Here is a 56767-nt window from a genome sequence, read left to right as displayed (position 1 = left end):
CTATATAGACAAAGATAACTTTAGAAGATGGTTGAGACATAATCAGCACATGCTTCTTAGAGCTAAAGGATATATTCGTTTTGAAGGAAATTCTCAAATGTTTTCATTTCAATTTGCTTCAAATCAACTTCATTTGACCCCGATTGAAACAGAAAAGGCAACGAGTGTCATATTAATTGGGACAGAATTAGATTACAACAAGATCAAGCAATCACTTGAAGAGTATGTAAGGTGAAATAATTGATTCTTACCGGGATTTATTCCACAATGAATGTAACCAAACTAAAAGGAGTGTTGAAAATGAAGGTACTTGTTATTGGAGCAAATGGCCAGGTTGCAAGACACACGTTAACAAAGTTAAAAGAGGCTGGTCATACCCCAGTTGCAATGATTCGTAACCCGGAACAAGAAGACGCTGTGATAGAGCTTGGTGCAGAAAAAATCGTAGTTGGGGATTTAGAAACGAATTTTGATCACGCATACAGAGATGTTGAAGCGATTATTTTCGCTGCTGGTTCAGGTGGACATACGGGAGCCGATAAGACCATACTTATAGATTTATGGGGTGCTATAAAAGCAATCGATACTGCTGAGAGACTAGGTGTTAAGCGCTTTGTAATGTTGAGTTCGATGGGAACAGTTGATCCAGATAAAAGTGACCGAATTCGCCATTATCTTGTAGCAAAGAAACTAGCCGATGATCATTTAAAACGATCAAGCCTTGATTATACAGTTGTACGTCCTGGGAGTTTGACGAATGATCAAGCAACAAACGTAATTAAGCTTGAGGAAGAAATTCAAGTCCGTGATAATACGATTACAAGAGAAGATGTCGCGATCGTTCTAGCTAGTGTAGTTGATCGAAAAAACACTTTCGGCAAAACTTTTGAAATCTTAAATGGAGATACGCCAATAAAAGAAGCGTTAGATAAACTTTAAACACTGACTGGTTGAGTGGCTATAAAGCTGCTCAACCTTTTTTATAATTATGGTGAGTGAACCAATAATAAAATGTTTTTTAGAAGCATAAAAGATTACCAACGCCATATGTGTAAATTCACTGAGGAAAAATGATCATTTGTTGTTTTAGTAAAGGGGGAGAAAATGGGTGCAGTTGGTGGTCTTGCTCAAGAAATGTTTATTTTATTAGTCATTGCGCTAGGTGGTTATATTATGAGGAAAGTAAACATATTACCCAAAGCCTCAAACCATGTTTTAACTCAAGTCGTTCTCTATATTACGTTACCTTGTCTCATTATCTACTCAATGGATATTCAATTTCAAGTGGAGCTCCTTTTAGATATCTCATGGTTACTGGGTTTGTCGTTGTTTGCTCTGTTAGCAGCAACGGGGATAGGCTATTATATGAGGCATACTACTACTTTGCAAGAGAGTAGAATAGGAGTTTACGAGGCAGCTATACTCTTTGGGAACCAAGGTTTCATGGGGTATGCGATTGCATTCTTACTGTTTGGAGAGGTTGGTGTAATATATACGGCTTTTTTCATGATTTTCTTTCTTGTTTATGTGTGGACGTACGTGGTTTACGTTGTAGCGCGTGTTGGACAAAAAATTTCGTGGAGACATCTTTTTCTTAATCCAGGTGTGATTGCTACCTTCATTGGTTTTCTTCTTATGCTACTCCCATTTCACTTACCTGTGATAATAGGGGCAATGCTTGAGGATGTTGGAAAGATGACATTGCCTTTATCTATGATTTTGATTGGCAGCTTACTTGCTGGGGTCAGTAGGGGTGAATTTAAAGAAATGATAAAGAATCGTTATATTTGGTATGCGACTGGTGCCAGATTATTGTTAGTTCCATTAACATTAACCCCTTTTTTGTGGTTTCCAGTATCATCAACTGTTATGGGTGTAGCAATTCTTGTCACGGCAACCCCGACTGCGCCAACGGTTCCGATGTTTGTACAAAAATATGGTGGAGACGTATCATTTGCTACCTTTATTGTGGCAACTACCACAACCTTATGTGTTATAACAATTCCTCTTTTGTATTCACTTATATTGTTAATAAGATAAGAAAATAGGGGCTGGCGAAGCCCCTTTTATAATTCAATAATGATGCTACTGTCTAGGAAGAAAAAGACAAAGATTGCCGCTACAAAACAATAAATCGCAAAGTAAACAAGTTTGCTTTTCTTTAAGAAGTCAATCAACCATTTAATTCCAAGCCAAGAGAAAATAAATGTGGCTACAAATGAGACAATAAGTGCTGTCACGCCAATTTCAGCTACCATTGCTCCATCGCGAAAATCTCCAATTGCCAGTACACTTGAGCCAAGAATAACAGGTATTGATAATAAGAAAGAATAACGAACAGCTGTATCACGATTTAAGCCAGCAAATAGCGCAGTAATAAGTGTGGCACCAGAACGAGAGATTCCAGGGAAAACAGCTACTGTTTGACCGAGACCAACGATGATAGAATCCTTTAACGTCATATCACTTTCTGTACGATTGCCATATTGGACAAAACGCTCAATAATAATGAGGAACAAACCAGTAACTGTTAATGCTATGGCTATGAATGGTGGTGTTTTCATATGAGCGCCAATATAGTCTTCAAGAATTAGTCCAAGAACACCGGTGATCAATGTAGCAACAATGATGTAAATCCCAAAAAAGAATTGCGTGCGATTGTCCTTTGAACGGTTAATGAGATAACCTACAAAGCCAAAGGTAACAACTAGAATGTCTTTTCGAAAATAAATCATAACAGCAAGAATAGAAGCAAAATGCAAGAAGATTTCAAACCCAAAGCCAGGAAATGTTTGACCTAGAAGAATTTGTGTAATAACAATATGAGCTGTACTAGAAATTGGTAAAAACTCTGTTATACCTTGAACAATTCCAAAAATTAAAGCCTCAATAACTGACATTTATCAATCTCGTCCTTTCTATGTAACATAAAAAATTAAAATTAATTTTTTAGACATTAACTGCTTTATTCTATCAAAGTTATCTTTCTTGTGAAAGATACATTTATTGTTAGTTGAAAAAATTAGGAATTTAACTCAATCACTTTACGGTGACTCATAGAGTGCAACTTAACTTGCGTTTATTGTGATCTCCTCTTTATAATACAAGTAAATACTAAAGTTATTATGGGGGAGACATGATGAAAAGAGGAATCACCATTTTAGTGTTAGGCGTTGTAGCAGTCCTGATTATTGGGATTGTCTTTTTTCAAGAACGGGTCGAAATAGGGAATGAGCCTGGCATGATAGCGGAGAATTTCACACTCCCAATGCATACAAAATCCTCAGGAGAGCTATGGGACTATCAAGAGGATGTGATTATTTTAAATATGTGGGCTTCCTGGTGCGAGCCATGCCGAGATGAAATGCCCGATCTGATGGAGTTACAAAATGATTATGGAGAAAAAGGCTTATCTGTCTTAACTGTTAATATGCAGACAATGGAAAGGACTTTACAGGATGCTCCCGATTTTATAGATGAAATTGACATCACACTCCCTGTTTTTTTTGATGAGGATGGAATTGTCTTGGAGCGCTATAATATTATTGGGATGCCTACGACCTATATTATTGATAGAGAAGGCATTATAGAACATGTAATAAGAGGTGAAGTTGACTATAGGCGCCTTGCTACATTAATTGAACCTCTATTGTAATAATAAAAATAGTAACTATTTTTCTGTCTAAAATTGGTTACTATTTGGTAACACTAGTAATGTTTGAACTCTACTTATTAGGGTCAAATGACCAAGTCACCTTGTTAGGCGTGAGATTATGTATAAAGAAGTACAAACTAAGGTTTTAGCCATCATTTATGAAGATGATTCTATTCAAAAATTAAAAACGGCTAATGGCGCTATGCGAGCATTATTATACAAGCGACTAACACCACGTGTAGAAGCAGGGAATATAATAACAGTGAATATCACTGCTACCGAACTTAATTTAGGAACAGGTGGTTGGGATATTGTTACATCCGTATTAGATCATGGGAAATGGGATGTAAATGACACGAAAGGCCATATTATAAAGGCACGATATAGCCCTATTCAACATAGTGTGTTAGCGATTGAAGCTCAAGAAAGTGAATACCATCAACAATTTATGGAATCCTTTACTCTTTCAGGTAGTCCAGTTTGGTTGGCTGAATTACATAGTATGGTTCCTCTTTTTTATTATGTTTCACAAGAAATGCAGCCGAACAGTAGATGCTGTGTCATTTTTGATGACCAAGCGTCACTTCCAATCATGATGAGCGATCAACTAAGAGTACTTGCGAAAGATGACTGTTTTTCCTCTATTAGTGTTGGACAAGCATTTGGAGCTGAATATGAAGCGATTACAGTTGCATCTGCACTACAGTTTGCCAAAACAGTTCTGAAAGCAGATTTTATATTAATTTCTGTTGGACCTGGGGTAGTAGGAACAGGAACTAGATACGGCTTCTCTGGGATGGCATTATCCAATTGGTCGCACACAGTAAGTGGATTTAATGGTATTCCTATTTGGATTCCGAGGCTATCATTCGCTGAACAGAGAGAACGCCATAAAGGCCTAAGTCATCATACGGTAACTCCACTGTTTGAATTCACGTTTAAACCAGCTGTTCTACCACTGCCTTACTTAAAGAAGCAAGAACGTGCAATCATTACCGAGCAATTAAACAAATACCACCCCTTTCAAACGAATCATAGAATTTCGTTTGCGGAGAAAGATACCATAACAGAAGTAACAGAAAGAGCTCTGCTAAAAGCCGTCTTACCAATTCAGACAATGGGTCGTAAATATGAAGATGACCCTGTTTTTTTCTTGGCTGTTTCTGAGGCACTTAGAGTTGGGCTGGACTTAGAAGAGTTAGAATGAATAGCATCAACCCATTGTTCCATCGTCTCAAAAGAATGTGTCATTTGTTTTAACTTTTCTTTTACTTCCCACGCTTTTCCTGACAGGATAACACCTTGTTGATGAACATAGACTTTCATTAGACTCGTCCCTTCAAAGTAGATTATGCTACACTCTTATGAAGGTTGTGTGGGAAAAAGAACAGATTTTATCAACAACAAAATTTTAAATAGAAGTGGAGGAGACCATGGATCATTTAAATGAGAAGACGGTCAAAGCAACAGAAATTTTTAAAGGACGAGTAATTGAATTAGAGGTACAGGATGTGGAGCTTCCGAATGGAAAAATAAGTTCTCGTGAAATTGTTAAACACCCTGGAGCTGTGGCAATTATTCCTATAACAAAAGAGGGGAAAATCGTACTAGTCCGGCAATATAGGAAAGCATTAGGAAAGACCATAGTGGAAATTCCTGCAGGAAAGCTTGAAAAAGGAGAAGAGCCACTAGAATCAGCTAAAAGAGAATTAGAAGAAGAAACAGGTTACAGGACGGAAAAGTTGGAGTTACTTCTTTCCTTTTATACTTCACCAGGATTTGCAGATGAATTAATTTATCTTTACTATACAGATCAACTCGAACAAGGTACTACTAACATGGATGATGATGAATTTTTAGATGTAATAGAAGTGAGTCTTACAGAAGCTGAACAAATGGTTGAGGATCAAGTCATTCATGATGCAAAAACGGCTTATGCTATTTTATATTTAAAGATGAAAGAGAGTCTGAAATGATGAGTGCTGTTCGGAACTACATTGCAGATTTACATATTCATATTGGAAGGACTCGTTTAGGGGCAGTGGTAAAAATAACAGCTGCTCCTTCTTTGACGTTGAAATCTATTATTCGTTTTGCTGTAGATACAAAAGGTATTGACATTGTTGGAATTATTGATTGTCATGTAGCAGAAGTACTGAATGAAATAGATGAGGATATCGCAAATAAAGTGGCATTTCCATTAAATGGTGGAGGTGTTAACTATTCAGGGGTAACAGTTATTCTAGGAACAGAAATAGAACTTTATGATGAAAACTGTAAAGGACCTATCCACGTATTAGCGTATATGCCTACAGTAAAAAAAATGAAACAATTTAGCTATTGGTTGGCTGAACGTATGAGAAATCCAACTTTAAGTTCTCAAAGAATATATGAGAATGCTAAAGTACTGCAACAGAAAGTTCAAGAACTAGAAGGGTTGTTTATTCCTGCACATGTGTTTACCCCTTTTAAAAGTTTATATGGCAAAGGGGTAGCAACAAGTCTTAGTGAAGTGTTAGACCCTAATTTAATTGATGCAATTGAGCTTGGTCTAAGCAGTGATACATCAATGGCTGATCAAATAAAAGAATTACATCATTATACGTATTTAACAAATAGTGATGCGCATTCGCTAGAGAAAATTGCAAGAGAGTATCAAATAATCGCAATGGAAACCCCTTCATTTGCAGAGCTAAAGTTAGCATTACAAAATAAAAATGGTAGGGGGATCATTGGTAATTATGGCCTTAATCCATTATTAGGAAAGTATTATCGAACAATTTGTGCGGTATGTTCTGGACAAATGAGCCAGACAGGACATTGTACAGAATGTAAGTCAGACAAAGTTATCAAAGGAGTATATGATCGATTAAAAGAGCTATCTTCTAGTAGGAAAGAAAAAGTCCATCGTCCACCGTATATTCATCAAGTACCATTAGAATTTATCCCGAAATTAGGGAAGCAAACGTTAAAAAAGCTGAGAAGCCAATTTGGAACCGATATGAACATCATTCATTCTGTTACAAGAGAAGAATTGGAGCAAGTTGTTCGCTCTAATATAGTAGAAACTATTATGAATGCGCGTAACGGTACACTTTCTATTACTGCTGGAGGTGGTGGGATGTATGGGAAAATAGACAACGACAACAAACAGTGACGTGAATCTTTTTGTAGGAAATGGGGGAGGGATATTACTATAAGAGTGTCGAAGCCTTCTTATTCGTTACTCACTTTTTCTCAAGAAAATAATAGAAGCATCATGGTCATAGATTTCAACGAAGTCTCATAGAGTTAATTAAGAGCAAAAGAGGAGGTCTTGACATGATGAAGTATGGTTTGCGAGAGAGGTTAGCAACCCATTTAGAAGAAAACCGGACAATTTATGTATTTACTACAGTGCTTTTTTTAATTGGAATTGTTTTTGGTGCGATTGTCGTTAATAGCTTGAGCTTAACGCAAAAGCATGATTTATATACGTATTTAAATCAATTTTTTGGACATGTTCAGCAAGGGGAGTTAGCTCAGTCATCATCAATATTCACACAGAGCTTTGCTCATTACGCCAAGTATTTCGGACTAATGTGGATTTTAGGGTTATCAATTATAGGTTTACCTATTATCCTTATCCTTCTCTTTTTAAAAGGGGTTGTTGTAGGTTTTACAGTCGGATTTCTTGTGAATCAGATGGGAATGACAGGATTTTTCTTATCCTTTGTCTCAATCATGCCACAAAACTTTATTCTCGTACCTGCTTTTATCATCGTTGGAACAGCAAGTATTTCATTTTGTTTAAAAATGGTTCGGCAACAATTTATGAAGCGAGCTAATGTTGCTGTTTTCCCGCAATTTCTCAAATATTCTCTACTCATTATGTGTGTTGGTTTTGCTCTTGTGTTTGCATCGGCATTCGAAGCTTATGTTTCTCCAGCTTTAATGAAATGGGTTATTGGTAACATTTAATATTAATTCTAAAGTGATAATCGTTATTATAGTTTAAATAAGAATCATTATCGATTGACACTGTTTTTTTGAGTGATTATAATAAGGGAAGGGAAAATGCTCGAGGGGAGGCATTGCAAATGGAGAAAAGGCTTGAACGAATCAAAAAGCACCTGCACTCACAAAGTTACAAGCTTACACCACAACGGGAAGCAACTGTGCGTGTCCTGCTTGAACACGAGGAAGATCATTTAAGTGCAGAAGACGTTTACCTCCTCGTAAAAGAAAAGTCACCTGAAATTGGACTAGCCACTGTTTATCGGACACTTGAACTATTAGCTGAATTAAAGATAGTTGATAAAATAAATTTTGGTGATGGTGTATCTCGTTTTGATTTACGTCAAGAAGGAGCTGCCCACTTTCACCATCATCTTGTTTGTATTGAATGTGGAGCGGTTGATGAAATACAGGAGGATTTGTTAGGTGATGTGGAAGAGGTAGTTGAACGTGACTGGAATTTTAAGATTAAAGATCACCGTTTAACCTTTCATGGTATCTGTCATCGTTGTAATCAAAAAGAAGAAGTTAAGGGCGAATAAAAAAGCAAATGAGAGTTCTGTTCTATATGAAGTGGGACTCTCATTTGCTTTTTAACGTTCCTATCTTTTATAAATATTAAAACGACAACTTATTTTAGGTATAATCCTATTGGTTTTTGGCATAGCTTGTTAAAAAGGGGTTCGTACAAGAAGGTATAAGTGGAGGTATGTCCCATGAAGTCTTGGTTGCAACTTGTCATTCAAACCTTAAAAGTATTTCTTTTATTTATAGGATGCACACTTCTCTTCTATTATGGTATTCTATGGGTAAGTCAAGAATATGAGAGCTATCATCGCTATGATGAACCTCAAGGAAAAGCGGTAAAAGTCTTCCAAATGGAACAAGATGGAGGGAATTCAGCTTCTTGGATTGAGCGTTTAATGCTGTTCTATCAAGAAGGAGAATGATCGTTAGCTCATTATAGGGGCGATACAGGTGGAACAGGAAATAAATGAGTTTCTACAGTACATACAAGTAGAACGTGGGTTAGCTCAAAATACTATCCAATCGTATAAGCGTGACTTGAAACAGTACGAGCTTTATGTTCGTAACGTTGAGGGAAAAATGGTTAATGAAATTGATCGGCAGACAATCGTTGAGTATTTGTATTTTCTTAAAGACAATGGACGTGCAGAGACAAGCATTGCAAGAACGATTGCTTCAATTCGCTCGTTTCATCAGTTCTTGCTTCGTGAAAAATTGGCCGACAAGGATCCTTCAGTTCATTTAGATATACCAAAAAGGGCAAAACGTCTACCTAAAATCTTATCAATGGAAGAGGTTGAGTCGTTACTTGAGTCTCCTTCTGATAATGACTTGATTTCAATTCGGAATAAGGCGATGTTAGAAACGTTGTATGCTACCGGAATGCGTGTTTCTGAACTAATCAACCTTACTGTGACTGATACCCATTTATCAATGGGGTTTGTAAGATGTATGGGGAAGGGCAACAAAGAACGCATTATCCCACTCGGTGGGGAAGCAACAACAGCTTTAAAAAGATATTTAGAATCTTGTCGCCTTTCGCTGATGAAAAAACAGCGTCATGATGTGTTATTTGTAAATCATCATGGCAGGCCACTTTCACGACAAGGGTTTTGGAAAATTCTTAAGCAGCTTGCTAGTAAGGCAAACATCGATAAACCGTTAACACCACATACCCTTAGGCATTCCTTTGCCACACATTTGCTTGAGAATGGTGCTGATTTAAGAGCAGTTCAAGAGATGTTAGGACATGTTGATATTTCTACAACACAAATTTATACACATGTAACAAAAGCGCGTATGAAAGATGTCTATGCTCAGTATCATCCCAGAGCATAGAACATTTATCTAAAGAGGTCAGACTTCTGACAACAGTTTAGTTTTCAAATCAAATGAAAAGTAGGGCATAGTATAGAATAAAAGGAGGAATTTTGTGTGAATAATTATCGTTATGATCGTATTTTCTTAATTGTAATGGATTCAGTAGGCATTGGCGAAGCACCAGATGCAGCCAAGTTTGGGGATAAAGGGTCTCATACGCTTGGACATATAGCTGAAAAAATGAACGGACTTAATATGCCGAATATGGCTGCATTAGGTTTAAGTCATATTCGAGAGATAAGGGGGATAGCTAAAGTAGATAAGCCACTAGCCCATTACGGAATAATGCAAGAGGCTTCAAGTGGAAAAGATACGATGACAGGGCATTGGGAGTTAATGGGGTTACATATTAAAGAGCCGTTTCAAGTGTTCCCGAATGGCTTTCCACAAGAGCTAGTTGATGAGCTTGAAAAGCAATGGGGCCGGAAAATGATCGGAAATAAAGTAGCATCAGGGACGGAAATATTAGACGAACTCGGAGCAGAACATGTGAAGACTGGTAACCTTATTGTCTATACTTCTGCTGACTCGGTGCTGCAGATTGCTGCACATGAGGACATTGTTCCGATTGAAGAGCTATATGAAATTTGCGAAAAAGCACGTAAAATTACGCTTGATCCTAAATATATGATCGGGCGAATTATTGCACGGCCATTTGTAGGAGAAGAGGGTAATTGGGTTCGTACGTCCAATCGTCATGATTATGCATTAAAGCCGTTTGATCGTACTGTTATGAATGAGTTAGCCGACAGTGGGTTTGATTCGATCGCACTCGGTAAAATTTCGGATATTTATGATGGCGAGGGTGTGACCGAATCAATCAGAACGGTTTCAAACGATGATGGAATGGAGAAATTATTGGGCACAATCCGTAAGCCTTTTACGGGACTAAGTTTTTTGAATTTAGTAGACTTTGATGCTTTATATGGACATCGACGTGATCCAATTGGATACGGAAAAGCATTAGAGCAATATGATTGCCAGTTAAAACAGGTAATAGAGGAGCTTAAGGATAATGATTTACTCATTATCACAGCAGACCATGGAAATGATCCAACGCATCATGGTACAGATCACACACGAGAGCTTGTACCACTTCTAGTTTACAACAAGTTACAAAGAGAAGCTAAAGACCTTGGTACACGTCAAACTTTTGCTGATGTCGGAGCAACAATTGCAGATAACTTTGGCTTAAAGCTTCCTAAGCATGGGAGAAGCTTTTTAAACGAATTATAATAATTGTGAAAAAGAGAGGCTTCTCAAGGACAATGAAAAAGGGCATTTGTTCCTTTGGTGCCTCTCTATTTTAAGGAGGAAGAAAAAACATGGCAATGATTGAACAAACAGTTTCATATTTACGTGAGAAAATTGAGGAGACACCAACGATTGGTCTGATACTTGGATCAGGCTTAGGGGTTCTAGCAGATGAGATTCAAAATCCAATTAAGGTACCGTATAATGAAATTCCAAACTTCCCGGTTTCAACGGTGTCAGGACATGCTGGCCAATTGGTATTTGGAACTTTAGAAGGTAAACAAGTTGTAGCGATGCAAGGGCGCTTTCATTTTTATGAAGGTTATAGTATGGATATTGTTACTTTTCCTGTTCGAGTCATGAAGAAATTGGGGGTAGAACAAATTATAGTCACGAATGCTGCAGGTGGTGTGAATGAACAGTACGAGCCAGGTGATCTAATGATCATTAATGATCACATAAATAATATGGGTCAAAACCCGTTAATTGGACCAAATGATGATGAATTCGGAGTTCGTTTTCCTGATATGTCAAGTGCCTACTCCCCATCATTAAGAGAGCTTGCACACAAACAAGCTGAAAAATTAAATATACCTATTCGAGAAGGGGTTTATGTTGGAAACACTGGACCTACCTATGAGACACCAGCTGAAATACGAATGCTTCGTAAACTGGGTGCGGATGCAGTGGGAATGTCAACGGTTCCAGAAGTAATTGTTGCCTGCCATGCAGGACTTGAAGTACTTGGGGTTTCTTGCATTTCGAATATGGCTGCGGGAATATTACCCCAACCACTAACACATGATGAAGTTATCGAAACAACTGAAAAAGTGAAATCAGATTTTCTAGCTCTTGTGAAAGCAATTGCTAAAGAAATGTAAGGAAAAGTGACTACAAAATAATTAAAATTGGAACCACTTTCATGAAGGAAATTTCGAGTGATGTTCTGATGAGAAAGTCCTCACGAGGATACAAAGTGTAAAAGGAGATGTGTTACAAATGCGTATGGTTGACCTTATTGAAAAAAAACGTGACGGTCATGAGTTAACAAAAGAGGAGATTCGCTTTGTCATTGAGGGCTATACAAAAGGCGATATTCCTGACTATCAAATTGCAGCGTTTGCAATGGCAATATTCTTCCAAGACATGACAACAAATGAGCGAGCTGAGTTAACAATGGCCATGGTAGAATCAGGAGACCAAATTGACTTATCGGCAATTGAAGGTGTAAAAGTAGATAAACACTCAACGGGTGGGGTAGGTGATAAAACGACTATCGCTTTAGCGCCATTAGTAGCAGCTGTTGGGGTTCCAGTAGCGAAAATGTCAGGAAGAGGGCTAGGCCATACAGGGGGCACAATTGATAAGCTTGAAGCAATCCCTGGATTTAGTGTTGAAATTGACACAGCACATTTTACAAAGCTAGTAAATACGAATAAGCTAGCTGTTGTCGGTCAAACAGGCAATCTCACACCGGCAGATAAAAAACTTTATGGACTAAGGGATGTAACGGCAACTGTTAATTCAATTCCACTAATAGCAAGTTCAATCATGAGTAAAAAAATAGCTTCTGGAGCCGATGCCATCGTACTTGATGTGAAGACAGGATCTGGTGCATTTATGAAAGAACTTGATCAATCGAAAGAGTTAGCAGAAGCAATGGTTGCGATTGGGAAAAGCCTTGGACGTGAGACGATGGCTATCATCTCTGATATGAATCAGCCACTAGGTTATACGATTGGAAATGCTCTTGAGGTAAAAGAAGCAATTGAGATGCTAAGAGGAGAAGGACCGGATGATCTACGAGAGTTGTGTCTAACATTAGGAAGTCAAATGGTCTTTTTAGCAAAGAAAGCATCTACAATCGAAGAAGCTCGCCAAATGCTTGAGAATGTAATTATAAATGGTAAGGCACTAGAATCGTTGAAAGTGTTCATTCAATCGCAAAATGGCGATCCAACGGTCGTTGATGACTTAAAGAAACTACCACAAGCGAAATATCAAATTGAAGTAAAAGCAACGCAATCAGGAACAGTTCAAGCGATTGTCGCCGATAAAATTGGAACCGCAGCTATGTTACTTGGAGCTGGTCGAGTGACGAAAGAATCAAATATAGATTTAGCTGTAGGGATTGTTTTAAATAAAAAGATTGGTGATTCTGTTCAAACAGGAGAAACAATAGCTACCCTTCATGCGAATAAGGAAGATGTTAATGATGTGATTGAGATGATACAAACAGCTTATTCGTTTGCAGATGGCAGGGTTGAAAAGCCAACTTTAATATATAATGAGATCAAATAATTATAAAAGAATGAATAAAAAAGTGGACCATGATTGGTCTGCTTTTTTAATGAAACAATAGTAAAGCTTGAAGGCCAGAAATCTAGTCTTCAAGCTTTGGTAATTATTTTTTTGTTGTTGCTTCTAAAGCAACTTCCATCATATCGCTAAATGTTGTTTGGCGTTCTTCTGATGTCGTTTCTTCGCCAGTTAAAATGTGATCACTAACGGTTAGGACTGATAGGGCATTTCTACCGAATTTTGCAGCTAATGTATATAAAGCCGCGCTTTCCATTTCAACAGCTAACACACCGTAATTAGCCCATTTTTCAAGCTCTGCATTGTCATTATAGAACATATCAGCAGTAAAAACGTTTCCTACTTTTAAGTTTAAGCCTTTTTCTAGACCAACATCATACGCCTTTTTTAATAAATCAAAATTTGCTGTAGGAGCGTAATCTACACCACCAAATGTTAGACGGTTCATTTGTGAATCCGTTGAAGCACTCATCGCTAAAATAACGTCACGGACCTTGACGTCTTTTTGGATCGCACCACAGGTTCCAACACGTATTAAATTTTGTACGTTATATTCTTGCATTAGCTCATTAATATAAATTGAAATAGAAGGTACTCCCATACCGGTCCCTTGAACAGAAATACGTTCGCCTTTATAGGTACCTGTAAATCCTAACATTCCTCTCACTTCATTATAGCAAACAGCATCTTCTAAAAATGTATCTGCAATGTATTTAGCTCGTAAAGGATCCCCAGGTAAAAGGATTGTTTCAGCTATTTCACCTTGTTTTGCTCCAATATGTACACTCATATTTAACCTCCTAATGACTGCCTAAAAAAATAAGGCATTATTTATCATTTACTATAACATAAACGTTCGTCAACTCAAATTTTAGGAGATCTGGACGTTAAATAACAGGTGCTGTCCAAAAAGGTTAGATTCGCACCTATTGGGACAGCACCTATTGTTCATTAGCCAATGCCTGTTTCTGTTTTACTTTGTTCTTGAACCTCTGTAAGCTTTCCAGTTTGTAAATCAACTGTAAAGGCTGATATGGAAATACGATTTGGTATAAGTGGATGTTTATTTAATAAAGTAAGGCTATTTAGTAACGTTTCTTCAATATCAGTATCGCTTCCTTTAATCCAAGAAATGATATCATCTTTCATGACCCGGCTGTAGTCTATAGTATCGAGGAGTTCTTGACTAATCCCATCATTTTCAAACTTATTAAGTAAGGTCGATGGATTCACTTTAGGGTACGTATGGTCAATTGGAGCAATTAGATAGATTTGCTCAATACTCTGTTGGTAAATTTCTAAAATAATATTCCGTACTAAACAGCCATATGGTTGATTGACAGTGGCTCCTACACTTGAAAGAACGAGTAAGTGAGAGGGATCGATATTTAGTATTTTAGGAAGTTGTAGCTGAAATTCGTGATTACTATCACTAATAACAAGTACTTTTTTAATGGGGGTTGTTTCATTCATCTGTAACATAATAAGAACCTCCTTACAATAGTAACAGCCATTGAGCGAATTGATAATAAAGTGGAATCCCAATTATTAAGTTAAACGGGAACGTAATCCCAAGTGCGAGTCCTAAATAAACGGATGGATTAGCCTCAGGTACAGAGGTACGAAGGGCTGCCGGTGCCGCGATATATGACGCACTACCGGAGAGTACTCCCATTAGTGTCATTCCACCTAGTGATAGCCCAGTAATATATCCTACTAGTACACCTAATGCCCCTCCAACAATGGGCATAATAATACCAAACAGCATCAGTTGAGGGCCGTGTTTTCGAACTTCTGGCAAACGTTCACCAGCAGTAAGTCCCATTCCAAGTAAAAAGAGAATCAAAATACTACTATATAAATCGATAAATAGTGGTTGGACAGCAGGGATGGCTCGTTCACCAGCAATTAGTCCAATAACAAGGGCGCCGATTAACAGCAATATACTCTTTCCAAATAAGGCCTCTTTCAAGACATCTTTATCAATCCAAGCAGTCACAGGAGATGCAAAGGCAATATTTTTCGAAGAGTAGGGCTCTCCCGTCTTTTTTTGATCCATTATTTTCAGCAAAATTAATGAAATGATAATAGCTGGGCTTTCCATTAGAACGACCATCGCATTCATAAAGCCTTCATATGTGGTCCCTGTTTGCTCTAGAAATGAAATAGCTGCCCCATACGTAACAATACTCACCGAGCCGTATGTTGCTGCAAGTGCAATGGCATTTTTTTTATCAAGCTTAATGGTTTTAAGCAAAAGAAGGGTAACAATCGGTAAGATTGAGCCCAAAAACAATGTTGCGATTACAGGGCTCATTACTTCAGATAATGTGTATTTTGAAAGTTCAATTCCTCCTTTTAAGCCAATTGCAATCAGTAAGAAAATGCTAAGTGTTTCACTTAGGGCACTGGGGAACTTTAAATCTGATTTTAGAAGCGCCGCAACTAACCCTAAAACAAAAAACAATACAACAGGTGATAATAAATTTTGGATTATGATTTCATACATCTCTCATTCCTCCTTGTTCATAAAAAAAACCGACAATTATAGGAACAGTCGCTACAATTAGCTTGCGAACTGCTTCTTATAATTGTCGGTTTACCTTTAACTAGCATTTTTATGCTTTTTAAAGCTCTCCCGGTTCATTATTAACCTATCTTTTTTTCTAGATCTTTTGCTAGGCGAAATACCATAATACGTTCTCCTGTTTTCGTACTTATATCAGTGTGAAATGTAACAACTTCAATCCCTGTTAATTGTTCAATTAATTGTCCTAACGTTTCACGACCCGACTCTACAAGTTCACATCTGATCTTTTTTATTGATAATCTTCCTTCAACTTTTTGACAAAGAGCATATTCAGCAGGGGTTAGAACGCCTTTTAATGTAACGATAATCATATCTCGGATAATGTCTGTTTTTACAGAAACAGACCCTCTGCCTAAGAAATCCTTTTCCCATTGCGTTAAGGCTTTTGAGATCGTGGCTTCTGTTGTTCCCTTTGTTTGTGACATAGTAAACCTCCTTGGAGCAATAAATAAAGTTAGTGTTCAATTATTTTAATAGATTTCCATCAACAAATTCGTTATTTGTTACAGTCATTTTATATTTCACTAGAAAAAAATGAGGTTGTCTCATAATGGCTCTTTTCATCCACTGAACACGGAAAAGAACTTGTTTTGAGACAACCTCGAATTATCGTTAATGCATAAGTGTGAAGCTATGTTTGGCCTTTTCACACGACCGATGTAAATCAATAGTGTGCTAAGGAAAACAGTACTCCAAATCTTTATCATCTGATCTCTCGGATTGTAAACTATTTAAATATTAGCGTGTAATTTTGAAATTGTCAATATATTTTTAATAATGATACTTGACATTTACTCTTCGCTTGAGAATTTAAAAGCTTCAGAAGCGAGTAAAAGCAAAGTACCATCATCCATCGGTGGATTATGAAGACCAGCGCGAATATCACGATAATAACGCTGGATGGCATTTTCCCTATACAAGCTTTGAGCTCCAACGATTCGCATCGCACGATCGACGATCTTGATAGCACTGTTAACAACGTGGTACTTCACAGCTCCTAATTCACCTTGCATATGTGCTCGCTCTTCAGGAGGACTATTATCCCATTTTAGAGCGACCCCATAGAGAAAGTGGCGAGCTTGGATTAGATCCGCTTCATTTTCTCCAGTTTTCATTTGGATAGTTTGCAGGTCTTTTATCGGGTGAGAAAGACTATTTGGTGTATAAGACTTTGCGAAGTTGATTGCATAGGATTGAGCGGCCTGAGCTATTCCAAGGTAACATGCAGGTATATGTAACAGCCACCCAGTTGGTCTTCTGTTTTTTTGTTGGATCGTTTCAACAAAATGGTCAAGTGGAATTTTGACATTACTTAAATATAGGTCGTGACTAGCTGTCCCTCGCATGGCAATCGAGTTCCAAGTTTCTTCTATTTTTATCCCGGTTGCAGAGCTATGGACTAAAAAATTCCCTATTTGACCATTTTCCATTGTTGCAGAAACAATATAGTAATCAAGAGCTGGAGCCATAGAGGTGAAACTCTTACGGCCTGTAATAATCCAACTATCATTATCCCTTTTCGCTTTTGTTGTCGGCTTTCCACCACGAGTAGGACTCCCTGTTTCTCGTTCAGATGAGGCGGCATTAAGTAATTTCCCTTCATATCTTACTTCATAAAAAACGCGATCGAGAATGCTCTTGGACCATGATTTGTTTTCATTTAATTGTGAAACAATCCCCATATGCCAACCAATTGATAGAGCTGTAGACCCGTCATATGTAGCAATGATTTCTTGCAATTGAAGCCATTCTAATAAAGGGAGTTCTTTTCCTCCATAAATTCTTGGTACGGTTAAGGTTGTGTATCCGATTTCTTTTAAATCTTGTATATTTTCCATCGGGAATGTATTTTCTTCGTCATGCTTTTGTGCACGAGAAGAAAAAGTACCAGCGATATCCTTCAAAATTTGCTTGCGATCTTCTGCTGAGTTTGTTGTTAGAAGTTTCATACAGTGACCTCCAATCTTTCATCTTCATTAGTTTACCACAACGGTTTGGAGGCAAAGAGGCATTGGTAATAATTCATTGATTAGTACTTGTTCAAAAGAGAGAACCTTATTTGAACAAGCACAGGAATTAAGGTCGAATGAATACAGCTGTTCCAATTGGGATTGTTCTTGCTAGTTCTTCGACATCGTGATTAAACATACGAATACAACCACGTGAAACATATTGTCCGATGGAACCTGGATCATTTGTACCATGAATGCCATAATGCTTTTTGGAAAGGCTCATCCACATTGTACCAAAAGCCCCACCTGGATTAGGTGCTTTGTTAATGATAATAAAATCTCCTATTGGTGTCTCATGAAGTACGCGTCCGACAGCAATGGGATAAACTTTCTGAATCTGACCTTCGAACATTAAAGTTAATGTTCGATCAGTCAAAGAGACATGGATTGAATATGGAATGGAGTAAGGGGAAGGAAGACCGGGGATTACTATATTTTGCCCTACTAATATAACATTTGGATCAATACCAGGATTGGCTGTGATGATGGATTCAATCGGGACTCGGTAATCTTCGGAGATCGAAAATAAGGTCTCACCTGCTTGTACGGTATGAATCATAAAAAAATACCTCCAATCATATTTTCTATATTCGTATGTTTGGTTTACTTGAATAGAATCTTTTTTTGTAGTTAGGTGTAAAAAGGAGGTTATATGTAAAAGGAAAGAGACTAGCATTGAACCATTGTCTGGTTTTATGATTAAATATATATATCATTAAACTATAAGGAAAGGGGTCTTACATAATGAGACCATTACAAATTTCTGCAGATACGGCTCAAAAGCTTTCCAAATCTCTAAATGTCCCAATTGAGCAAATCATGCACATGCCACAGCACATTCTGTTAGCGAAGCTAGCTGAGCTTCAGGAGAAAGAAAAAGAAGAGAAGTAAAGAAAATAGTATGCAAGAAATTGTGTAGCTATATAGAAAAAAGGTATCCTCAAGGTTCTTCCTTGGGATACCTAATTAATATCTAGTGGATAGTCGGATCGACATAGCGTCCATAATCAGGAATAGCGATTTTATCAAAATCTTTCGCTAGTTGATCTAAATTTTTTGCTAATTCTTCACCGTACATGGGCAGCCCATGGCCAGTGATAGCAACGGTAGGTTCTAAATGTTTTAAGATGCCAACAGATTCCCAAGCTGCTTCCCAATCTGTAGTTAAGTATCGAGGTGGTCCATTTATTTCCTTTTCTTGAGTTAGTACTTTATAGAGGGAATCCTGCTTCACTGTTACAAAAGCATCACCCACGATTAATGCATTGTCTTCAATCCTTATAAAAGAGCAATGACCTGGTGTATGACCTGGTGTGTGGATCCATCTCCAACCAGGCATTTCCGGAATACGATGGTCTTTAGGCAGTTCTTTTAATCGACTTCCTAATTGGGTAGGTCCATTAGGAAACAAGGAGGACATTTTTGCAATAAGCCCTCCTTCTACACTTGTATCAGGTTCTGGATAGCTTTCTTTTCCTGTTAAAAAAGGGAATTCAGCAGAATGAGCATAGATTGGCACATCCCACTTTTCAGCTAATTCTACAATTGCTCCGACATGGTCAAAGTGCCCGTGTGTTAAAACAATAGCTCGAGGAGGGTGTGCTGATCCAAACTTTTCCTTTAAAGCATTAAGGATAATATCTGCAGATTTTGGCATGCCGGTATCGACTAATACCCATTCACTTGCTTTTGATGGATTACCAACGAAACAAACATTCACAACTTGTACAGGTAAGCAATAAATATTAGGAGCGACTTCTTGAATAACTCCATCAGATACGGATGTAATCGGTATAAATTTGTTATCTTTGCTATAATGCATTTCTTGATCCACGTTATTTGTTCCCTCCTAAATAAAACTAATTGAAACATGTTTAGTTTCTAACTCTATTTAAAGTTTTATGTATTTGTAAAGGCTTCCAGCTTTTAGAAGAAAACTTTACCAACAAAAAAGTTGCATAAGTTTCAGTGAGTCTCACACAATAGTTACTGAATACGACAAAGTGAGGTGAACTAAAAATGGCAAGCAACAACAGTAGCAACCAATTATTAGTACCTGGAGTTGAACAGGCTTTAGATCAAATGAAGTATGAAATTGCTTCTGAGTTTGGTGTACAACTAGGTGCAGATGCAACAGCACGTGCTAACGGTTCTGTTGGAGGCGAGATCACCAAACGTCTAGTTCAACAGGCTGAACAACAGCTTGGAGGTTCTCAATTTTAAATAAAAATCCCTAGCCCACAAATGTTAATCATAAATACCCCTACCAAAACAGATGGGGGTATTTTTTTATTGTAAATGTCCTGAATCTCAATAAATTTTCTGTCTAATTTATCACAAAAAATAGTGAAGGTTGTGACAATTTAGCAAAAGATGTATTTAGAATATTGCTTATTATTGCTTGCACCCCTATGATTAAGATGTATTTAAAATACTTCTTTTAAAACGGGGGATTCGTATGTTATCTCAAAAAACAATTGATGTAGTTAAAGCAACAGCACCAATTCTTGAAGTCAAAGGGGAAGAAATCACAACACACTTTTACAAAACAATGTTTGAGTCTCATCCAGAATTATTGAACATTTTTAATCATGCAAACCAAAAAAAAGGAAGACAACAAACGGCTTTAGCGAATACCGTAACAGCTGCAGCTAAATATATTGACCAATTAGAGGTATTACTACCAGCTGTTAAACAAATTGCGCATAAACATCGGAGTTTGGCAGTGAAAGCAGAGCATTATCCTATTGTCGGTGAATTCTTGTTAAAAGCAATTAAAGATGTGTTAGGAGAAGCTGCAACTGATGAAATTTTACAAGCGTGGGGAGAGGCTTACGGGGTTATAGCTGATGTTTTTATTCAAGTTGAAAAAGAAATGTATCAAGAGGCTGAACAACAGGAAAGTGGTTGGAAAGACTTTAAACCTTTCCAGATTGTGAGAAAAGTAAAAGAGAGCGATTTAATTACATCTTTTTATTTAAAACCAAAGGATGGTCAAAGGGTACCAAGTTTTTTACCAGGACAATATGTCTCTATTCGCCTTCAGGTGGAAGGCGAAAGCTATCTTCTAAATAGACAATACAGTTTATCTGACAAGTCAAACAATGACACATATCGGATATCGGTAAAGCGTGAAAACGAAGGAGATCCAGCTGGGAAAGTATCAAATTATTTGCATGATCGCTATGATGTAGGAGCTGAAATTGAGCTAAGCGCACCTGCAGGAGATTTTGTACTGAATACTGAGGAAACAAAACCAGTCTATTTGATTAGTGGTGGAGTGGGTGTAACACCAATGATGAGCATGCTAAAGACGATTGCTGCAAAACAGCCAAATCGAAAAGTGACATTCGTTCATGCCGCAAGAAATGGTGATGTCCATGCTTTTGGAACAGAAGTAAAAGAAACCATCTCAACACTTACTAGTGCTGCAAGTTATATTAGTTATGCGAATCCAACAACGAAAGATAGGGAGTCAAACACTTCTGATCACGAAGGCTATATTGACCAAGCGTTTTTAGAGAAAATAGTGAAGGAACAAGAAGCGATATTTTATGTATGTGGACCTGTGCCATTTATGAAAGCCATTGTCGTAATTCTAGAAAAGTTAGGAATTAATGAGGAAAATATTCAATATGAATTCTTTGGTCCTTCTCTTAACTTAAAAGAAGTGGTAAAGTCATAAAATAAAAAACCTCGAAGTCTATAAGTAAGGTGACCCCAAAAAGTTAAACTTTTTTCGGAGTAGAAATCCTACTCCGATTTTTTGTGTTCTCAAGAATCTTCACCACCGTGCTTAACAACCATCTTTTACAGGGTTATCTAGCTGTCAAGAGAAGGAACGGAGTGGCTCTTGACAGCTAGATGTTCTTGTAAAACAATTAAGCAGGCACGGTGGAGAGAAGCCCTTGTCGCGCTTCTCTAAACTGAATCGGACTCATCCAATGCAGCTTTTCCTTGATTCGTTTGTTATTGTAGTAGTCTATATACTTAACAATGGCTTGTTCGAGTTCCTTGAAACTATGGTAGACTTTTCCATAGTACATTTCTTGTTTCATGATGCCAAAGAAATTTTGCATTGGTGAATTATCGATACAGTTCCCTTTTCGAGACATACTTTGAAAAATTTTATGCTCTTTCAACTTATGTGTATAAACTTTCATTTGATAGCCCCAGCCTTGATCTGAATGAAATGTACGGCGATAAGGGCAATCATCTGTCCGTTCAATGGCTTCTTCCAAAGCTTCAATGATGGCTTTAGCATTTGGTTGTTTTGAGAGATGGTAAGAGATAATTTCACTATTAAACATATCTAAGAAAGGATCAAAATAAGCTTTCTTAATTTGGATATTGCCATTTTTATCTCTGTCATAATATTTAAATTCTGTTGTATCTGTTGTGATTTTTTGATGCACAACACTCGTGTAAAAACGGCGATGAATACGATTATTCGCTATGGTACCAACTTTTCCTTTATACGTGCTGTATTTACGTGATTTGCGTGTATATGAGATACACTTCAAACCAAGTTTCTGCATAATTCGTTGTACTTTCTTCTTATTAATCATCATTTCCTTACCCTGAAGTTCTTTTGTGATCCGGCGATAACCGTAATTGCCATTGTGTTCCTCGAACAATTCTTTGATTCGTTGTTCAATTTCTTCATCTTTATTTGTTGTATTCATTTGTTTTTGCCAATACATATAAGTTGCTTTTTTCATGCCTGTAGCTTCAAGGAGAACCACTAATTTGAAGTCTTGTCGGAGTTCTTGAATGACTCTGGCTTCTGTTTTAGCAGTCGGCTCGGTATATTTTCCCCTGAAGCTCGGAGCTTTTTTATGAAAGCTAACTCCGCGCGTAAGAGTTCATTCTCGCGTTCTAATTGTTCCTCTCGTGTTAGCTTCTTTTCTGCTTTTTGTTGTTTTTTTGGTTTCTTTGACATAGTTGGACGCCCCTTTGGTTTTGAGAGTCCTTCTAGTCCGCTTTCTAAAAATGTTTGGTGCCAATGTTTCACTATTCCTGGATTTGAAAGGTTATATTTAATGGCAACATCAAGATAAGACTCTCCACTAGTTTGGTAATAGTGTATAACATCTAGCTTGAATTTCCCAGAATAGCTTTTAGGTGTTTTTCTTCTTTCTAATCCTTTTTCGCCCACAGTGTTATAGATACGAACCCAATTTCTTAGAGGCTTAGAATCTGACATCCCCCATTCTTTTGCCAATTTTCGGTAACCACCTTCTCCACTCAGATATGCTTTAACAATCCTTAACTTAAATTCATCATCATATTTAGCCATAAAAAAACACCCCCAAAAGTTTGGTCTAACTTTTGGGGGGCGGCTCAAAGCTTCGAGGTTTTTTTGCATTTACCTCCGTATGTCCCCAATTACTTCATAAGTTATATTCGTATACTCAGCTGAGAGAGATCCTTCTGTGAGTTCTATCTCAGTATGTGGCAAGAAGTAATTTGTATGTTCTTCGCTTATGATAAGGTAATCATTGAAAATATAGTTATCCTTTAATAGATCTAAATCTAGATAGGTTTGATCATTCAATGTAATAGAAAAGTGTGTTTCACTATGACATATGGATAAGTCAAGATTATTCATACATTCTCCGTCTGGTAACATGTCCATTTCTTCGAATAAAGGTTCTGCTTCATAAAGGGCTTTAAATGATTTTGTGACATTCTTCGTATGCTCTTCTTCAAATTGTTGTTTGAGTAATTCAAAGTTTTCAAGTTACTCAGTATAAACAATGAATAGGGAATGGTTTTATCTAGAAATATTCCTAATCCACCAAGTGTTATCATGCTAAGGAAAATAGCAAATTTCCAACTTCTTTGTTTCATAGTTATATACCAAAAATAGGAGATTGCTACTAGAACAAACCCAATTTGAAGAAAATATAAAATAGTAATCATTCCCTTGCTAAGTTTTAAAAAAAGTCATTCTCAATACCACTAACATTTAAGTAAGAAATCAATTCACATTAAAATGAATCTTATCTCATCCTATCATAGGCAATATTAGTTAACTAGCGTTCCATTTCATTGGAAATATTCTCATCTATGTATAAGGAGAAAACTACTTGGAAAGAATGGAATGTAGCCAACTTGGGTGGAGTTTCCTATTTTGGTAAGTAGATAGGAGCGCCTAAGGACGACTACGAATATGAGATGGAGGTCGGATGGAGATGAGGAAAGTTCTATCCAGTTTTTTAACCGTATGCCTTGTTTTAGGTGTCTTAACGCCGGTGGTAAGTGCTGAAGAAAAAAAGGCAAAGTTAGCGGAAAATGCATCTTCAGCAATTGTGATTGAACGTGATACAGGAGAGGTCATCTTTGACAAAAATAGTCACGAAAAATTACCACCTGCTAGTATGACGAAAATTATGACAATGCTGTTAATTATGGAAGCAATAGAGAAGGAATCAATTGCTTACGATGATATGGTTCGTACAAGTGAATACGCAGCATCAATGGGTGGCTCACAAATCTTTTTAGAACCTGGAGAAGAAATGAGTGTAAGCGATATGCTAAAAGCTATTGCAGTCGCTTCTGCAAACGATGCATCCGTAGCTATGGCTGAATTTATTGCTGGTACGGAAGAAGAATTTGTTGTAATGATGAACGAAAAAGCAAAAGAATTAGGCCTTGAGAATACAAACTTTATTAATACCAATGGTCTACCAGCAGAGAACCACTATACAACAGCATATGATTTAGCGATGATTTCAAAAGAGTTATTAAAATATGATGAAATAACGAATTACACAGGTATTTACGAGGATTATTTACGTGCAGATTCAGAAGAAGATAAATTTTGGCTCGTCAATACAAATAAGTTAGTTAAATTTTATCCTGGTGTTGATGGTCTAAAAACAGGATATACACGTGAAGCAATGTATTGCTTAACGGCAACAGCTGAGAAAAATGATATGCGTGTCATTACGGTTATTATGGGAGCTCCTTCTCCAAAAGAGCGTAACGCCCAAATTACATCAATGCTCGACTATGCCTTTAGTCAATTCCAAACACATAAGTTATATGATCGCGACCATGTATTAGCAGATGTTGAGGTAAGTAAAGGAGATAAAGACGATATTCCTGTTGTTACTTCTGAATCAGTATCAATTTTAACGAAAAAAGGCGTGAAGATTGATGATGTAACAGAACGTCTTGAGATCGATGCTAATTTGCGTGCGCCTGTTAAAAAAGGAGACAATGTTGGTACTCTCTACATTGAAAAAGAAGGAGAAGTCCTTAGTGAAACACCATTAGTCGCTGGTGATGATGTCTTTGAAGCGTCTTGGTGGAAGCTATTTAAGCGCACCCTTGCAAAATTTGGCGCTGCTTAACGCTTGTTTTGACTAGTTTTTACGAATGAAGACTAGTTTTGTCAGTTGGCAGGAAGAACAACACAAAATGGAGAAATTCTCTCTAGAAAAATGGTGGATGAATCTATCTAAATGGGAGGTTCATCTAACAAAAACTCATGAGTGAGCGAACTAGAGGGAGTGATTAAATGAGTTTACAAATTGATTTGGAGAAAAAAGGAAGCGTGTTGCTCGTTCGGCTAGAAGGAGAGCTAGACCATCATACAGCTGAAGAATTAAGAGGGCAGGTTGAACAGGTGCTAGCAGACGGCCAAGTACAGCATATTGTCTTAAACTTAGAATTATTATCCTTTATGGATAGTTCGGGTTTAGGGGTGATTCTAGGCAGATATAAACAAGTTAAAGCAAATGGAGGAGAGATGGTTGTTTGTGCGATTTCTCCATCTGTAAAACGCTTGTTTGAAATGTCAGGTTTATTTAAAATAATCCGTCTAGAAGATAGTGAACAATTTGCTTTACAGACTTTGGGGGTGGCCTAAGTGATGCAAAATGTGATGGACTTAAAATTCTCTGCTCAAAGTCAAAACGAGTCGTTTGCTCGTGTGACTGTAGGAGCCTTTATTGCTCAACTTGACCCGACAATGGATGAGATGACAGAAATTAAGACCGTAGTGTCTGAAGCTGTTACAAATGCGATCATTCATGGCTATAACAACCAGCCAGATGGAATGGTTTATATTCATTGTACGCTTGAAGAAGGTACGATAGAACTTACGATTCGTGATGAAGGACTGGGCATTCAAGATATTGAAGAGGCTCGTCAGCCACTATTTACAACCAAACCAGAACTTGAACGTTCAGGCATGGGTTTTACCATTATGGAAAACTTCATGGATGAACTCCAAGTCGTATCAGAACCAATGATTGGTACAACTGTTTATGTAAAAAAAACACTCACAAATAGCAAAGCTATGTGTAATTAAGGAGTTTTGCCTATGGATGTCGAGGTAAAACAACAGAAGAAAAAACAAGCTCATTTTACTGACGCAGAAGTAAAAGCTCTCATTGCTAGAAGCCAAGATGGGGATCATGAAGCTCGTGATTTAATAGTTAACCGAAATACACGACTTGTTTGGTCTGTTGTTCAACGTTTTATGAACCGTGGCTATGAGGCTGATGATTTATTTCAGATTGGTTGTATTGGGCTAATTAAATCAGTTGATAAATTTGATTTATCTTATGAAGTGAAATTTTCTACCTATGCTGTACCGATGATTATTGGTGAAATACAGCGTTTCTTGCGTGATGATGGTACGGTGAAGGTAAGTCGGTCCATTAAAGAACTAGGAAATAAAATTCGCAAAATGAAAGATGAGATGACGAAGTCCCTTGGGCGTACCCCAACGGTGAATGAGATAGCTGAAGCGTTAGAGATTTCCCCAGAAGAAGTCGTTTTTGCAGGTGAGGCCAATCGGTCGCTATCCTCTATTCATGAAACAGTATATGAAAACGACGGAGATCCGATTACGCTCCTAGATCAAATTGCCGATCAAGCTGAAACAAAGTGGTTTGATAAAATTGCTTTGAAGGAAGCGATACGCGATCTTGACGAAAGAGAAAGATTGATTGTGTATCTTCGGTACTATAAAGATCAAACTCAATCAGAAGTCGCTACAAGACTTGGGATTTCACAAGTTCAAGTTTCAAGGCTTGAGAAGAAAATTCTCGAACAGATGAAGCTAGAAATGGGCGATGTCTAATAAAGTAGAGGTTATCTAAAAAGAAGGATCTGACTCTTGAAGAAATAGAGAGCAGGTCCTTCTTTAGTATGTTTTTTAGAAAAGGACACTGTTGTCCTTATAAATGTACTAATTGCTTATTGCTGCGCCTTAAGCAAAGATTTAATTGCTTGAGAATGTATTCCTTCATGAAATGCAATAAAGCTAAGCAATTCATTTACTGTTCCAAAGGTATATCCATGTAGTTCAAATGGTTTTGGAAGTGTTTTGTTAGCGTGTTGTTCATAAAGAGCTTTCACAACACTTAGTTGCTTTTCAGATAACTCAACTATTTCTGAAACAGATGGTGGCTCTTCTTTCCAATCTTTCGGGCTTGTTCCCATATGAAACAATTCATTGTAATGCGAAGGAAGAACAGCTTCATAATGTTCTGAATGACTCAAAAGTGCATCAGCCATTACGAGAACATGTCCGGCATTCCAACGTACTGAGTTGGAAAAGCCTTCCGGAACTTTATCAATCTGTTCCACTGTCGCCCCTTGAAGAGCTGAAATGTTTGTTGAACGTGCAAAAGAAAATGCGTTAATTGCCATATACTATACCACTCCTTAATTTAGTCTACTTACTAGTGTAATAAAAATCCTAAGAAAAGAAAAATGTTAACCATTCATTTTGTAAAAGTTTCTACAACGAATAGAAAACACATAAAAAGAATATTCCACATTGGATGAACCTAAGAAAAAAACAGTTGTTTATTTTTGAAATAGAAGAGTGGAGTTCAGCTTTATAAAGAAACAGTATATAAAATCTACTTTGATTGAAAAAGAGGCAGAAAATTATCGTTTTCTGCCTCTTCTCTATGGCATGAAAAACGAAGCTCTGTAACAAAAAGATATTTAAAAGTTGACTCTTTTACATGTTGTTTCAGAAATTTTTGATGAAAAAACGCTTATTCTTGAATTTGCAAAAAATGTACCATTTCTGGAATGATAAATTACTTCTTTAGTCATACTAACGTTACATATTGTGTTGACCTTTCTTCTGTCTGATAAGCGAGAAATGAGGTGTGAATGTTGGCTGTAGATGAGAAGCAAAAAGAATTGTATCAGAAAAATATAAAATTATATCAACCTAAAAGCCATATTTTTAAAAACGGAATAAAAGCTTTTATCGTTGGTGGTTTAATTTGTGCTTTTGGACAGGCAATTAGCCGAATATATATGACTTATTTACCTATTACACAAGAAGAAGCTATGAGTCCCACTTTAGCGACACTCATTTTGTTAGCCGCGTTAGCAACTGGTTTCGGAGTTTATGATAAACTCGGCCAATTTGCTGGTGCAGGCTCGTTAGTACCTGTTACAGGGTTTACGAATGCGATGACCAGTGCTGCGTTAGAGCACAAAAGTGAAGGTCTTGTTTTTGGTATTGGAGCAAATATGTTTAAGTTAACGGGGGCGGTTATTGCGTTTGGTGTGTTATCAACGTATCTAGTGGGTCTAACAAGAATGCTTGTAGAAATGTTGATTAATTCGTAAAGGACGTGTTTGATTTGCAAAGACGAGGAAAGCAAACATGGCATTTCGATCATCCTGTTTACATAGAGGGGGTAGGAACGGCAGTTGGACCAGAAGAATCCAAAGGTCCTCTTGGTAATTGTTTTGATGTTTGCTATGACAATTTATATGCGGGTGAAGATAATTGGGAATTAGCTGAAAGGCGTTTAATGAAGGATGCGGTAGAAACAGCTCTAAAGGATGCCGAGAAAAAAAGCGAAGAAATGGATTACTTTTTTGCTGGAGACTTGCTTAATCAAATTGTTACGTCTAATTATTACGCTAGAGACATTGATGTGCCTTTTTTTGGACTCTTTTCTGCTTGTGCAACAGTAATGGAAGGGTTGGCACTTTCCTCATTATTTGTCGATACTGGTGTTGCCAACTTAGCATTAACAGCGGTGAGTAGTCATAATGCAACGGCAGAGCGACAGTTTCGTTATCCGACAGAGTTTGCAGGCCAACGTCCAGAGTCTTCAACATTTACGGTGACTGGTGCAGGTGCAGTAATTGTTGGAAAGAAACCTTCGAAAATTAAAGTGACAGAAGCGACAATTGGAAAAGTAATTGATTATGGGATCAAACAGCCTTTTGATATGGGCTCTGCTATGGCACCGGCTGCAGCTGATACAATTGTTACTCATTTGAGAGAGACAGAGCGCGACCAATCTTATTATGACGTGATTGTGACTGGAGATTTATCACGTGTAGGAACTGGAATTTTGCGCAAGCTAGTACAAGAAAAGGGCATCACCTTAGATCGATATGAAGATTGTGGTGTGATGATTTATCATCAAGAACAGCCAGTCTTTTCGGGAGGTAGTGGGGCAGCGTGTCCGGCAGTTGTAACGTTTGGACATTTAATGAAAGAAATGAAAGAAGGGCGGATTAAAAGAATGCTAGTAGTGGCAACGGGAGCGCTACTTAGTCCGTTAATGATTCAACAAAAAGAGTCGATACCTTGTATCGCTCATGCGGTGTCATTTGAACGGGAGGAGTAAGTATGTTTGAATATCTTGCAGCTTTTGTTGTAGGAGGGTTAATTTGTTTTGTCGGGCAATTACTAATGGATATTTGTAAATTGTCACCAACCCATACATTAAGCACACTTGTTGTAGCAGGTGCGTTACTAGATGGCTTTCATTTGTATGATCGGCTGATTGATTTTGCTGGCGCTGGAGCAACAGTTCCAATAACAAGCTTTGGTCACTCTCTCGTTCACGGAGCCATGTCTGAAGGGGACCGTTACGGATTTTTTGGTATTGGTATGGGAGTTTTTGAAGTGACATCAGTTGGAATATCGTCTTCTATTTTATTTAGCTTTTTAGTAGCTATTTTCTTTAAACCAAAGGGGTGATCAAATTGGAGAGACGAAAGGTGATTTTAATTACAGATGGAGATGAGCATGCCAAAAATGTTGTTGAATTAGTGGCAAAAGAAATAGGGGGAAGGTGTCTAAGTTACTCTTGGGGGAATCCGACTCCTATTAGTGGTGAAGAAATCGTCTCTCTTATTTTGGCAACTCCCTATGATCCAGTTCTTGTGATGTTTGATGACTGTGGTCAAAGAGAAATGGGAGTAGGAGAAAAAGCAATGGAATACGTAGCGACCCATCCACAGATAGAAGTTTTAGGCGCGATTGCGGTTGCATCATCTACTCATTCAAGCGAGTGGACACACGTGGATGTTAGCATTGACCGTTATGGACACTTAACAGAATTTGGAGTAGATAAGGAAGGGATACCAGATTTAGAAATAGGAAGAATAAATGGAGATACTGTTTATATTTTGGATGAGTTAGACATTCCTGTTGTTGTTGGAGTAGGGGACATTGGTAAAATGGCTGGTTTTGATAGGGTAAACAAAGGGGCCCCTATTACAAAGCAAGCGGTAGAAATCATTTTGGAACGGAGTGGATATCATGAGTCAAGTACCTGAGAGTCAACAGACCCCGATATCACGAAACATTGTTGAAAATGAGGCGGAGCTGAAAAAGAGACTTGGTTTCGGGACTTCGTTCGATGTTGGGGTTCGTACTTTAACGGTTTTTGATAAGCAAATTCAAATGTACTATGTAAATGGATTATGTGACGTTCAGTACATAATAGAATTGCTTAGAGAATTGATGTTGTTAGATGCACGAGGCAATAAGACAGATCGTACCAATGTGAATGCTGCTATAGTTAATCACTTGCCACATATTCAAGTAGAATATGTGACTATTCTAGAAGATGCAACAACTCAAATGCTATCTGGGCTCGTCTTCATCTTAGTGGAAGGTGAAGAAAAAGCTATTGTCATTGATGTTAGAAGCTATCCTACAAGAGGACCGGAAGAACCTGACACGGAACGGGTTGTTCGTGGCTCACGTGATGGTTATACTGAAAATATAATAATTAACACAGCGTTAACTCGCCGTCGAATTAGGGATGATCGCTTACGTAATGAAATTATGCGAGTAGGTAGGCGATCACAAACAGATATTTGTATTTCTTATGTCGACGGAATTGCTGATCCTAAGATGGTTGAAATATTGAAGAAAGAACTTGAAGGTATTAACATTGATGGTTTAACGATGTCTGACAAAATAGTTGAAGAATATATTGTGAAGCAAGGGATGAACCCATTTCCACTTGTACGTTATACAGAGAGGCCGGATGTAGCTGCCAACCACTTACTTGAAGGACATGTGTTAATAATGGTTGATACGTCACCGAGTGTCATTATTACACCAACTACATTTTTTCATCATGTTCAACATGCAGAAGAATATCGACAAGCGCCTTTTATAGGTACGGTATTAAGGTGGACTCGCTTTATTGGGATTTTCTTTTCTTTACTTATTTTGCCGTTTTGGCTATTGCTTACAATGAATCCTGATATCTTACCGGAGGCTCTTGATTTTATTGGACCCAATGAAACAACCAATATTCCGGTGTTTTTGCAAATTATTTTTGCAGAACTCGGTATTGAGTTATTAAGGATGGCTGCGATACACACTCCTTCTCCTCTTGCAACGGCACTTGGTTTAGTTGCAGCGTTGTTGATTGGTGAGATCGCGATTGAAGTTGGTTACTTCACTCCGGAAGTTATTTTATATGTGGCGATAGGAGCAATTGGTATGTTTGCTACGCCAAGTTATGAAATGGGAATTGCTTTGAGAACGATAAGAATTTTCTTGATTGTAGCTGTCGCAGCATTTAAAGTGCCAGGACTAGTAGTAGGGTTCACATTATTTATTATATGCCTTGCAGCAATTCGTGCATTTTCAAAACCATACTTATGGCCGTTTTTGCCGTTTGATCCACCTGCAATGTGGCATATTCTAGTCCGTTCTACGGTTCCTTCTGCTAAATTTCGCCCAAGCATCGTAAATCCTCAAGATAAAGTTAAGCAAAAATAAGATCATAAAAGTGGATAAGACATGAAGTTATATGGATCCTAAGCTTTTAGAGGGTATAATATTTGCAATGATTAGGCATATATTATATCCTCAAAAATTCTTAAGAAGAATACCATGTCCCCTAGTAAAGTGTACCTTGATCAAATATAGTTAATATGATAAAGTTAACATTATTTTATAATACCTAGTAATTACTGTAGTGGTGATAGAATATTGTTTGCCATGGCTGGTTCGTTGACTACATGATTTGTGGTCGATGCTTGGTAACATTTGTTAGTGGCTAGTGCAGGGACATTAGCTGCTTTTTTAGTTTACACAGGTTTATCAAATTCTTATAAAATGAGAATTTGATACGCTTTGGAAAAGGAAAAAGGAGAGACAACAGATGATGTATTCACACGGAACGAGTCAAATAAATGATCAAGGACATCTAGTAATAGGTGGTGTTAATACAATTGAGCTTACAAAACAATATGGTACGCCATTATTTGTTTATGATGTTGCTTTAATTCGTGAGCGTGCACAGCAATTTCAAGAAGCATTCAAAAAAGAAGGTGTTCCGTTTCAAGTTGCGTATGCAAGCAAAGCATTTAGCTGTATTGCTATGTTCCAGCTAGCCGAAGAGCTAGGATTAAGCCTCGATGTGGTTTCTGGAGGTGAACTATATACAGCAATAGAAGCTGATTTCCCGATGGAGCGTATACATTTTCATGGGAATAACAAAAGTTTAGCTGAACTTGAAATGGCTGTTGAAGCTCAAATTGGATGTGTCGTTGTTGATAACTTCTATGAATTAAGAGAATTAAGTCGTATTTGTCAAGAACGGGATTATAAGATGGATGTCCTACTTCGAATTACTCCAGGAGTCGAAGCTCATACCCATGATTATATTTCAACTGGACAAGAAGATTCAAAGTTTGGTTTTGATCTTGTTAGTGGCCAAGTTCATGAAGCAGTTCATCAAGCTTATGAAGATGAGTATTTAAATCTACTAGGCGTTCATAGTCATATCGGATCACAAATTTTTGAAACGACTGGTTTTGTTATGGCTGTAGAGAAGATGTTTGAATTAATTGCTGAATGGAAGGAAAGATTCAATTTCACTCCTACTGTTTTAAATCTTGGTGGTGGTTTTGGTATTCGCTATATTGAAGGAGACACACCTCTTCCTGCAGGCGAATATGTGACAAAAATGATAGAAGTTGTAAAGAAAAAAGCTGCAGAAGCTAATCTTACCATGCCAGAAATCTGGATCGAACCTGGACGCTCACTTGTTGGTGATGCTGGAACGACGCTTTACTCAGTAGGTTCTCAAAAGCATATTCCAAATGTTCGAGATTATTTAGCTGTTGATGGTGGAATGAGTGATAATTTACGTCCTGCTTTGTATCAAGCAGAATATGAAGGTATCCTTGCAAACCGTGCAAATGAAGAAGCGACAGAGACATTTTCCATTGCAGGAAAATGCTGTGAAAGTGGCGATATGTTAATTTGGGACTTACCATTGCCAAAAGCTAACCATGAAGACATCTTAGCTGTTTTTTGTACAGGTGCTTACGGATATGCTATGGCAAATAACTACAACCGTATCCCACGTCCCGCTGTTGTATTCGTTGAAGACGGTGAAGCGTTTGAGGTTATTAAGCGTGAGCGTTATGAAGATTTAATACGATTAGACTTACCTTTAGCTAAAAAGGTTGTAAAATAGCATAGGTAAAGATGGCAGACAAGGTTTCTCAGCTTTTAATTGAAGAAACCTTGCTCGTGTCATCTTTTTTTCTGTTAAAACAGGAAAATGGGGATGAATAGTAAAAGACGTTATACATAAAAAATGGGATAGTTTTAAGAATAGTGGTTGGCTATTAGTATCAAATTTCACATTCGAATCTGAATCGTGTACAATAAGGTGAATCTATTCAAATTGGAGGCTATACATATGAAAAAAGGTTCTATTACATTTGAGAATGGTGAAAAGCTAGTTATTGAATTTTATCCAGAAGCAGCGCCAGGACATGTTGAAAACTTCGAGAAGCTTGCGAACGAGGGGTTTTACAATGGTTTAACATTCCATCGCGTTATTCCTGGTTTCGTAGCACAAGGTGGTTGCCCTGTTGGAAATGGAACAGGTGGTCCTGGTTACTCAATTAAATGTGAAACAGAAGGAAATCCACATAAGCACGTAGCTGGTTCTCTTTCGATGGCTCACGCAGGAAAAGATACAGGTGGAAGTCAATTTTTTATCGTTCATGAACCGCAGCCACATTTAGATGGTGTGCATACGGTCTTTGGACAAGTTGTTGAGGGGTTAGATTCTGTTTATCGTATTAAGCAAGGTGACGAAATGAAAGAAGTAAAGGTTTGGGACGAAGAATAGAATAGTGATGTTAGGGGCAGACTATGTCTGCCTTTTTTTATTTGGGATGGAATAGTAATAATCTTAAAGGAGGACGGGATATGGAACATAGAACGGTTGATGTTACCGTTGTTGGTGGTGGACCTGGAGGGTTAAGCGCTGCGTTAGTACTGGGGCGTTCTTGTCGAAGTGTTGTAGTGGTTGATGCTGGTCATCCTCGAAATGAAGTCACGTACGAATCTCATGGTTTCCTCACGAGAGATGGCATTAAACCTTTTGAGCTTCGAGAAATTGGCCATGAGCAAATGAAAAAATATGATCATGTAACGATTATGGGGGATTATGTTGATGATGTTAAAAAAAATAACGAACAGTTCAAAATCGTAACACGTAAAGGTCAAGTAATTTCAAGTAGAAAACTAATTTTTGCTACTGGTTTAAGAGAAAATCTGCCAGCGATCCCTGGATTAAAAGAAACATATGGAACCTCAATTTTTTCATGTCCTTATTGTGATGCCTGGGAGCATCGCGATAGGCCACTAGCAGTGATTGGCAATAAAAAAGATTTAATCCATTATGTTAGATTAATTTATAATTGGAGTGAAAATTTGATCGTCGCAACAAATGGTCCGGCTGTTTTGACGAAAAAGGAAAAGGAAGAATTAAGTCAACATGAAGTTAGGTTAATTGAAACAGAGATTGAAAAATTCACTTCAACAAATGGACTTTTAGAAGAGATAGTGTTTACGGACGGTGAATCGGTAAAACGGAAGGCGGCTTTTTTGGTAAATACAGGTGCAGAACAAGCAACACTTCTCCCTCAAAAATTAGGGGTTAAGTTAAAAGAAAATGGTGCTTTTCAAACAAAAGAACATGGAAAAACAAATGTAGATGGGCTATATATAATTGGAGATGCAGCGAAACGTTTCACTGGATTGATGGGTGCTGCAAGTGAAGGGTATGAAGCCGGTATAAACTTAAATTCCGAAATTGTTGAGGAAGATTGGATGAATAGGTTAGAGTGATCTAGTTAAAAGACGATAAGTACTGTAGCAGTGTTGAATCAATGAGAGAAAAGAAACCATGTAAGAAATGTAGTCACTTTTTTGTTATGGTAGATTTAGCTCTGGTATAATCTCTAATAAATCAGTTTTTTCTTGTCCTTGTAATACTGACTTATTAAGGTGGAATAAGCGACTTTTTGTAGATAAAAGACATTTAACGACATTGGACAGTCCTACTAAAAGTAGGGCTGTCTGTTTCTAAATAAAACGATAAAGAAAGCAGGTGCAAAATGAGCAAATACCAATATGCGTCATATTGGAAGGAAAAAACAAAGCAAGATGAACACTGGCTTTCCAAAACAAAACAAATCTATAAACAAAATGACTTAATTTTTGTTGGACAAATTTTAAATATGTATTCAGGACAACAGGAATCGATTCGATTGCTATTCCCTAACATAAAAGCTGTGGCAGGCTTTCTTCAATATGTATTTTTACCAACGGCCTTTATTGGTTACTTTCAAATAAAAGATCTGGATCCTAAAACAATTATGCTAGGCGATCGCACTTTTGCTTCTTTAATTGATCAACTCCCCTTGAGGCAGCAATTTGACGTTGAAACTAAGAATCAAATGAAGAAAATGTTATCCATACTAGAATCTAGTTGGAAGGAAGAAGAGGAAGAAGTCTTCGAACACATCGAACGTACACTACGAATGCTTGAGTCTATTAATATTACTAACGTTATTACAATTTACAATATATTAAAATCACCAAGTAGATTAGCTGCTTGGTTAGTAGATGAGTATGAAAATGAATCAATATTGGGAATTGATACACTGGAAAAAGAAGTGAATATGAAGATTCATGAGTTTTTACAATTAAGTAAAGAAGCTGAATATCAACCATTTCAATCAAAGCGATTTTTCAATACGTTAGATAAGGTTATGATTTTATAAAACGATGATGGTTGTATTCCTGGAAAAATTAACTTATCGAAACCTAAATAAATGTAAGGCGCAATTTTCTACATTATTACTCCGTTAGTAAAAAAAATCCCTCATATACATAAACACCCAATCAATCCCTGTTCTTTCTCCATACTGTATTACCATATCGATAAAATAATGGAGGGAAAGCGAAAAAATGACACAATCTAAGAAGCCACTACAAGGTTTAAGACCCTTAGAACAACCAATGCCATTAAAATCACTGGAAAAGTCAAAAACTCTTAAGCGAAAGAAATTAGTGAAGGACAATGAGAAACCAGGAAAAGAAAAGAAAAAGCCAGAGGAAGAAAAACCGGTAATGGAAGATAAAAAGCCAAAGAATGAAGAGCCAAAGAATGAAGAGCCGAAGAAGGAAGAACCAAAGAAGGAAGAACCAAAGAAGGAAGATTCCAAGAAAAAAGACCCGAAGAAGGAAGAAATTATTGATCCGTGGCAAAGACTACTATTTGGTCCACCGAGAGATAAAGAAAAGAAACATGAAAGTTCTACGGAACAAGAGAAAAAAGGGTTTTCTTGGTTTTAATTTTAATAAAAGAGAAGGGGTTCACCTAAGTATAGACAATTCTCCGATAAGGCTTGAATACATGTGAGTTGTTTGCCTGCGATAAAATTTAGGTTAGGGCAGCCTTACTTTACTGAATAAAAGCAGGGAGCTTAACAGTAAGGTTCATCACTTGGTTCAGTAATATAAGGGTAACTTTTTATGATATGAATAGGCTTATTAGAAGGGTGATTGATAAATTTTAGTGCATGTAATATTCCTAATGTCTTTTTATTAGTTTATGCATATTTTCATATTTTGCAAGGGCTGCTGTGCTGCCATAAAACAACCAAAGAGTAGAGAAAAAATAAAAAAACTATGCATTCATACAAACAAGTTAATTTGTATTTGCATATAGTAACGAAGAATAGCAGATTACATTTGCTATTTTAGATAACGTGAAGGAGGTGTCAGGCATGTCAGGATACGCACACGGAGGTGGCTTTGCGTTAATCGTTGTATTGTTCATCTTGTTAGTAATTATTGGAGCGTCATATGTAGGTTACGGCTACTAATATGACGATTCTTTTTCACTGTCCCAAATTCGTTTCCGAACGGTTATGGGACAGTTCTTTAAATACTAGAAGAAATCAAAAGGAGGAGCTGTTCTTGTTAGGTAATCTTCTTTTTCAAAAGATTGAGAAGAAGACAGGAGTAAAAATCCAAAACATATTTAAACTGGCAAACTCAGTACAACATGCAAACCTTAAAGATGAAAACACAGTTAGGAACCTTATACGCGACGTTTCTAAGGTAGCTAATAAGCCTGTAAGCAAAGACAAGGAAGACCAAATTGTGCAAACGATTCTTAACGATTCGGACTCTTTAAACTTTGATACAATTGGTAAAATGATAAATGAAAAGAAATAATTTTGTATACCGAATAATGGATTGGCTTTCCGTTACTCGGTTTTTTTATGGGTATAGTCAGAAGTTCGTTTATATAATAAAGAAGTCTACTGAAAGAAACAACCACACACTTTTCAGCAGACTTCATAGTTCTCAATTAGCCTTTCTTCCCCAAACTTCCTTAATTTTTCTTCTTCTTTTTTTTACTTTTCTTATTTTGTTTTTTCTTATTTTTCTTTTTAGGGGATTGCTCCTTTTGATCTTTTTCTTCAATAACTTCTTTTTCCATAAGTTTTTCCTCAGCTTTACTTTTGTCTGGGAGTGGAGGGGTGATTTTGGTAATTTCTTTCCTTTTTTCTTTGCGTTCATGTAATTTATTTATAAGATGCTCTAACAATTTCTGGTTCCAATCTATATCTAGATTTCTCTTCGAATTAATTTTTTGACCTAAACGATCAAGATCAATCCCTAAATCATACTCAAATTCAAATTTTTTTCCCTTCACCTTTGTGCCTCCTTTGCAGTCTTTGATTCTTTTATAGTTTATGCAACTAAGTCATTGGTGGAAGGGTGTTTGACCTAACTCTACTAATCATTTAGTAAAGCAGCGAAAGGGGTGAAATGGATGCGCTAGGGGAACTGGGTAAAGTCAGATAAGCTTTTTTAGATAAATACAATACCTAGAGCTAGTAATAAAAATATTGCAGCAGAGATATAATCTGTATATTTTTTAAAATTATAAACAGAAAGTATACTTCCAAATCTAGAGCCAAGCCAAATAAAACAGAAACTGGTCAACCATGCTAATGCACTTGTGATAATGATAGGAAGTCCGGATAATCCACCAGATATCCCAGCAGCGATAGAGTCAATCCCTAAAGCTAGGCCTAAGAGTATCGCAGCTTTCCAACTTATTTGTCTAGTTGTTTTATGTATGTCGTCGCTTCCGTCCTTTTTTCTGCCTTGATATAGAAATAAAATCCCAATACTAGCTAATATGAATGCTGAAAGATATGATGGGAGACGTTCAGGTAATAAGAAGGCCATTTCTTCCCCTAAATAGAGACCTGCTCCCATAGTAAGCCCTGAAAGAATGGAAATAATCCAAATGACGTGCCATGGTATACGGCCTTTTATGCCTAATGAAAACCCTACACCTAAATCATCTAAATTTGATGCAATTACAATTAATATGACTTGCCATGACACTTTTCTTCTCTCCTTTGTTATCTCTAATAATAATATGGTTAAGTTGTGTACACTATTATTGACTATATACTGTTATTATTTGTTTTCAAGGTAATTCATGTTATTTTAATAAAATAAGCCATGTATTTGAAACCAAGAGCGATTTAGGAGATGCGAAGTATGTGGGAATTAATTTTGATCATGCTTGAGAGATTAGGACTTATTGTTACAATCGCTTTTGTTATGACACGTTTTAAATTTATTCGTCATCTGATTGAAAAGCGAAAAATGTCCCCTTCTTCTCGTATAAGTGTTATCCTGATTTTTGGAGTATTCGGTATTATAGGAACTTACACTGGTGTAAAGGTAAATCCGGAAGAGGCGACATACCTTCGTTGGATTCTTGATATAGGAGAAAATGAGGCAGTTGCAAACTCCCGTGTAATTGGGGTTGTAGTAGCGGGTTTACTAGGTGGTTGGAAAGTAGGAGTAGGAGCAGGAATTATAGCAGGAGTGCATCGGTATTTGTTAGGAGGCTTCACGGGTTTTGCATGTGGGTTATCGACAGTTATTGCCGGGGCAATTGCTGGATATTATTATAAAAAAAATAAAAACAGTCGCATTATCTCTTTGCAGGCAGCGTTGATTGTAGGGATGCTAGCTGAAGCAATTCAAATGGGAGTGATTTTATTACTTGCACGTCCATTTGATCGAGCCTTATTATTGGTTAGTGATATTGGGGTGCCGATGATTGTAGCAAATGGGATCGGTACAGCTATCTTTATATTAATTATTCGAAACGTCATTCAAGAGGAAGAAAAAATGGGATCGATTCAAGCTCAAAAAGCTTTAAAGCTCGCGGACTTGACATTGAAATACTTACGGAAAGGCTTATCTCAGCAATCAGCATTGCCTACATGCCAAATCCTCTTAAAAGAGGTACAAGTTGATGCAGTTTCTATTACTGACCGAGAGAAAATTCTTGCATTTGTCGGGGTGGGGGAAGATCATCATTTAACAAATGAAAAAATTCGTACAAAAGCTACTAATCGAGTAATAAAAGAAGGAAAGCTTGTTATAGCCCGACAAGAAGAAATTGAATGTGGGATAAATAAATATTTGCTAAATGCAGCAATTATTGCGCCATTAAAAGTAAAAGAACAAACAATTGGAACGATTAAATTTTACTTCAAGTCAGAAAAGGGGCTATCTCCAACAACAATCGAAGTTAGTAAAGGATTATCAACGTTATTAAGCCATCAATTAGAATTGTCTGAAGTGGATCGGCATTTAGAATTAGCTAAGCAAGCTGAGATTAAAGCATTACAAGCACAAGTAAGTCCTCACTTTTTATTTAATGCACTAAATACAATCATTGCATTAGTTAGAACAGATCCAAAGAAGGCAAGAAGGTTGTTAGTATCGCTATCCCACTTTTTCAGACAAAACTTAGCTGGGACAACATCGACTGAAACTTCATTAGAAGAAGAATTAAAACATGTTAAAGCGTATTTAGAGATTGAACAAACTCGCTTTTCTGATAAATTGACTGTGAGTTATGAGGTTGACGAAGATGCGTTAGTTGCCAAAATCCCACCGATGACGTTACAACCGATTGTGGAAAATGCGATAAAACATGGTTTAAAACAGTTACAACATGATAGTTATTTATTTATTCGAATAGAGAAAATGAAAGAGAACGTTTTTCTTTCCATTCGTGATAATGGGAAAGGAATTACAGGCGAACGTTTAAAAGAGTTAGGATCAAAAAAGGTCCAGTCAAAAACGGGAACGGGTATTGGGTTTGTTAATATAAATCGTCGGCTAGAAATGATGTATGGTGGAGAGTCTAAGTTATCGATCGTAAGTGAGGAAGGGAAAGGTACAACAGTTTCATTTCAAATTCCAGCTTATGGAGGAAAGATGAATGAAAAAAACGATAAAAACAATAATTATTGATGATGAACCGTATAATCGAGATGAACTTATTTATTTACTTGAACAATATGAAGAAATAAATATTGTTGGAGAAGCAGATTCTGGAGAAAAGGGGTTGGAGTATATTGTAAAAAAAGAACCCGATGTTATATTTGTAGATATAGAGATGCCACAAATGTCGGGGTTAGAATTAGCAAAGACTATACAAAAATTAAAGAAAGTACCACTTATTATTTTTGCTACTGCCTATGCTGACTATGCAGTAAAAGCGTTTCGAGTTCAAGCGTTAGACTATATAGTTAAACCGTTTGATGAAGAACAAATAAAAGAAGTAGTAGTAAGAATTAAAGAACGATTGGAAAGAAATGAAGATAAGAAAGCACATTCAACTTCTGTTGCCAAACTCGCAATGGAAGATGACGGTCGAATTGTTTATATATCGCCAGAAGATATTACGTATCTATTTCGTGAAGATCGAGAAACAATAATTTGTACAGAAACACGTAAATTTAGCTCTAGAACACCAATTAAAGAACTAGAAGAGAAATTACGTGGTTTTCCTTTTTTTCGAACACATAAAAGCTATTTAGTTAACCTCGATAAAATTGAACAGCTTATCCCATGGTTTAACGGTGCATATCAAGTGAAAGTTGTTGGGAAAAAGGAAGAAATTCCAGTGAGTAGAAATTATGTTAAGCTATTAAGAGAACGTTTAGAATTATAAAACATTTTAGACAAGAGGTGTGCGTTTAATAATGACGCATGTCTCTTTTTTAATATGGGATGGAACTGACTTTTGCCAATCCTTATTGTGATAAGTAAAGGGCTAACTTTTAAATTATAATTGCGTTAGAGGAAATAAAGAAGGTAGGGGAAACCTTAAAAATGCATGTGAAGCATTGTTATAAGCATGTTAGTCTCTTTTACTTACACGTTATCACAAAATAGACACAAAAAGTTCTGATCGAGCTATAATGAAAGCGTATTCAATAAGAAAGAGGTGTTGTCAATGATTACATTCATAGTTTCTATTGCACTTTTAATTATAGCTTATTTCACTTATGGTAAAGTAATTGAAAAATTATTTGGAGTAAAAGAGTCACGGCCTACTCCAGCATATAGTATGAAGGATGGGGTCGATTATATTCCGATGGGGACAAATCGAAACTCTTTGATTCAGCTTTTAAATATTGCAGGTGTAGGACCTATTTTTGGGCCGATTATGGGCGCGCTTTATGGACCTGTAGCTTTTATTTGGATTGTTGTAGGATGTATATTTGCAGGTGCTGTTCATGATTATTTAACAGGTATGATTTCAATTCGTAATAAAGGAGCTCATTTACCACAGCTTGCTGGGAAATTTTTAGGTAAAGCAATGAAACATATTGTTAATGCAATTGCTGTGCTTTTATTACTACTTGTTGGAACCGTTTTCGTTACGGCTCCTGCAGGACTATTGCATAATTTAATGAATGGATGGGTTGCATTAGGAGTTATAACTGCAGTTATCTTCGCTTATTATATTCTTGCAACAATGTTGCCAGTTGATAAAATTATCGGAAGAGTGTATCCAATTTTAGGTGCACTATTGGTAATTAGTGCAATCGGTATTGGAGGAATGCTGATTTTCACAGGAGCGCCAATTCCTGAATTAACGCTTGAAAATATGCACCCAGCTGGTACAGCTGTGTTTCCAATTTTAATGATCACGATTGCCTGTGGTGCGATTTCTGGGTTCCATGCAACGCAATCACCTATTATTTCGAGAACGATGCAGAATGAGAAGAACGGTAGAAAAGTATTTTATGGTATGATGATTGTTGAAGGGATTATTGCGATGATTTGGGCAGCAGCTGCAATGAGTCTTTTCTATGGAACGGACTTAAGTGCAATGATTGCATCTGGTGGTGCTGGTCTTGTCGTTAGTGAAGTAGCATTTACGTTACTAGGTGCAATTGGTGGGACTTTAGCTGTTCTTGGTGTAATTGTTCTTCCAATTACTTCTGGAGATACGGCATTCCGTTCAGCCCGTATGATTATTGCAGATTATATTAAAATTCCTCAACTTAAAATTGCTAGTCGACTATGGATTGCGCTGCCATTGTTTATAATTTCGTTTATTTTAACAACGATGGACTTTACACTGTTATGGAGATACTTTGGTGTAACGAATGCAGCTATTAGCGCGATTGCGTTATTTGTTGGAGCGATGTATTTAGCAATTCAGTATAAGTTTCATTGGGTGGCAACGATTCCGGCTACATTTATGACAATGGTATCATTAACGTTTATTTTTAGTGCACCGATAGGGTTTGGCTTGTCGATGTCAACGTCTTATATAGCAGCAGCGATTGGTACGGTCATGGCTCTATTACTATTCTCATATAAGGTCAAGTTAAATCGTGCAATTTCTGATTTTGAGTTAGATGAAGAAGTGAACAAAGCAGCATAATTGAAAAAAAGGCGTCTCGTTAAAAGTTAGCCCATTATGAATCACATTATGAACAAGTAACCTATGTGGATTCAAAGGACAGAAACTTGATTTTGAGACGCCTCTTTTTTATGGAAGAATTTTGACGTGAATAATCGCAATGAGAAGAATTTTGTCGATTTTTTTTACGGTGTATGCATGTGGAATTTGCGCTCAACTCCTTATGTATCAAGGGGTTTATGATATAAAGGGAGTAAAATATTTATTAGATTAACTTATTTGAAAACTAATACAATATTGACAAATTGAACAGAGTTATTTATTATCGAATCAAGGAACAACATTCACTATTGTGATATTAACAGAAAAGAGGTGGTATACTAGATTTGAAAGCGATTGCGAAAACTATTACTTAAACAAGTAATATATTTTTGTTAAAGAATTTAGCAATATGCAAGTTTATGGAATCGTTTTCATTGGTTGCTAGAACCAGTTAGTTTGAAAAATGAACAGTAAAATTAGAGAATCAATAAATTGGGGGGATTCGTTATGAAAAAACATTTGTTAGGTACATTATTTTTAAGTGCTGCATTAGTTCTTAGTGCGTGTGGAGGAAGCGATGGCACTTCAGGAGATAACGATACGCATACATTTAAAGTGTCAACTGTGACAGCGCCTTCACACGGTTGGACAGTAACGGCTGAAAAATTTAATGAGGAATTACAAGAACGTTCAGATGGTCGCTTGAGTGTTGAAGTGTATCCGAGTTCACAATTAGGTGAAGAAGATGTAATGGCACAACAATTAGAAACTGGTACACTAGAATTTGCATTTTTAACAAATGCATTTATGAGTTCTCGTTCTGAATCGCTAAATTCTTGGTTTATGCCTTTCCTTTTTGAAGATCTAGAGGATGCTAGTCAAGCAAGAAATTCAGAGCAAGCACAAAAAATGTTAGAAGAGCTTGAATCCCAAGGACTTGTCGGATTAGACTTTAGTTTTGCTGGTAACCGCCACGTTCTAATGAAATCTGGAGCAATTGAGTCCCCGGATGATTTAGCAAGTGAGAAGTTACGTATTATTGGAAGTCCTGTCATGCAAGACTTCTGGACAAGTTTAGGTGTAAGTCCTACACCAATGCCACTAGGTGAAGTCAATCAATCACTAGATCAAGGCATTATCGATGGAATTGATATTGATTTAGATGCGCTTGTTTCTTTGGATCTGCATAATATTGCAAATGATTTAACGTTAACGAATCACATGGCATTCCCATCAGTAGTAGTAATGAGTAAGACAGTATATGATACACTTTCTGCTGAAGATCAAGAAATTGTAAGAGAAGCAATGAGTGCAGCTGTTGAATGGGGAGTAGCAGATGCAATTGAAAGAGAAAAAGAGAACCTTGAAGTTGTTAGAGAAGCGGGAGTAAACATCATTGAGGACTTTGACATTACACCGTTCGAAGCTGTTAAAGAAGAAATTTATGAAAAGTACAGTGAAAATGACATTGTAAGAGAGTTTATTGAAGCGAATCAATAATAGGTTAGGAGGGGCATAAAAGTGACGAATTTTTTCGGGCAGTTAAGTGATTTTGTTTTCAAAATTGAAAAAGTCATCGTAGTAATATTGATCACTTTTATGTTTGGTGCTCTTACCGCTGGTGTAATATTCCGTTACTTTTTAAATAGTCCGTTATTTTGGAGTGATGAAGTAGCAATATTCTCGCTAGTATGGCTGACCTTTATTGGAGGAAGTATGGGTGTGAAACGGCAGCAATCAGCTGCCGTTACTATTTTATTCGATAAGCTAAGCGAGGGTGCAAGAAAGATTGTAGCAAGTGCAGGGTTTTTAATTGTTTTGCTTTTTAGCTTATTTATCGTCTATTATTCATATGGTTGGCTGAGTTCACCAAACATCGGTTTACAAGTGTCTGATTCACTGCGACTTCCGATGATTTACCCTTATTTAAGTGTTCCGATAGGCTTCCTGTTTATGAGTGTGCATTCAGTTGATCTATTCTTAAAAAGCCTAAAGGCAACGTCGTAAGGGGAGGTGTCTAAATGTCTACTTTGATTGGTATACTCGTTTTTATCATATTGTTGCTGTTGCGAATTCCGATCGCAATTGTGTTAGGAATAACAAGTGTGGCTTTTATTTTTGTCGGAGGCAGTATGGGTCTTTTGGACACAATTCCACAGCGTCTTTACTCCGGATTACAAAGTTATGGATTACTAGCGATTCCACTGTTTATGCTCGCTGGGGAATTAATGAATTCAGGTGGGATAACTTCACGGTTGGTTCGATTTGCAAAAGTCCTTTTTGGACACTATAAAGCTGGATTAGCCTATGTAAATGTTATTGCAAATATGTTTTTAGCATCTATTATTGGATCTGCAACTGCGCAGATTGCTATGATGAGTAAAATCATGGTACCGGCAATGGAAAAGGAAGGATATAAAAGATCGTTCGCCTCAGCGACAACGGCGTCCGCTGCATTACTAGGTCCAATTATTCCTCCGAGTATGTTATTTATCATATATGGAGTACAATCTGGGACATCGATCGGGCAAATGTTCTTGGCTGGGATATTGCCAGGTATTATGTTAGGGCTTTCGTTTATTTTGGTGATTATGTATTTAGGATATCGCTATCAATTTCCTCGTTCAGAGAAAGAGCCCTTTAAGAATGTTTTAACTGCGACTTTGAAAATTATTCCGGCATTGCTTGTTCCAGGAGTAATTATTGTAGGGATTCTTGCAGGTGTGTTTACTCCAACTGAATCAGCTGCAATCGCTTGTTTAATAGCACTGCTTGTCGGGTTTTTCTTGTATAGAGATCTAAAGATTAAAGATATTCCAAATATCCTGGTCAATTCAGCTATTACAACGGCTACTGTAACGTTATTAATCGGGATGGCAAATATTTTCGGATGGGTGTTAACGTTCGAAGGGATTCCTCAAATGATAGCTAGAGGAATGACTGGGCTGACAGAAAGTCCTCTTTTATTCTTGTTATTAACTAATCTTTTGTTACTTTTGATTGGAACGGTTATTGATGGAATTGCTGCTTTGATTATTTTAGTTCCTATATACCTGCCTTTACTTACAACATATGGAATTGATCCAATTCACTTTGGGATTATTATGTGTCTTAATTTGACGATTGGATTATTAACTCCTCCGGTAGGGTCAGGTCTATTCATAGCATCATCATTAGGGAATGTGAAAATTGAAGAATTAACTAAGTCTATCTTTCCATTTTTAATTGTTTCTGTTATCGTTCTTCTTATCATTACAGTTTTCCCACAAATTGTACTTTGGATCCCTGAAATGATGAGATAAATAGTTTAATAATTTAGCGATAAATTATGAAGTCAGTTTACAGTTAGGGGGTTGTCTCAAAACTATGTATCTGTTCTGTAAAAGTAAAATAATAGGCTCTAAATTTAGATGCATTTTATTTTGTTTTATATAGGAGGGATAGATATTTAGCAGACAACCTCTTTTATTTACATTAGAAATTAGAAGTTGAAATTTTCGCGGAATTAATTATTGCATTAATGTTGACAATTACGCGAATTTATTTTAAATTGTTTATAGAAATAGAGAACTTAATTACCTATAATGATAAACATTGTAAGGTGAAAGAGAGAGTAACTTTGACTTGGTTTCTCGGGCTCCACATAAGCGTAGGAAATTCCGACGTACAAAGTAAGGTAAGCGATCTGATTGACTCCTATCTTAAGTGGTAAAATGAAGCCGGTTACAGGTAGAACTAGTAGATTGTTAGTTAATGTATTAGCTATATAAATTGAAAATGTTAAAAAAGGAGCTATGTCATAATGAAACTAATTACATTTAAACATTCAGGTTATTCACGTATTGGTGCAATTGTTAATGAAGAGGTAATCGATTTACATGCTTCTTATAAAGCGTTAGTTAAGTCAGAAGGGAAACTTCGTGCAAGTGAAATTGCAGAGGCTTTCGTACCTGCTGATATGACTGGATTCCTACAAGGTGGAAAAGAAAGCATGGAGCTAGCTAAAAAAGCAGTTGACTATGCTTTAACAAATAAAGAGGATGAAGGTTACGTACTTGTATATCCTTACAATGAAGTGAAAGTAGAAGCACCAGTTCCAAAACCTGGAAAAATCTTTGCGGTAGGTCATAACTATAAAGATCATATTTTAGAAATGGGACGTGAACTTCCTTCTAATCCAGTTGTTTTCGCGAAGTTTGCTAACACAATTGTAGGTCCACAAGATGATATTCCATTCCATCCTGTATCAGAACAACTAGATTATGAGGCTGAATTTGCATTTGTAATCGGTAAACGTGCGAAAAACGTTTCTGAAGAAGATGCACTAGACTATGTTGCAGGTTATGCTGTGGCAAATGACGTTACGTACCGTGACATTCAACGCCGTACGCTTCAATGGCTACAAGGTAAAACAGTAGATGGAAGTTTACCAATGGGACCATGGTTGGTTACTGCAGATGAAATCAAAGATCCACAAACGTTAGAAATGGTTTTAACAGTGAACGGAGAAGAACGTCAACGCACAAATACTTCTAACCAAGTATTCACAGTGAAGCATTTAGTATCATTCTTCTCTAATCTTGCTACACTTGAGCCAGGTGATATCGTAATTACTGGAACTCCAGGTGGCGTAATCCAAGCAATGGATCCTCAAGTTTGGTTAAAAGATGGAGACACAGTACGTGTTGAGATTGACCAAGTAGGTGTGTTAGAAAATACAGTACGTAATGTAAAAGGAGAGTAAGAAGCATGACACAAAGCAATATTACTTCCGTTAATGAATCAATTGATCGAATCATTGAAACTGTGAAAGGGTTGCCAGAAGATACAATTCGCTGGCAGCCAACAGAAGATGAATGGTCGATCATGCAAATTATCGCACATATTGTTGAAGCACTGCCTTATTGGGTAGGCGAAATTGAACAGCTTGTTGAAACTCCTGGGAAAGAATGGGGCAGAAATCATTTACATGAGCCACGTCTTGAGGCAGTCAAACCTGAAACAGTAGATGCAATTAGTGTGGAAGACATGTTAATAGCACTTGAAGAAGTAAAACAAACGGTTAAAGAAGGTATAGAAAACTTGACTTCTGAGCAATTAGCAGCAGAAGCAACAAGTGTGAATCCAAACTTTGGCCATAAGCCACTTTCATTTATTATTGACCATTTAATCGATCAGCATGTAAACAAACATGAAGGTCAAATTCAACGTAATTTATCAAAGCTACCTAAGTAATCGTTAAATCGAAAGGTGGAATAAAAATGGCAGAAACTAATGATTTTTTCAAGAGTAAAATAGTTCAAGATTTTACAAAAGATATTAGACAGTATAACCTTGGGCCACTTTGGGAAGCGATTCCTGAACTAATGCATAAAACACCTGAGCCACATGCACAAGCGTATCTTTGGAAATGGGATCTTCTAAAAAAGAAACTAGATGAAGCTTCGCAAATTTTCACACCAGAACGCGGAGGGGAAAGAAGAGCAATTTATCTTCAAAACCCTGGCCTTGATTATCGTCAACCTTGGGGCTGGGCTTCAACGAGCCAAACACTTTATGCTGCTGTTCAGTTGCTTCAACCGGGTGAAGAAGCTCCTTCTCACCGTCATACGCAAAATGCACTGCGTTTTGTGACACACGGTGAAGGTGCATATTCAATCGTCCAAGGTGAGCGGATTTTCATGGAAGAAGGAGATTTCTTAATCACACCGAAGGACCTATGGCATGGTCATGGTCATTTAGGAACTGAGCCGATGATCTGGATGGATGTTCTTGATATTCCTACTAAATATATGTTAGGTGGAACATTCTTCGAACCATATCCAGAGAAGATTGAACAACCAAGTTTGCCAGATAACTATGGTTCACAACGTTATCAGGGTGGTATGGTACGTCCAATTTCTGATCGTCATCCTCAAAAAGCTCCACTTGGATCATTTAAGTGGAATCAAACTTTAGCAGCAATAGATGGATTAAGTAAATTTGATCCAGATCCGTATGATGGATATGCAGTAGAATTTATTAACCCTTCAACTGGTAAAACAGCGAATCCGACGATTGCAGCTTGGATGCAGAAACTGCCAAAAGGCTTCCGTTCAAAAGCGCATCGTCATACGCATTCGACTATTTACCAAGTGCATAGAGGATCTGGTTACACAATTATTAATGGTGAGCGTTTTGATTGGTCACAAGGTGATTACTTTATCGTACCAAACTGGGCATGGCATGAACATGTTGCTAGTGAGGATACATTCTTCTTCTCTGTGAGTGACTTACCTATTATGGAACACTTTGATGTTGAGCGAGAAGAGGCACTAGAAGAGAATAATGGTCATCAAGAAGTAAAAAGCGAATTCAAACCTATACTAGTCTAACTTGATGTTACTAGTTAAAAGGGGGGCCTCAAAATGGTAAAGACTGAAGATACGATGATTATCGTTGGTGGTGGAATTGGAGGCTTGGCAGCTGCTCTTGCAGCTGCTGAAGCTGGCGAAAAAACAACTGTTCTTGAGCAAGCACCAGAATTCGGAGAAGTTGGTGCAGGGATTCAAATGGCACCAAATGCGATGGCAGTACTTGACCGTCTTGGTGTAGGTGAAGAAATTGCTAAAATTGCTGTTTTCCCTAAGAGATTAGTATTAAAAGATGTGTACACTGCAGAAGAGTTAACAGCATTAGATTTAGGCGATGAATTCAAAGAAAGATACGGCTTCCCGTATATCGTATTACACCGCTCAGACTTACATCGTGTTCTTTTAGAAGCATGTGAGAAAAATCCATTAGTTAACTTAGTTACAAACCAGCACATCGAAACAGTTGAAGAAAACGCTGAAGGTGTTGTCGTAACGAATGATCGTGGCGAAAAATTAGTAGGAAAAGCATTAATTGGAGCAGACGGCCTAAAGTCTAAAACTCGTAAACTATTTGTTGATGATGAGCCAATTTGCTCGGAGTATGTGGCATACCGTGGTACGATTCCAATTGAAGAAATCAGTGACGATGCAAACATGGATGATGTAATCATGTGGATCGGGCCTAATCTTCACGTAGTTCAATATCCTGTTCGTCGTGGTGAGCTTTACAACCAGGTTGTAGTATTCAAGAGCTTCAACTACAAAGAAGGTATTGCTGATAGTGAGTGGGGTACTCCAGAAGAAATGGATAAAGTATTCGAAGGTGCTCACCCGAAAGTAGAAAAAGCTTTATCTTACATTTCTCGTCAAATTCGCTGGCCAATGTATGACCGTTTGCCAATTGAGAACTGGACAAAAGGCAATGTTTGTCTACTTGGTGATGCGGCTCATCCAATGCTTCAATACTTGGCACAAGGTGGCGTTCAAGCATTAGAAGATGCTTCTTATTTAGCTGATGTGTTAACAGAGCATAAAGGTGATTATCCGAAAGCATTTACAGCGTTCCAAGAAGAGCGTCAACCTCGTACAGCGAGAGTTCAAACAAGTGCTCGTACATGGGGTGAAATCATCCACGCAGAGGATGAAGTATCAATCCTATTACGTAACACGATCTTCAGAAACCGTGATGCAAAAGACTTTAGTTATACAGACTGGCTGTACTCTAAAAAGTATGGTAAAGCTGCTCAAAAAAATAACTAAGTTATATAAAGTTCAAAAGAAACGAATTCAGGTTCATCTGAATTCGTTTCTTTTTTACTTATTTTAAAGGTTATCATTTGACATGGAGCGTGAGAGCCTAGAGAGCCTATAGACGCGAGAAAGTTTATGGGGGAGATGGGTAGAGTTCGATGCTTTCAAAAAAGCTAATGCGCTCTCTGTATTCGATAGAGAGGCATTAGCTTAGTATCGTTTAATTTATAAAGGCATCTCGGCTCAATTTTTTATAATAATTGAACTGTAAGCGGTATCATATCTAAGAACAGAAATTGGAAGGAGAAAATGTTCTTTTAAAAAAAGATCATTGGCCTCTTTCCCCCGTTAGATATTTTAAACTCTTCAAACTTTTGCTAACGGTCCTTTCTATCAAAACAACTCTCTCAAAATTCGTATCCAAAGCCCTCTGAGATTTTGGCTCTCATATCTAACAAATACTGACTCAATTCAGTGTCTGGATGTGTAGGGATTACTTCTGTAAAGCCAACCACTGTTACTGACCCCAATAGGTCTTCTTTGTAATTGAGGACAGGGAAGGAAACCGAAGAAACAGAAGAGATAAGTGGTTCATTTGCATACGTGATTTTCTTTTCTCTTATTAACTCTGATTCTTTTTCTAGTTCTACAATTTCATCTTTGGTTAAATTTTTTAATTCTTGTTCTTTCCAATTTTCGATAACTTGATCATCCATAAATGTTAAAAATACTTTTCCGGAAGCAGAGTGAATCGGTAAAAACGTTCCGATTTGTGCTCCAATATTTAATCCTTGGCTATCGTTAAAAAGTTTAACAACCATAGGTCCGTTGGGTGTCCACGTTGAAAAAAGAACAGTACTTTGAATTTTAATATTCATTTCTTGTAAGTATGGGGTGATACGGTCGATTACATTTTCTTGACCGACTGCCGCCATACCGTATTCAACTAATTTGCTGCCCAATATATAGGCACCTGATGTCTTATCACGATAAAGCATTCCTAATTGGACAAAGGTATTTAGATATTTGTAGAGATTACTTTTTGTAATCTTTGTATGTTCATGTATTTCTACAAATTTTGTTGGGCTAGCTTGTTTAGCCACAAAATCAATTATACTCATTCCAACTTTTAATGTTTGAATGGTTGCTCCATTCTTTTTTGCTTCCATTATGAAACCCTCCTGATATAATGACGAACAGAAATTAACTAAAAAATTATTTATATAGTGAACATTATATCTATTTATAGTGCTATAAGACAACTATCTATATTTAACATATTAAAAATAGGTATTATTTTTATTAAATTCGTAGTAAAAAACATGAGATAGACTATTTTCAATAGGTTAATTTTCTTATTTTTAGATGAGTTTTATGGTGTGTTTTCAAAATGAAATCAAACTGAAATAGAACTTTACCAAAACTTTGTTACAATAATTGAATATCGTTTTGAATTGTTTAATAAGTTTATTGGAGAATGGTTTCTAACAGATCAGTACGGAGAAAGGAAGCGACTATGAAGATAGAGAATGAACTAATCAAAAAGCAGTATTATCAAAAGTACTGTACAGGTGAAAATACATATTTTACTGAATTGGCAGAAGCACTCGCAGAAGAAAAGAATAAATCGAACATTCGTTTTGCACAAGGAGAAATTTATTATCATTATAAAGACTATGAAACAGCAATCTTTAAGTGGGAAAAAGTTGATGATGAACTTGAGTCATGGGCGAAGAAAAACATTGCAGATGCTTATTGTGAATTAGGATTGCTCTCTACCGCAGAGGAAATCTATTTATCAATAAATAGCGAAAGTTTAATTCTTGCTACTGAAGTAGAGTTGCAGTTGTTTACACTTTATATGGATCAAGAGCTACTAGACCAAGCTGCGAAAGTAGTTAAAAATATTGTAGCGATTAACCCGGATTATCCCAATGTGACAGAGATAGCGAGGTCATTTTTTGAAGAGTACAGAGACTGGAGCAGTGCAATAGAGCTAGCGGTTAGTGAAGCGATTCGAACAGAGGATATGGAGTGGTTTGATATTCTTAAAACGTATGTAGATAAAAATTTGACAACTACGATTGAACCTTCATATTTTTCTGATGCATTACAAATATTGTTTCGAATTGACCAAACGAAATTTGAAACAATTGCAGGGGCTTTTTGGCAAAGCTATCACAATCAGGATTTATTTCTCGCATGGTTAACCGAATTTGACTCACTGTTTTTGACGCTGGAAGTTGAGAATGGAAAGTCATGGGATACTCTTTCAAGCTTATATGAAGGTACATATTATTCACTAATGGACGGATCCTACTTTCTCTCTGAGTTAGATAATTTAATTCCTAACCTTTTAACGAATTGGTTGAAGATTAGTGGTTCATCTGATGCGCTAACCGTTGCTACTGCAATTGTGGTGTGGAGCGAAATCAGACCTACTAATATTAACTCCACAATAATAAGTGAAGCAAAGAGCATAATCAATCGAACAAGTGAGTCTACCGGGAATTTTGAGCAAAGCTTAAAATTATTTGAATCGCTTGTAACTTGGGCCGAGAAACAAAATCTAGAGATTGACTATCGTCTAGAATGGTTGATTGAGCAGCTGCTAGATTTTAATGTCAATCATCTTTTTGTAACAGGAACATCAGTTAGTGGAAAGTCTTCATTATTAAATGCAATGCTTGGAGAGGGAATGGTTGTAGAGGAGTCGAGTGTAGCTGCGATGTTTAAACATCACACAGAGACTTCAATTAGGAGAATTTCAGACAATGATACTCAATCAGACCTAACGTTCTCGGACTATGAAGCGATCAGTGCGTCAAACGATGAGAGAGGAAATATTATTGAACTCTACCACCCAAGTCAGCTGTTAAGAGAAAAGGCTATTACCCTTGTCGATTTGCCTATTGATAAAATAATTGATAAAACGCCTGTGGTTAATTTGTTACAAATTGCTGATGGCTTGTTATTTGTAATAGATGCACATGTTCCATTCAAGGACGAAGAACGTGCACTTCTTGCAAAAATCCAAGAAAGTACTCCTAATCTTCCTATTCATTTTGTAATTAATAAAACTGATGGTATTTATAATGAACAGGAGATTAATCGGATCATCAATGATACAACTGCTATGATTAATATGTATGTGCCAAATGCAAAGATTTTCAAATTTGAGCCTAAATATGCCGTTAGTGGTCTTCATGATTTAAAACAGTTTCTTAGTTCTTTCACTCAGAATAGAGCTAATGAAGAAGAGAGAAATACTAATTTACTAGATGTTATTCAGAGTTCTATTACACATCTATTTGAAAGAAGAACGGATATGGAAAAGGAACTAATGAATACTATTACGTGGAATGAAGAAGCTGTTATCAAGTTAACAGGTGCAAGTAATCAGTTGTACGATATTGAAAAAGAGAAAATAGCAGATATTACAGAGAAGTATGAAGTAATTAAGCGTGAAATGAAGAGCAAGTTAATAGATGATATCCCTGTATTATTACAAAAGTGTTCAAGGTATATAAAGGAAGACAGTAATTTTAGAAACATACATGTAGAACTCAATAGAAAAATGAATGAAGAAATTTATACGTATTTGAAGGAAACATTCATGCCTAAGTTTTCTAACTCATTACAGGAATGGTTAGAGGTTTGCAACGTAGAATTTATTCATAGTCAATCCTATTTAAAAGAAATGGGAGATGGTTTTAATGCGTTATATCGTGAAGAGCGATTTAAATTACAATGTGACTTCCGTGTTCTAGATGATTGGTATCGTGATATCGGTCGAATGACAAGCGGTGTTCATCTAGATAGTATTAATATTTTGTTGAGGTTAACACCGTCTCAAATTTTATTGAAAAGCTCAGGGAAGCTTTTTGGAGTGTTACCTTCAAACAAATCAATGTTGTATAAAATATACAAGAAATTTATTGAAAATGAAGAGTATACACAAATAGCTGAAACGATTGCGAACCAATTTATGATGCAATTTGAATTGTTCGAAAAGGCATTAGAGCGAGATATGAACATGTTCTATAGAATTCCAAATAGCATGATACGTGATGCTATTAGTGACGCAAAAAATCAAATTTCGGAAAAAAATGAAGAACTAAGTAAACTAAAATCAAATCCGGAACTTTATTTTGACCCATTAACATTATTTCAAATTCAGTTGCGCCAGTTTAAGTTAATGGATTTAGTACACAAAGAAGAAGAAGAAGGTATCTTGGTTTAGGTTTAACGAAAGATGCTCGAAAAGAGCGAGCAGGAGCCCCTTTTTGGCCCTGCTCCATTTTAATTAAAAACCATCATCCCCAGCGGTGTAAGGGAGATTTAGTGCATTTTCGACGGTACGTAGTCGCTGATTCATTCTAGTCATTCGATCAAAATGGCGCTCATCATTTTGATTCAGACGGATAATTTCTTCATTTATGCGTGTGATTTCACCGTTTAATCTCTGGATTTCTTGATTCTGTCTAGTTATTTCTGCAACTTGCTGACCAATTTGTCTTTCAAGTTGATCTACTCTTGCTTCGAGAGTCGGCTGTCTCATTAAATTTGTTGTTTGTTGTGGTTGGTTAGCAGAACGGTATTGATACTGTAAGTTGTTGTTTGCAGGCTGTGAGACATACCCAGGATACTGGTAAGGGTTCATACGTATCGCTCCTTCTTAAGTGCGTATAGTCTAGATAAATACGTTATTAATCTATGTAAACATTCGTGGAGTGACAGGGCAGAAGCCTATAAAAGTGTATTTCATAGATTGTTCAATATTTCACAAGTGATTTCTATAAGGTGATGTTATAATAAAAACGGAAGATAGAAGGGGGGGTTACAAATTTTAAGTTTGAAGAATGGATAACCAACAGTAAGAAAATATTTTTTTGGATTATCATGTGAAATTATTCACAAACTAATCGATGGATGCGAGGGGATACTGATGATTTTATGTGAATGGAGAGATTTCTCTACTGATACTGATACATATACACAAGCAGTATTTGAGGAGTTCGTACAGGATGAATTTGAATCAATGATGTTTGAAGGTGATGAAGAGATCCCTTCTTACATCTGGACAGTAAACTATGTTTGTATTATTCAAAAAGGTACAAGAATGATTGCCGACATCTCTATTACAAAAATTCCTCGAAATCCTGTATGTACATAGTTTTTTAAAAATAACAAAGAGGAATTTCACATTTAGGAGGGTTTTAACATGGTTGTAGATCAAAAGGAAATGATTGAAAAAAAAGAAATTGTAACAATGGTAGATCAATTGGTTCAAAATGGCCAGCAGGCGTTAATGGAGTTCTTAAAGTTGGATCAAGCGCAAGTCGATGAAATTGTAAAGAGAATGGCTCTCGCTGGGGTTGAACACCATATGACACTAGCGAAACTAGCTTTTGATGAAACACAACGTGGAGTATATGAGGATAAGATTATTAAAAATTTATTCTCAACAGAATACGTTTATCACAATATAAAATACGATAAAACAGTTGGGATCATTTCTGAAGATGAACATGGTGGTCTAATTGAAATTGCAGAACCTGTTGGAGTTGTTGCAGGGGTAACACCTGTTACGAATCCAACCTCTACAACGATGTTTAAAGCTCTTATTTCGATAAAAACGAGGAATCCAATTATTTTTGCTTTTCATCCTTCTGCACAAAAAAGCAGTAGTGAAGCAGCACGACTTGTACGAGATGCAGCCATTTTAGCAGGTGCACCTGAACATTGTATCCAATGGATTGAAACCCCGTCAATTGACGCAACCAAGGCCTTGATGAATCATGATGGCACGGCGTTAGTCTTAGCGACAGGAGGTGCGGGGATGGTGAAATCTGCTTATAGTACAGGAAAACCAGCGTTAGGAGTTGGTCCAGGGAATGTTCCTTGTTATATTGAAAAAACGGCAAATCTCAAACGGGCAGTCAATGATTTGATCCTTTCTAAAACCTTTGATAACGGAATGATTTGTGCATCTGAACAAGCCGTGATTATTGATGATGAAATTTATGATCATG

61 protein-coding genes and 1 pseudogene (2 of these 62 only partly in view) are annotated in these 56767 nt (G+C 36.9%); 46 read left to right on the top strand and 16 right to left on the bottom strand.

The features are described from left to right. The 3 genes from AC1FXZ_RS13335 to AC1FXZ_RS13325 form a co-directional block, all read left to right on the top strand. Nucleotides 1–235: the final stretch of a CobW family GTP-binding protein gene (locus AC1FXZ_RS13335; RefSeq protein WP_480054414.1), read on the top strand. Its footprint begins 722 nt before the window's first position; only the last 235 of its 957 coding nucleotides appear in the window; its start codon lies beyond the left edge, outside the window; it ends in the stop codon at nt 233–235. A 65-nt stretch (nt 236–300) separates the two neighbouring features. Further along, nucleotides 301–939 carry an SDR family oxidoreductase gene (locus AC1FXZ_RS13330; protein WP_480054412.1) on the top strand — a complete coding sequence of 213 codons (639 nt, stop codon included), beginning with the start codon at nt 301–303 and terminating at the stop codon, nt 937–939. A gap of 165 nt (nt 940–1104) precedes the next feature. After that, on the top strand, nt 1105–2040 hold the full coding sequence (locus AC1FXZ_RS13325; protein WP_480054410.1) for an AEC family transporter: 936 nt from the start codon (nt 1105–1107) through the stop codon (nt 2038–2040). A 26-nt stretch (nt 2041–2066) separates the two neighbouring features. Here the strand turns inward: AC1FXZ_RS13325 and AC1FXZ_RS13320 are convergent, their stop codons facing one another. Next, nucleotides 2067–2900: an undecaprenyl-diphosphate phosphatase gene (locus tag AC1FXZ_RS13320; protein ID WP_480054408.1), complete on the bottom strand. Its 834-nt coding sequence runs from the start codon at nt 2898–2900 to the stop codon at nt 2067–2069. Nucleotides 2901–3139: 239 nt separating this feature from the next. On the opposite strand from AC1FXZ_RS13320, the gene AC1FXZ_RS13315 reads away from it, so the two are divergent. Both AC1FXZ_RS13315 and AC1FXZ_RS13310 read left to right on the top strand, forming a co-directional pair. After that, a complete protein-coding gene (locus AC1FXZ_RS13315; protein ID WP_480054406.1) occupies nt 3140–3655 on the top strand; it encodes a TlpA disulfide reductase family protein in 516 nt (171 codons plus the stop codon). Between the two features lie 118 nt (nt 3656–3773). Next, nucleotides 3774–4862: a DUF3866 family protein gene (locus AC1FXZ_RS13310; RefSeq protein ID WP_480054404.1), complete on the top strand. Its 1089-nt coding sequence runs from the start codon at nt 3774–3776 to the stop codon at nt 4860–4862. On the opposite strand, the gene mciZ is transcribed toward AC1FXZ_RS13310, so the two are convergent. Then, complete coding sequence (gene mciZ / locus AC1FXZ_RS13305; RefSeq protein ID WP_480054402.1) at nt 4766–4981, bottom strand: Z-ring formation inhibitor MciZ; 216 nt, start codon at nt 4979–4981, stop codon at nt 4766–4768. The two genes, AC1FXZ_RS13310 and mciZ, sit on opposite strands and share 97 nt — an antisense overlap. Before the next feature lie 107 nt (nt 4982–5088). Between mciZ and AC1FXZ_RS13300 the strand changes: the two genes are divergently transcribed. From AC1FXZ_RS13300 to AC1FXZ_RS13260, 9 genes are all read left to right on the top strand, one after another. Beyond that, nucleotides 5089–5631: an NUDIX hydrolase gene (locus tag AC1FXZ_RS13300; protein ID WP_480054400.1), complete on the top strand. Its 543-nt coding sequence runs from the start codon at nt 5089–5091 to the stop codon at nt 5629–5631. After that, nucleotides 5628–6812 (top strand): endonuclease Q family protein, encoded by a 1185-nt coding sequence (locus AC1FXZ_RS13295; protein WP_480054398.1) that lies wholly within the window; start codon nt 5628–5630, stop codon nt 6810–6812. Before AC1FXZ_RS13300 ends, AC1FXZ_RS13295 begins: the two co-directional genes overlap by 4 nt. 164 nt (nt 6813–6976) lie before the next feature. Then, nucleotides 6977–7615 carry a stage II sporulation protein M gene (gene spoIIM / locus AC1FXZ_RS13290; RefSeq protein ID WP_480054396.1) on the top strand — a complete coding sequence of 213 codons (639 nt, stop codon included), beginning with the start codon at nt 6977–6979 and terminating at the stop codon, nt 7613–7615. Between the two features lie 119 nt (nt 7616–7734). Next, nucleotides 7735–8193 (top strand): ferric iron uptake transcriptional regulator, encoded by a 459-nt coding sequence (gene fur, locus AC1FXZ_RS13285; RefSeq protein ID WP_480054394.1) that lies wholly within the window; start codon nt 7735–7737, stop codon nt 8191–8193. Nucleotides 8194–8367: 174 nt separating this feature from the next. Further along, entirely contained in the window at nt 8368–8601 is a 234-nt protein-coding gene (locus tag AC1FXZ_RS13280) for a YqzK family protein (protein WP_480054392.1), read from the top strand. Nucleotides 8602–8629: 28 nt separating this feature from the next. Beyond that, nucleotides 8630–9517: a site-specific tyrosine recombinase XerD gene (gene xerD, locus AC1FXZ_RS13275; RefSeq protein ID WP_480054390.1), complete on the top strand. Its 888-nt coding sequence runs from the start codon at nt 8630–8632 to the stop codon at nt 9515–9517. A gap of 96 nt (nt 9518–9613) precedes the next feature. Further along, nucleotides 9614–10795: a phosphopentomutase gene (deoB, locus tag AC1FXZ_RS13270; RefSeq protein ID WP_480054388.1), complete on the top strand. Its 1182-nt coding sequence runs from the start codon at nt 9614–9616 to the stop codon at nt 10793–10795. Between the two features lie 89 nt (nt 10796–10884). After that, nucleotides 10885–11694 carry a purine-nucleoside phosphorylase gene (locus AC1FXZ_RS13265; RefSeq protein WP_480054386.1) on the top strand — a complete coding sequence of 270 codons (810 nt, stop codon included), beginning with the start codon at nt 10885–10887 and terminating at the stop codon, nt 11692–11694. Between the two features lie 118 nt (nt 11695–11812). After that, nucleotides 11813–13114: a pyrimidine-nucleoside phosphorylase gene (locus AC1FXZ_RS13260; RefSeq protein WP_480054384.1), complete on the top strand. Its 1302-nt coding sequence runs from the start codon at nt 11813–11815 to the stop codon at nt 13112–13114. Nucleotides 13115–13217: 103 nt separating this feature from the next. Here AC1FXZ_RS13260 and deoD read toward each other — a convergent pair whose 3' ends face one another. The 6 genes from deoD to AC1FXZ_RS13230 all read right to left on the bottom strand — a co-directional run bounded on the left by deoD (nt 13218) and on the right by AC1FXZ_RS13230 (nt 18293). Continuing rightward, nucleotides 13218–13922 carry a purine-nucleoside phosphorylase gene (gene deoD, locus AC1FXZ_RS13255; RefSeq protein WP_480054382.1) on the bottom strand — a complete coding sequence of 235 codons (705 nt, stop codon included), beginning with the start codon at nt 13920–13922 and terminating at the stop codon, nt 13218–13220. A gap of 161 nt (nt 13923–14083) precedes the next feature. After that, nucleotides 14084–14614, bottom strand: a complete 531-nt coding sequence (locus AC1FXZ_RS13250; protein WP_480054380.1) for a carbonic anhydrase — start codon at nt 14612–14614, stop codon at nt 14084–14086. A gap of 13 nt (nt 14615–14627) precedes the next feature. Beyond that, nucleotides 14628–15641 carry a sodium-dependent bicarbonate transport family permease gene (locus tag AC1FXZ_RS13245; protein ID WP_480054378.1) on the bottom strand — a complete coding sequence of 338 codons (1014 nt, stop codon included), beginning with the start codon at nt 15639–15641 and terminating at the stop codon, nt 14628–14630. A 140-nt stretch (nt 15642–15781) separates the two neighbouring features. Next, complete coding sequence (locus tag AC1FXZ_RS13240; protein WP_480054376.1) at nt 15782–16147, bottom strand: Na-translocating system protein MpsC family protein; 366 nt, start codon at nt 16145–16147, stop codon at nt 15782–15784. Between the two features lie 366 nt (nt 16148–16513). Continuing rightward, on the bottom strand, nt 16514–17671 hold the full coding sequence (locus tag AC1FXZ_RS13235; RefSeq protein ID WP_480054374.1) for an acyl-CoA dehydrogenase family protein: 1158 nt from the start codon (nt 17669–17671) through the stop codon (nt 16514–16516). A 127-nt stretch (nt 17672–17798) separates the two neighbouring features. Beyond that, nucleotides 17799–18293, bottom strand: coding sequence for a L,D-transpeptidase family protein (locus tag AC1FXZ_RS13230; RefSeq protein WP_480054371.1), 495 nt, complete (start codon nt 18291–18293; stop codon nt 17799–17801). Between the two features lie 185 nt (nt 18294–18478). Here AC1FXZ_RS13230 and AC1FXZ_RS13225 point away from each other — a divergent pair, with 185 nt between their 5' ends. Further along, a complete protein-coding gene (locus tag AC1FXZ_RS13225) occupies nt 18479–18625 on the top strand; it encodes a YycC family protein (RefSeq protein WP_480054369.1) in 147 nt (48 codons plus the stop codon). An 82-nt stretch (nt 18626–18707) separates the two neighbouring features. Here AC1FXZ_RS13225 and AC1FXZ_RS13220 read toward each other — a convergent pair whose 3' ends face one another. Beyond that, nucleotides 18708–19568, bottom strand: a complete 861-nt coding sequence (locus tag AC1FXZ_RS13220; RefSeq protein ID WP_480054367.1) for an MBL fold metallo-hydrolase — start codon at nt 19566–19568, stop codon at nt 18708–18710. A gap of 185 nt (nt 19569–19753) precedes the next feature. Between AC1FXZ_RS13220 and AC1FXZ_RS13215 the strand changes: the two genes are divergently transcribed. Further along, a complete protein-coding gene (locus tag AC1FXZ_RS13215) occupies nt 19754–19957 on the top strand; it encodes an alpha/beta-type small acid-soluble spore protein (protein ID WP_034628840.1) in 204 nt (67 codons plus the stop codon). A gap of 235 nt (nt 19958–20192) precedes the next feature. Then, nucleotides 20193–21419 carry an NO-inducible flavohemoprotein gene (gene hmpA / locus AC1FXZ_RS13210; RefSeq protein ID WP_480054365.1) on the top strand — a complete coding sequence of 409 codons (1227 nt, stop codon included), beginning with the start codon at nt 20193–20195 and terminating at the stop codon, nt 21417–21419. A gap of 196 nt (nt 21420–21615) precedes the next feature. Here the strand turns inward: hmpA and AC1FXZ_RS13205 are convergent. Together AC1FXZ_RS13205 and AC1FXZ_RS13200 are read right to left on the bottom strand one after the other, a co-directional pair. Continuing rightward, nucleotides 21616–22518, bottom strand: a pseudogene (locus tag AC1FXZ_RS13205) (IS3 family transposase); the annotation flags it as partial. Next, nucleotides 22479–23033, bottom strand: a complete 555-nt coding sequence (locus AC1FXZ_RS13200; protein ID WP_480054363.1) for a transposase — start codon at nt 23031–23033, stop codon at nt 22479–22481. The pseudogene AC1FXZ_RS13205 and the gene AC1FXZ_RS13200, both read right to left, overlap by 40 nt. 898 nt (nt 23034–23931) lie before the next feature. On the opposite strand from AC1FXZ_RS13200, the gene AC1FXZ_RS13195 reads away from it, so the two are divergent. The 4 genes from AC1FXZ_RS13195 (at nt 23932) to sigF (ending at nt 26834) form a co-directional block, all read left to right on the top strand. After that, complete coding sequence (locus tag AC1FXZ_RS13195) at nt 23932–25095, top strand: D-alanyl-D-alanine carboxypeptidase family protein (RefSeq protein ID WP_480054361.1); 1164 nt, start codon at nt 23932–23934, stop codon at nt 25093–25095. Nucleotides 25096–25262: 167 nt separating this feature from the next. Then, nucleotides 25263–25613, top strand: coding sequence for an anti-sigma F factor antagonist (gene spoIIAA / locus AC1FXZ_RS13190; protein ID WP_480054359.1), 351 nt, complete (start codon nt 25263–25265; stop codon nt 25611–25613). A gap of 3 nt (nt 25614–25616) precedes the next feature. Beyond that, a complete protein-coding gene (gene spoIIAB, locus AC1FXZ_RS13185; protein WP_480054357.1) occupies nt 25617–26057 on the top strand; it encodes an anti-sigma F factor in 441 nt (146 codons plus the stop codon). A 12-nt stretch (nt 26058–26069) separates the two neighbouring features. Then, nucleotides 26070–26834, top strand: coding sequence for an RNA polymerase sporulation sigma factor SigF (gene sigF, locus AC1FXZ_RS13180; RefSeq protein WP_480054355.1), 765 nt, complete (start codon nt 26070–26072; stop codon nt 26832–26834). Nucleotides 26835–26950: 116 nt separating this feature from the next. On the opposite strand, the gene AC1FXZ_RS13175 is transcribed toward sigF, so the two are convergent. Next, nucleotides 26951–27406, bottom strand: a complete 456-nt coding sequence (locus AC1FXZ_RS13175; protein WP_480054353.1) for a DinB family protein — start codon at nt 27404–27406, stop codon at nt 26951–26953. Between the two features lie 477 nt (nt 27407–27883). Here AC1FXZ_RS13175 and spoVAC point away from each other — a divergent pair, with 477 nt between their 5' ends. The 12 genes from spoVAC (at nt 27884) to AC1FXZ_RS13115 (ending at nt 37550) form a co-directional block, all read left to right on the top strand. Next, complete coding sequence (spoVAC, locus tag AC1FXZ_RS13170; RefSeq protein WP_480054351.1) at nt 27884–28351, top strand: stage V sporulation protein AC; 468 nt, start codon at nt 27884–27886, stop codon at nt 28349–28351. A gap of 14 nt (nt 28352–28365) precedes the next feature. Beyond that, on the top strand, nt 28366–29370 hold the full coding sequence (gene spoVAD / locus AC1FXZ_RS13165; RefSeq protein ID WP_480054349.1) for a stage V sporulation protein AD: 1005 nt from the start codon (nt 28366–28368) through the stop codon (nt 29368–29370). Between the two features lie 2 nt (nt 29371–29372). Beyond that, nucleotides 29373–29726: a stage V sporulation protein AE gene (gene spoVAE / locus AC1FXZ_RS13160; RefSeq protein ID WP_480054347.1), complete on the top strand. Its 354-nt coding sequence runs from the start codon at nt 29373–29375 to the stop codon at nt 29724–29726. A 5-nt stretch (nt 29727–29731) separates the two neighbouring features. Further along, entirely contained in the window at nt 29732–30307 is a 576-nt protein-coding gene (spoVAEA, locus tag AC1FXZ_RS13155; RefSeq protein ID WP_480054345.1) for a stage V sporulation protein SpoVABEA, read from the top strand. Continuing rightward, a complete protein-coding gene (locus tag AC1FXZ_RS13150; RefSeq protein WP_480054343.1) occupies nt 30291–31772 on the top strand; it encodes a spore germination protein in 1482 nt (493 codons plus the stop codon). The genes spoVAEA and AC1FXZ_RS13150 overlap by 17 nt, the downstream gene beginning before the upstream one ends. Nucleotides 31773–32160: 388 nt before the next feature. Next, nucleotides 32161–33480, top strand: coding sequence for a diaminopimelate decarboxylase (gene lysA / locus AC1FXZ_RS13145; RefSeq protein WP_480054710.1), 1320 nt, complete (start codon nt 32161–32163; stop codon nt 33478–33480). 228 nt (nt 33481–33708) lie between these two features. Then, nucleotides 33709–34146 carry a peptidylprolyl isomerase gene (locus AC1FXZ_RS13140; RefSeq protein ID WP_480054341.1) on the top strand — a complete coding sequence of 146 codons (438 nt, stop codon included), beginning with the start codon at nt 33709–33711 and terminating at the stop codon, nt 34144–34146. Nucleotides 34147–34226: 80 nt separating this feature from the next. Further along, nucleotides 34227–35150, top strand: coding sequence for an NAD(P)/FAD-dependent oxidoreductase (locus tag AC1FXZ_RS13135; RefSeq protein WP_480054339.1), 924 nt, complete (start codon nt 34227–34229; stop codon nt 35148–35150). Nucleotides 35151–35419: 269 nt separating this feature from the next. Next, the gene (locus AC1FXZ_RS13130) at nt 35420–36088 is read left to right on the top strand and encodes a hypothetical protein (protein ID WP_480054337.1); all 669 of its coding nucleotides are present in this window, start codon (nt 35420–35422) and stop codon (nt 36086–36088) included. A gap of 187 nt (nt 36089–36275) precedes the next feature. After that, nucleotides 36276–36662 (top strand): hypothetical protein, encoded by a 387-nt coding sequence (locus AC1FXZ_RS13125; RefSeq protein WP_480054335.1) that lies wholly within the window; start codon nt 36276–36278, stop codon nt 36660–36662. A gap of 434 nt (nt 36663–37096) precedes the next feature. Then, a complete protein-coding gene (locus tag AC1FXZ_RS13120) occupies nt 37097–37195 on the top strand; it encodes a YjcZ family sporulation protein (RefSeq protein ID WP_480054333.1) in 99 nt (32 codons plus the stop codon). Nucleotides 37196–37289: 94 nt separating this feature from the next. Next, nucleotides 37290–37550 carry a stage VI sporulation protein F gene (locus AC1FXZ_RS13115; RefSeq protein WP_480054331.1) on the top strand — a complete coding sequence of 87 codons (261 nt, stop codon included), beginning with the start codon at nt 37290–37292 and terminating at the stop codon, nt 37548–37550. A gap of 160 nt (nt 37551–37710) precedes the next feature. Here AC1FXZ_RS13115 and AC1FXZ_RS13110 read toward each other — a convergent pair whose 3' ends face one another. Then, entirely contained in the window at nt 37711–38034 is a 324-nt protein-coding gene (locus tag AC1FXZ_RS13110; protein ID WP_480054329.1) for a hypothetical protein, read from the bottom strand. A 158-nt stretch (nt 38035–38192) separates the two neighbouring features. Continuing rightward, entirely contained in the window at nt 38193–38738 is a 546-nt protein-coding gene (locus AC1FXZ_RS13105) for a manganese efflux pump (RefSeq protein WP_480054327.1), read from the bottom strand. A 159-nt stretch (nt 38739–38897) separates the two neighbouring features. Here AC1FXZ_RS13105 and AC1FXZ_RS13100 point away from each other — a divergent pair, with 159 nt between their 5' ends. The 10 genes from AC1FXZ_RS13100 (at nt 38898) to AC1FXZ_RS13055 (ending at nt 50741) form a co-directional block, all read left to right on the top strand. Next, entirely contained in the window at nt 38898–40676 is a 1779-nt protein-coding gene (locus tag AC1FXZ_RS13100; protein WP_480054325.1) for a LytS/YhcK type 5TM receptor domain-containing protein, read from the top strand. After that, the gene (locus AC1FXZ_RS13095; RefSeq protein ID WP_480054323.1) at nt 40645–41379 is read left to right on the top strand and encodes a LytR/AlgR family response regulator transcription factor; all 735 of its coding nucleotides are present in this window, start codon (nt 40645–40647) and stop codon (nt 41377–41379) included. The genes AC1FXZ_RS13100 and AC1FXZ_RS13095 overlap by 32 nt, the downstream gene beginning before the upstream one ends. A gap of 285 nt (nt 41380–41664) precedes the next feature. Continuing rightward, a complete protein-coding gene (locus tag AC1FXZ_RS13090) occupies nt 41665–43107 on the top strand; it encodes a carbon starvation CstA family protein (RefSeq protein WP_480054321.1) in 1443 nt (480 codons plus the stop codon). A gap of 528 nt (nt 43108–43635) precedes the next feature. Next, nucleotides 43636–44628, top strand: a complete 993-nt coding sequence (locus AC1FXZ_RS13085; RefSeq protein ID WP_480054319.1) for a TRAP transporter substrate-binding protein — start codon at nt 43636–43638, stop codon at nt 44626–44628. A 21-nt stretch (nt 44629–44649) separates the two neighbouring features. Continuing rightward, on the top strand, nt 44650–45135 hold the full coding sequence (locus tag AC1FXZ_RS13080) for a TRAP transporter small permease (RefSeq protein ID WP_480054317.1): 486 nt from the start codon (nt 44650–44652) through the stop codon (nt 45133–45135). A gap of 14 nt (nt 45136–45149) precedes the next feature. After that, nucleotides 45150–46430 (top strand): TRAP transporter large permease, encoded by a 1281-nt coding sequence (locus tag AC1FXZ_RS13075; protein WP_480054315.1) that lies wholly within the window; start codon nt 45150–45152, stop codon nt 46428–46430. Nucleotides 46431–46930: 500 nt separating this feature from the next. Next, on the top strand, nt 46931–47872 hold the full coding sequence (locus AC1FXZ_RS13070) for a fumarylacetoacetate hydrolase family protein (RefSeq protein ID WP_480054313.1): 942 nt from the start codon (nt 46931–46933) through the stop codon (nt 47870–47872). A gap of 5 nt (nt 47873–47877) precedes the next feature. After that, complete coding sequence (locus AC1FXZ_RS13065) at nt 47878–48363, top strand: DinB family protein (RefSeq protein ID WP_480054311.1); 486 nt, start codon at nt 47878–47880, stop codon at nt 48361–48363. A gap of 26 nt (nt 48364–48389) precedes the next feature. Next, nucleotides 48390–49502, top strand: coding sequence for a cupin domain-containing protein (locus AC1FXZ_RS13060; protein WP_480054309.1), 1113 nt, complete (start codon nt 48390–48392; stop codon nt 49500–49502). A 33-nt stretch (nt 49503–49535) separates the two neighbouring features. Further along, entirely contained in the window at nt 49536–50741 is a 1206-nt protein-coding gene (locus tag AC1FXZ_RS13055; RefSeq protein ID WP_480054307.1) for an FAD-dependent monooxygenase, read from the top strand. A gap of 398 nt (nt 50742–51139) precedes the next feature. Here the strand turns inward: AC1FXZ_RS13055 and AC1FXZ_RS13050 are convergent, their stop codons facing one another. Next, nucleotides 51140–51901 carry an IclR family transcriptional regulator gene (locus tag AC1FXZ_RS13050; RefSeq protein WP_480054305.1) on the bottom strand — a complete coding sequence of 254 codons (762 nt, stop codon included), beginning with the start codon at nt 51899–51901 and terminating at the stop codon, nt 51140–51142. 347 nt (nt 51902–52248) lie between these two features. Between AC1FXZ_RS13050 and AC1FXZ_RS13045 the strand changes: the two genes are divergently transcribed. Next, nucleotides 52249–54975: a GTPase gene (locus AC1FXZ_RS13045; RefSeq protein ID WP_480054303.1), complete on the top strand. Its 2727-nt coding sequence runs from the start codon at nt 52249–52251 to the stop codon at nt 54973–54975. A gap of 63 nt (nt 54976–55038) precedes the next feature. On the opposite strand, the gene AC1FXZ_RS13040 is transcribed toward AC1FXZ_RS13045, so the two are convergent. After that, entirely contained in the window at nt 55039–55395 is a 357-nt protein-coding gene (locus AC1FXZ_RS13040; RefSeq protein WP_480054301.1) for a hypothetical protein, read from the bottom strand. Nucleotides 55396–55680: 285 nt separating this feature from the next. On the opposite strand from AC1FXZ_RS13040, the gene AC1FXZ_RS13035 reads away from it, so the two are divergent. Together AC1FXZ_RS13035 and adhE are read left to right on the top strand one after the other, a co-directional pair. After that, nucleotides 55681–55908, top strand: coding sequence for a hypothetical protein (locus AC1FXZ_RS13035; RefSeq protein WP_480054299.1), 228 nt, complete (start codon nt 55681–55683; stop codon nt 55906–55908). 48 nt (nt 55909–55956) lie between these two features. Next, nucleotides 55957–56767, top strand: the 5' end (the start) of a protein-coding gene (adhE, locus tag AC1FXZ_RS13030; protein ID WP_480054297.1) for a bifunctional acetaldehyde-CoA/alcohol dehydrogenase. The gene runs 1793 nt beyond the window's last position; the window shows 811 of its 2604 coding nt (coding positions 1–811); its start codon is at nt 55957–55959; its stop codon lies beyond the right edge, outside the window.

It is taken from the genome of Halalkalibacter sp. HAAS-P014, assembly GCF_056619965.1.
Note: the sequence above shows the minus strand (reverse complement) of the source record. Positions and strands in the feature narration are given on the sequence as shown.

What these genes read in the sequence shown, in the direction of transcription:
- AC1FXZ_RS13330 (WP_480054412.1), top strand. Translation starts at nt 301, where the DNA reads ATGAAGGTACTTGTTATTGGAGCAAATGGCCAGGTTGCAAGACACACG.
- AC1FXZ_RS13325 (WP_480054410.1), top strand. Translation starts at nt 1,105, where the DNA reads ATGGGTGCAGTTGGTGGTCTTGCTCAAGAAATGTTTATTTTATTAGTC.
- AC1FXZ_RS13320 (WP_480054408.1), bottom strand. Translation starts at nt 2,900, where the DNA reads ATGTCAGTTATTGAGGCTTTAATTTTTGGAATTGTTCAAGGTATAACA.
- AC1FXZ_RS13315 (WP_480054406.1), top strand. Translation starts at nt 3,140, where the DNA reads ATGAAAAGAGGAATCACCATTTTAGTGTTAGGCGTTGTAGCAGTCCTG.
- AC1FXZ_RS13310 (WP_480054404.1), top strand. Translation starts at nt 3,774, where the DNA reads ATGTATAAAGAAGTACAAACTAAGGTTTTAGCCATCATTTATGAAGAT.
- mciZ (WP_480054402.1), bottom strand. Translation starts at nt 4,981, where the DNA reads ATGAAAGTCTATGTTCATCAACAAGGTGTTATCCTGTCAGGAAAAGCG.
- AC1FXZ_RS13300 (WP_480054400.1), top strand. Translation starts at nt 5,089, where the DNA reads ATGGATCATTTAAATGAGAAGACGGTCAAAGCAACAGAAATTTTTAAA.
- AC1FXZ_RS13295 (WP_480054398.1), top strand. Translation starts at nt 5,628, where the DNA reads ATGATGAGTGCTGTTCGGAACTACATTGCAGATTTACATATTCATATT.
- spoIIM (WP_480054396.1), top strand. Translation starts at nt 6,977, where the DNA reads ATGATGAAGTATGGTTTGCGAGAGAGGTTAGCAACCCATTTAGAAGAA.
- fur (WP_480054394.1), top strand. Translation starts at nt 7,735, where the DNA reads ATGGAGAAAAGGCTTGAACGAATCAAAAAGCACCTGCACTCACAAAGT.
- AC1FXZ_RS13280 (WP_480054392.1), top strand. Translation starts at nt 8,368, where the DNA reads ATGAAGTCTTGGTTGCAACTTGTCATTCAAACCTTAAAAGTATTTCTT.
- AC1FXZ_RS13265 (WP_480054386.1), top strand. Translation starts at nt 10,885, where the DNA reads ATGGCAATGATTGAACAAACAGTTTCATATTTACGTGAGAAAATTGAG.
- AC1FXZ_RS13260 (WP_480054384.1), top strand. Translation starts at nt 11,813, where the DNA reads ATGCGTATGGTTGACCTTATTGAAAAAAAACGTGACGGTCATGAGTTA.
- deoD (WP_480054382.1), bottom strand. Translation starts at nt 13,922, where the DNA reads ATGAGTGTACATATTGGAGCAAAACAAGGTGAAATAGCTGAAACAATC.
- AC1FXZ_RS13250 (WP_480054380.1), bottom strand. Translation starts at nt 14,614, where the DNA reads ATGTTACAGATGAATGAAACAACCCCCATTAAAAAAGTACTTGTTATT.
- AC1FXZ_RS13245 (WP_480054378.1), bottom strand. Translation starts at nt 15,641, where the DNA reads ATGTATGAAATCATAATCCAAAATTTATTATCACCTGTTGTATTGTTT.
- AC1FXZ_RS13240 (WP_480054376.1), bottom strand. Translation starts at nt 16,147, where the DNA reads ATGTCACAAACAAAGGGAACAACAGAAGCCACGATCTCAAAAGCCTTA.
- AC1FXZ_RS13235 (WP_480054374.1), bottom strand. Translation starts at nt 17,671, where the DNA reads ATGAAACTTCTAACAACAAACTCAGCAGAAGATCGCAAGCAAATTTTG.
- AC1FXZ_RS13230 (WP_480054371.1), bottom strand. Translation starts at nt 18,293, where the DNA reads ATGATTCATACCGTACAAGCAGGTGAGACCTTATTTTCGATCTCCGAA.
- AC1FXZ_RS13225 (WP_480054369.1), top strand. Translation starts at nt 18,479, where the DNA reads ATGAGACCATTACAAATTTCTGCAGATACGGCTCAAAAGCTTTCCAAA.
- AC1FXZ_RS13215 (WP_034628840.1), top strand. Translation starts at nt 19,754, where the DNA reads ATGGCAAGCAACAACAGTAGCAACCAATTATTAGTACCTGGAGTTGAA.
- hmpA (WP_480054365.1), top strand. Translation starts at nt 20,193, where the DNA reads ATGTTATCTCAAAAAACAATTGATGTAGTTAAAGCAACAGCACCAATT.
- AC1FXZ_RS13200 (WP_480054363.1), bottom strand. Translation starts at nt 23,033, where the DNA reads ATGGCTAAATATGATGATGAATTTAAGTTAAGGATTGTTAAAGCATAT.
- AC1FXZ_RS13195 (WP_480054361.1), top strand. Translation starts at nt 23,932, where the DNA reads ATGAGGAAAGTTCTATCCAGTTTTTTAACCGTATGCCTTGTTTTAGGT.
- spoIIAA (WP_480054359.1), top strand. Translation starts at nt 25,263, where the DNA reads ATGAGTTTACAAATTGATTTGGAGAAAAAAGGAAGCGTGTTGCTCGTT.
- spoIIAB (WP_480054357.1), top strand. Translation starts at nt 25,617, where the DNA reads ATGCAAAATGTGATGGACTTAAAATTCTCTGCTCAAAGTCAAAACGAG.
- sigF (WP_480054355.1), top strand. Translation starts at nt 26,070, where the DNA reads ATGGATGTCGAGGTAAAACAACAGAAGAAAAAACAAGCTCATTTTACT.
- AC1FXZ_RS13175 (WP_480054353.1), bottom strand. Translation starts at nt 27,406, where the DNA reads ATGGCAATTAACGCATTTTCTTTTGCACGTTCAACAAACATTTCAGCT.
- spoVAC (WP_480054351.1), top strand. Translation starts at nt 27,884, where the DNA reads ATGTTGGCTGTAGATGAGAAGCAAAAAGAATTGTATCAGAAAAATATA.
- spoVAE (WP_480054347.1), top strand. Translation starts at nt 29,373, where the DNA reads ATGTTTGAATATCTTGCAGCTTTTGTTGTAGGAGGGTTAATTTGTTTT.
- AC1FXZ_RS13150 (WP_480054343.1), top strand. Translation starts at nt 30,291, where the DNA reads ATGAGTCAAGTACCTGAGAGTCAACAGACCCCGATATCACGAAACATT.
- lysA (WP_480054710.1), top strand. Translation starts at nt 32,161, where the DNA reads ATGTATTCACACGGAACGAGTCAAATAAATGATCAAGGACATCTAGTA.
- AC1FXZ_RS13140 (WP_480054341.1), top strand. Translation starts at nt 33,709, where the DNA reads ATGAAAAAAGGTTCTATTACATTTGAGAATGGTGAAAAGCTAGTTATT.
- AC1FXZ_RS13135 (WP_480054339.1), top strand. Translation starts at nt 34,227, where the DNA reads ATGGAACATAGAACGGTTGATGTTACCGTTGTTGGTGGTGGACCTGGA.
- AC1FXZ_RS13130 (WP_480054337.1), top strand. Translation starts at nt 35,420, where the DNA reads ATGAGCAAATACCAATATGCGTCATATTGGAAGGAAAAAACAAAGCAA.
- AC1FXZ_RS13125 (WP_480054335.1), top strand. Translation starts at nt 36,276, where the DNA reads ATGACACAATCTAAGAAGCCACTACAAGGTTTAAGACCCTTAGAACAA.
- AC1FXZ_RS13120 (WP_480054333.1), top strand. Translation starts at nt 37,097, where the DNA reads ATGTCAGGATACGCACACGGAGGTGGCTTTGCGTTAATCGTTGTATTG.
- AC1FXZ_RS13100 (WP_480054325.1), top strand. Translation starts at nt 38,898, where the DNA reads ATGTGGGAATTAATTTTGATCATGCTTGAGAGATTAGGACTTATTGTT.
- AC1FXZ_RS13095 (WP_480054323.1), top strand. Translation starts at nt 40,645, where the DNA reads ATGAAAAAAACGATAAAAACAATAATTATTGATGATGAACCGTATAAT.
- AC1FXZ_RS13090 (WP_480054321.1), top strand. Translation starts at nt 41,665, where the DNA reads ATGATTACATTCATAGTTTCTATTGCACTTTTAATTATAGCTTATTTC.
- AC1FXZ_RS13085 (WP_480054319.1), top strand. Translation starts at nt 43,636, where the DNA reads ATGAAAAAACATTTGTTAGGTACATTATTTTTAAGTGCTGCATTAGTT.
- AC1FXZ_RS13075 (WP_480054315.1), top strand. Translation starts at nt 45,150, where the DNA reads ATGTCTACTTTGATTGGTATACTCGTTTTTATCATATTGTTGCTGTTG.
- AC1FXZ_RS13070 (WP_480054313.1), top strand. Translation starts at nt 46,931, where the DNA reads ATGAAACTAATTACATTTAAACATTCAGGTTATTCACGTATTGGTGCA.
- AC1FXZ_RS13065 (WP_480054311.1), top strand. Translation starts at nt 47,878, where the DNA reads ATGACACAAAGCAATATTACTTCCGTTAATGAATCAATTGATCGAATC.
- AC1FXZ_RS13060 (WP_480054309.1), top strand. Translation starts at nt 48,390, where the DNA reads ATGGCAGAAACTAATGATTTTTTCAAGAGTAAAATAGTTCAAGATTTT.
- AC1FXZ_RS13055 (WP_480054307.1), top strand. Translation starts at nt 49,536, where the DNA reads ATGGTAAAGACTGAAGATACGATGATTATCGTTGGTGGTGGAATTGGA.
- AC1FXZ_RS13050 (WP_480054305.1), bottom strand. Translation starts at nt 51,901, where the DNA reads ATGGAAGCAAAAAAGAATGGAGCAACCATTCAAACATTAAAAGTTGGA.
- AC1FXZ_RS13045 (WP_480054303.1), top strand. Translation starts at nt 52,249, where the DNA reads ATGAAGATAGAGAATGAACTAATCAAAAAGCAGTATTATCAAAAGTAC.
- AC1FXZ_RS13040 (WP_480054301.1), bottom strand. Translation starts at nt 55,395, where the DNA reads ATGAACCCTTACCAGTATCCTGGGTATGTCTCACAGCCTGCAAACAAC.
- AC1FXZ_RS13035 (WP_480054299.1), top strand. Translation starts at nt 55,681, where the DNA reads ATGATTTTATGTGAATGGAGAGATTTCTCTACTGATACTGATACATAT.